Below are 42,919 nucleotides of genomic sequence, written 5' to 3' on the forward strand. Positions count from 1 at the left end.
GAACCAGGGACACGAGGATTTTCAATCCTCTGCTCTACCAACTGAGCTATCGAGGCACTTAAACAGTGCTAATTAAAAACCTTAACCGATTTTTAATGTAACTCCCAACAACATCTACTAAGTCAGCTGTCTGGGCGTGCGGCGTATTAAACGAGTTTTGCCCTTACAAGTCAACTTTTTTTTTATCCTTTACGACTGTTTGAACGGTTTTCAAGCAACTCAGTACATTTTTTATTGATAACGTACATTTTTACCACAAACCAGTCTATATATATGAAATATTATAACTAAATCAGACTAAAACCGTAGTGAATTATTTTTGGTAAATGGTACGATTAGTTCAGATACCTATGCTAATAGCTAAAGTAGCAAAAACACATCAATGGGAACATTCAATGCAGAGTAAATTCTCTTCGCCGGTAAAAGGGTTATTACCACTTTTTTTTATATTTAATATTGCAATTACCGCACTTGCTGTATTCGGTTATTCGTTCTACATCAAAAACGATACACAAACAGTTAAACCTGAGCCATCGGTAAATATTAATACACTCGCATCTACATTAAATCAGCCTATGATCGACGCGCTAACAATGTATGGCCAAGACAAGGTTAAGCAATTACTCGACTTAACATCCTCTTTAGATAATGAATTTGAATATACTCTTTATCGTTTCAGCGCGACTTCTGATACACAACTCGTTTATAGCAATAGCGAGACCGCACCTGAGTCCATCAAAATTACACAATATAATGAGAACACAGGTGTGTTGCATCATATTCTCTTACTTAACGATCAGCCGATTGGTGAGCTAATTATAAAACAAGAGTTAGCTCCACCACCATTAAGCATGCAAGACTCTCAGGTAATTGCATATGGCGTTGCAATCGCAACTGTTATTTCTTTATTTATCTTCGCGTTACTTTTTAACGTATACATTAATGGCCGTTTACGTAAAAGCACTGACTCACTCTCGCAAGAACTTCAGGCTATTACAGAGCAAGGTAACTACAATAGTAATGTTAATGAACAGCTAGATATTGGTTTAGGCTCTGTAGCACAAAGTATAAATGTACTACTTAAGCAAGTGCAAACAGCCCTTAGCGATAACGAGTCGGTACAAAAAGAACTGAAAAAACTACAAAATGGTTTAGAGTCAGAGGTGCAAAACCGCACTATTGCACTCGAGCGAGAAACCTTAAAAGCTCAAAGAGCTAGCGAAACTAAAACTACCTTTTTGGCTACTATGAGCCACGAAATCAGAACGCCTATGAATGGTGTTATTGGCACTATCGACTTGCTTCGTCAAACAGACCTTGATGGTGCTCAGCATCGCTTAAGTACTATTATTCGCGAATCAGCATTCTCACTACTGAGTATTTTGGATGATATTTTAGATTTTTCTAAAATTGAAGCCGGTAAGCTTAACATAGACCCAATCCCCTTTTCAGTGAGCGACACCCTAGAAGAAGTAACTCGCGTTTTGTCGTCGGTAGCTAAAAAACGAGAACTCGATTTAGAATTATCAATTGCGCCTGATATTCCAGTTAATCTAGTCGGTGACAGCGTACGTGTGCGCCAAGTACTTTATAATTTATGCAGCAATGCAATTAAATTCACAAGCACTGATGAAAAAACCCAAGGCCATGTGAGAATTTCGGTTGAGGTTGCGCATAACACCGCCGACCACTTTACCTTGCGCTTTTGCGTAACCGATAACGGCAAAGGGATGACACAAGCTCAGCTAAGAGACATATTTAGCCCATTTGTTCAGGCTGAGAGTTCAATAACCAGAGAGTTTGGTGGCACAGGGTTAGGGCTTTCTATTTGTAAGAGCCTAACAGAGTTAATGTTAGGTACTATCCATGTAAATAGCCATGCAGGTATTGGCAGTGAATTTACCGTTGAGCTGCCTTTTAGCACCTCTGGTAAAATAAAATATGCTCATAAAAATGCCTTAGACGGCAAACCAATTATTGTTGTAAGTAACAACCTTCAACGCGAAAAAATAATGTACCGTTATTTATCGTTTATGGGTGCAAAAGTTATTTACGCGCACACAGAAAAAGAAATTGAACAACACCAAAACACAGAGGGTGCTATTTGGGTTGCAGATGGTATTGATAATATAGACAACATCAACGCATTACTAAGGCGCTTATTGTACTCACTTGAGGATTACAATCAGCAAGTAGTCGTATTAAGCAAACTAGATGAAGCTGCCATTAATCATAAAAACATATTTTACATAAATGCGTCTCCGCTTTGTAAGTCCAACTTTATGCTTTCTATTTTGGTTGCCGCAGGCTTGCACCAACCAAAACAAATTAAAAAAGCAAAGTCGCTAAATAACTATTTAAATGTTGAGCAAGCTCGAGAATCAAATAAATTAATTTTGCTTGTTGAAGACAACCTTCTAAACCAGCAAGTTTTAACCGACCAATTGCATATATTGGGGTATGGCGTAGAGGTTGCCAACAATGGCGAAGAAGGCCTAGATATGTGGAGAAAGAACAATTTCTCACTTATTTTAACCGATCTACACATGCCAAAAATGTCGGGATACGACATGGTTGAAAAAATTCGTAACGAAGCTGAATTACTAGAAGCTATAGACGCACAACCTTACATAGTTGCAGTTACCGCTAACGCTCTCAAAGGTGAAAAAGAACGCTGTTTAGCAGTAGGTATTAATGACTTTATTACAAAGCCTATAGAACTCAATGCGCTTGAAGATACTTTAAAACGCTGGAGCAACAAGCAAGCTCCTAAGCAAGCGCTAGCTCCTCAACAAAACACTGCATTGCCAATAGATATGGATGCAGTCGCCAAATACGTAAATGGCGATAAAGCAAAACAACTTCGCTTTTTCAAAATGTATTTAGAGCAAAGTCAAAGTTTAATTAAATCAATAAATTCAGGCGTAATGGTTAACGACCTAGCAGAAATAATTGAGGGTTGTCATCAACTCAGATCTATTTCTAAAACCATTGGGGCAGAAACAGTTGGTAAGCTTGCCGGCGCATTTGAAGATAAATGCAAAGCGGGCGAACTAACAACTGATGAATTAATTGATTTACGCGACCAGTTAGAAATTGAATATTCTAAAGCGGCTCAGTTTTTAAAAGAGCAAGTTAGAAAGGCTGAGGAAGAAAACGAAGAGTTTTAGCACTTAATAGCTAAATAATTAGCAATAAAAAAGGGGCTTTTAGCCCCTTTTTTAATAAATTATTTATTTTTCTGGCGGTCTATAGCCTTCAATTTCTACGTCTTTACCTTCAAACAGAAAGCCAACCATTTGCTCTTCTAAAAATGTACGATGCTCTGGATCCATCATATTTAAATGCTTTTCGTTAATTAGCATAGTTTGTTTATGTTGCCATTGAGCAAAAGCTTCTTTAGAGATGTTATTAAAGATCTTTTCACCAAGCTCACCCGGGTAAAGTTGAAAACCAAGGCCTTCGGCTTCTTTTTGTAACTTTTGACAAAATACAGTACGTGCCATAATTAATTTCTCTTAAGCGTTAAATGCAAACAGTTTAACCTATTGGTGCAATTTGTTTAACCAACTTTTTAGTTGGTGCAGCCAAACCCACTTCTACTGATTGATCTAGCGGGTACCAAACTAGCTGCCGTTCGTTAATCACATCCGGGATTTGTTTAAGATTTAATATATGTGGGTTAATAGTCAGCTCAAAGTGAGAAAATACATGGGTAAATGGTACCAATGGTTCAAGTTCTGATTTAAAGCCATGTTGAACTAAAAAGTCATCTAGCTGTTTACGCTCAGCAAACTCAAAAAAACCAAACAATCCCCCCCAAATACCAGAGCTAGGGCGTTTTTCCATAAGGACCTTATCGTCACATTTTATAATTAGCTGATGACAGCTTTTTTTAGGCACTGCTTTTTTTGGCTTCGAATGAGGAAATTCTTTAACCTTACTAGCATTAAACGCACCGCAGCGGCTGTTTAACGGGCACGGCTCACAATCAAAGCGGCTACGTGAACATAAGCTTGCACCTAAATCCATCATAGCTTGGTTGAATTCAGTCACATTATTTTTAGGTGTTAATTGCGACGATAAATGCCAAAGCTGGTTTTCTACTTTTTTTACCCCATACCAGCCCTCCACCATAAAATAGCGTGCCAATACTCGCTTTACATTACCATCTAAAATGGGGTGATGCTGACCAAGCGACAATGACAATACAGCCCCTGCTGTAGAGCGCCCTATACCGGGCAAATCCATAACTTCCTCAAGCGTTTGAGGAAACAGCCCGTTGTATTTATCGCGAACTATCTTTGCTGTTTTATGAAGGTTTCGCGCGCGGGCGTAATAACCTAAACCAGTCCAGTGGTGAAGAACCTGATCTTCTTCGGCATTAGCCAAAGCGATAATATCAGGAAAGCTTTTCATAAATTTTTCAAAGTATGGGATCACAGTAACAACTTGAGTTTGCTGGAGCATAACCTCAGAAACCCACACTTTATAAGGTGTTTTACCCAATTGCCACGGCAGTGTTTTTCTGCCATGAAGGTGATACCAATCAACTACTTGCTTTGAAAACCAGTGAGACTGCTCTTTATTTAAGTCCAACATATTATACTTTTACTCATGCTCAATGGCGGGTCAGTCTATTGCAGTGAGTAAAAAGATCAAGCTATAGAGGCTGTAAAACCAGCTAATACTTGTGATTGAGGCCATCGTCAGGGATAATATGCAACCATTTTTAAACACATTGTTTTGTCAGGCCAATTAGATATGAGTGAATCAAGCAATACCAACCTAGAGCAAGCTAAGCAAGAAGGTAAATACATCCGTACCATTCGCAGTTTTGTAAAACGCGAAGGTCGATTAACCAAAGGCCAAGCCGCTGCAATCGAAAAATGCTGGCCAACAATGGGCTTAGAGCATAAAAACGGCATGCTTGATTTAAGCCAAGTATTCGGCAACAACAATGATGTAGTCCTAGAAATAGGCTTTGGTATGGGCAAGTCGCTTGTTGAAATGGCTAAAAATGCTCCACACCTAAACTTTATTGGTATTGAAGTACACCGCCCTGGCGTTGGTGCATGTTTAATGGATGCCGACGAAGCGGGCGTAACTAATTTACGCGTGTTTGAACACGATGCTGTAGAAGTGCTTGCTGATTGCTTAAGCGATGAAAGCCTAACTACATTGCAATTATTCTTCCCAGATCCATGGCACAAAAAGCGCCACCATAAACGCCGTATTGTGCAAACTGAATTTGCTGAAAAGCTTCGCTCAAAATTAAAAATAGGCGGTGTTTTTCATATGGCTACTGATTGGGAGAACTACGCAGAACATATGCTAGAAGTAATGCAAGCGGCTCCGGGTTATAAAAACCAATCAGAAACAAACGACTACGTACCTCGCCCTGATTTACGTCCTCTTACCAAGTTTGAGCAACGCGGCCACCGATTAGGTCACGGCGTTTGGGACTTAATGTTTGAGCGCACCAAGTAATTACACATTTATATTAATTTAACACATAGTAAGGCAAAGCCATTTATGAGCGTATTAACCAACCCAAGTTTACTGTTACTTCGAAATAGCGAGGCATTAACGGGTAAATCTATATTGGTGGTCAACTTTGTTCAAGATGGCTTTTTAGCTGAGCTTAAAACGCTGAATCCAAATAGCAAAATTACAGCGTTTAGCTATAACCATGCTAATGGTGAATTTGCTAAAAACACTCATGGCGTTGATGTGAGCGTTAACCACACCATTACCGGTAGCGACTATGACTTAGTTATTCTTTATTACCCTAAGTCAAAACCAGAATTGCTAATGGCGCTTGATAATATACGCGCGGTAATAACAAGCGATGCCGAGTTATTAGTGGTTGGCGAAAATAAGAGTGGTGTTAAATCGATTGAAAAACAATTAGCAGGCAAAGCTCAATATAGTAATAAGATTGATTCGGCTAAACACTGCGTACTTTACTCATTTTCTCAAATTGAGCTTAATGCGCAATTTGATATTAGCCATTACCATAAAACATTTACCGTTAGTATTGCCGATACATCATTTTCAGCTATCAGCGTACCTGGCGTGTTTAACCATGGCTGTTTAGACGCTGGTACCAAAATGCTACTCGAAAATGCCCCTTCAACCAAACAAGGTAAAGTACTCGACTTTGGTTGCGGTGCTGGCTTAATTGCGACCTTTCTGGGTTTAAAAAATACAGCTCTTGAATTTGTATGTAGTGACGTAAGCGCACTTGCAACCTACGCAACAACTCAAACTTTAAAGTTAAACGGGGTAACTGGTGAGGCAATTCTCAGTGATGGCCTTAAAAATATTAGTGGTAAGTTTGATTTAATAGTGAGCAACCCGCCGTTTCACACAGGAATTGCAACAGACTACAGCGTTGCTGAAACGTTTTTAGCTAACGCAAAACAACATTTAACTAAAAACGGAAAACTAACCATTGTGGCAAACAGCTTTTTAAAATATCCGCCAATTTTAGAAACACAATTTGAAACTTATCAAACTGTTTTCAAAAACAATAAATTTGCCGTTTATAGTAGTTAAATTTTTTATATTTTAAGTTGAGCATTCTGCGTGCTCAACTTAGCAATAAAATATTACCTATTATTTTTATTTTTTTGCACCACAGTGTTTCTTCTTTGCTAGACTAATAAAATAATAAAACTCAATGACTCAGGCGACACTCAAATAATGCCTAGAAAAGTTCATCAAAGCAGTATTCGTAAAGCACTCATAAATCTAATAATGCTTATAACTGCTATTTGCTTGTCATTATCGATTTCTATATCAACTTATTTAAGTGTTAAAGAACAAAAACAATTAATAGTGAGTAAGCTCGTTATTTTGGCGGAAATAGTTGCTTTTGACGCTGGAAAATCAGTTTTTGAAGATGACAGAGAAACAGAAGAGAAACGCCTTAAATACTTTGAAAAAACTCCTTTAGTTAAAAACATACATGTATATTCTATTGAGCAAGCATCTCAAAAACCTGTTTTTTTTATAAGTTTTAATGCAAAAAAAACGCCACCAGTCCCCCTCAGAATCGATAGCATTGAAGAACTAAAAACACCACGTATAACCCACGAAGATATCGAACTAATAAAGCCAATTTTTCATAATGAAAAGCTTGTTGGTCATGTATACATGCGCGGGAGTCTTGAGAGCTTAGACGATTATATAAAACAAAAAATAGTTGTAGATATCTTACTGACTTTACTGATACTTGTTGTTGTGTATTTTATCGCAATAAATGTTCAAAAAAGAATAGCTCGACCGATAGAGCGGCTTAGCATGCTATTACAAGACGTATCAAAGAATCATAACTACGATGTACGCGCACCAGTAACCGACGTAAAAGAAATATCAGCGCTTTCTAACAGTTTAAACATCATGCTTACACGCACCCAAAAACAATTGACTCGCCATGAAAAAGACAAAGAAGAAATTAAACAGCTTAACCAAGGGCTAGAAGAAAAAGTAAACCAACGAACCATAGCCCTTCGAGAGGCAAATCAAGAGTTATTATCAACCCTTGAGCGTATGCATCAGTATCAAACGCAGATTGTTGAAAATGAAAAAATGGCATCGCTTGGTCAAATGGTTGCCGGTGTTGCACATGAAGTTAACACCCCAATAGGCCTTGGTATTACAAGCTCTACTTTGCTGCGTGATAAGTTAGCCGATTTACAAATTAGCTTTGATGATAAAAAACTGACTTCAAATCAATTAAAACGCTTTATTGACGACGGTATTGAAAACCTAGATTTGATTTACCGTAACTTAAACCGTGCAGCCGACTTAATTTCAACCTTTAAAAAGGTAGCGGTTATTCAAGATGATGACGTAACTACCTACATTAATATTCATAAGTTAATAACAGATGTTTTGACATCAATAAGCTCAGAGCTTGAAGAGAAAAAACCGGTTATAAACATAAATTGTGCAACCGATTTAACCGTAGAAAGCAAGTCAGAACCATTACAACAAGTACTTATACAACTAATAACAAACTCACTACTACACGGGTTCGTTGGTAATGAAAATAATGAAATACAATTTGATGTAGAGTTAACAGGAAAAAAACTCACTATTATTTACAGCGATAACGGCCAAGGCGTAGATAAAAAAATTAAACACAGAATATTCGACCCATTTGTAACCTCAAAAAGAGGACAAGGGGCAAGTGGCTTAGGCATGCACTTAGTTTACAATTTAGTAACCCAAGCTTTAGGCGGCCATATATTAATTGATTTAGAAAAAAAACGCGGTGCGCGATTCATCATAACCATCCCTTAAAAGTGAAGTAACCAAACACATATATTTATTTGTATTCCTTGAATTACTACTTATTGACCCTATTTATGCTTCATGTGGTAAACAAGTGTAATAGTTATCGTTTATATAGCGCAATTTTTTGAACTTTATTACTTTTGCGATATCACATACATTGATGAAAGATTAGATAGTGATATAATTTAACTTTGAATTAGTCTGATTATTTAACAGCTTTGCGTAGTCAGCCGGTCCATAAATTATCAAAGTAAATGAACTTCATACGTGTATTGATCGATTTAACAGTAGTTTTTGCACGGGCTTTTTGAGCAAACTTTGAACTCTTACTGTTTTATTTTTATCCAACTTGTTTTTTCTTGTTAACAATTGGATATAATCCTATAATCTCTAGTAGTCGGATTTATACTAAATACCGATTTTTTGTAAATAAAATATTCCAAAAAGGTTAATTAATAATGCAAACGCCAGTCATTCTAATCGTAGAGGATGAAGACGTAACTCGACTAAACCTCGTTAGTTTATTTGAAGCTGAAGGTTACAAAGTTATTGAAGCCATTGATGGCGATGACATGCATGACAAGCTTACAAATAACGACGACGTTAATCTCGTAGTTATGGATATCAATCTTCCAGGCAAAAACGGCCTTATATTAGCCCGTGAATTACGCCAAAAACGCAAAGTAGGCCTTATCTTCTTAACAGGTCGTGATAACGATGTTGATCGTATTTTAGGGCTTGAAATTGGCGCTGATGATTACATTACTAAACCATTTAACCCTCGTGAATTGACTATTAGAGCGCGTAACCTTATTACGCGTACAGGCCTAAGCGATGATGAATCAGCACTTGAAACTAATGGTGTTATTACATTTAACGGTTGGGAATTAGATGAAAATAGCCGCTGTTTAACATCTCCTAATGGCGATGCTAAGCGCTTGCCTAAAGGTGAGTACAGAGCACTGAGATTAATGCTTGATTCTCCAGGTCGTATTTTTAGCCGTGAACAACTAATTAAACATATGACAGGCCGTGAGCTACGTGCAAACGACCGTACTGTTGATGTAACTATTCGCCGTATTCGTAAGCATTTTGAAAGCGATAATTCTACATCAGAGCTTATCAGCACCATTCATGGTGAAGGCTACCGCTTTATTGGTAAAATCGACAGCTAATTAGCGTTTATTCTAATTGCTGTAGAAATAAATGAAGGGCACGTTGTCCTTCATTTATTTTATCTGCCAACACCAGCAGCCACTCCTTAAGCACTTCATCACTCTCATCTATCGCACCATATTCCATTACTTTCGCATGCAGTTGAACATCGTTCAAACCAACAGAACCTGCGGCACCTTTGAGCTTGTGCGCAACCGATTTATACTCTTCCCTGTCGCCTGTATTTAATGATGTAAGCAATTCTTGTTGATATTGCGGATTTAGCTTTTCAAACAACTGACTGCTGCGCCTAAACACAACTAACCCCATAGAATTAACAAAGTCTTCTATTGTTTCAATATCTAGCAAATGCGCATCAATATTTTTAAGTGCTTCGTCGGTTACTGTTAGCTGTGGCTCGCTGCATTGAGCTTGCTTAATATCAAATAAGTCAGCAAGCATTTTATCAAGCTTTACTGTATTAATAGGTTTAGCTAAAGCGCCTTGAATAGAAATACCTTCAAGTTCTTCTTCTGCACTTCTCACATTAGCGGTTAGTGCAACAATAGGCAGGTTATCAAAGTGGCTATCAGCACGGATTTGCCTTGCAACTTCATCGCCATTTATATCGGGTAGCTGCATATCAAGTAATACTAAATCTAGGTCGTCTTCGGTATCAACAAACGAAAGTGCATCTTCGCCCGTTTCAGCCCATAGCACTTCATGTCCGCGTTGCTCCAATAAATTAGTGGCTATTTCGGCGTTAAGTGGTACGTCTTCAACGAGTAAAATGTAAAGCTCTCGGCCAACATAGCTTTGCTCTGTAGGCGCAATACATAAGCTCAGCGGTATTTGCACTGTAAAGCAACTGCCCTCACCCTCTGTACTGTTTACTGTAATACTGCCTTTCATAGCCGTGACTAGCGCTTTAGTTACCGCAAGACCAATACCTGAACCTATTGCATTAGTGCCTTGTAAATCAGGTGCTTTATAGTACATGTCAAAAATACGAGAAAGCTGCTCTTGTGGAATACCTTGCCCTGTATCTGAGATTTTAATAACTAACCATGGGCCTTCAGGGCGATTTTCACGGCTACATTCGAGTGTGACTTTGCCATGCTGGGTAAATTTCACTGCATTGTTTATAAGGTTCCAAACCACTTGGCGTAAACGAGTAGGATCAAGCAGTGCATATATATCAAGCATGCCATTTCGCTCAATATCAAACTCAAGCCCTTTTTGCTCAGTTATTAACCCTGCAAAATTCACAACATCGTTTATAAAATCAGATACATTAATAGAGTTGGCGGCAATATCGAGCTGCTCTCTGTCTATTTTATCTAAATCTATAATGTCGTTAAAAATATTACCGAGCGTTTCAGCACTTGAAAAAACCGTGTTACACCAACTGCGTTGCTGCTTATTTAGATCGGTATCGAGCAACATACGTGTTAAGCCCACAATACCGTTAAGCGGGGTACGCAACTCATGGCTTAACGTGGCTATAAATTTCCCTTTATCTTTATATGCGGTTTCAAGCGCCTCAGCCGCTTCTTTACGGCTCGTAATATCACGCCCAAAACCAAGTAAACCTATGTAGTCGCCTTCATCGTTTATAAAGGGAAGTTTTCGTAGCTCAAACCAGCGCGTTGCACCATCAACTTCATAACCTACATCGATGGTGAGTGCTTTGTGAGTTTGTTCTACCTCTTTGTCTGTGCGTAATACTTCAGATAAAAAGTCGTTTGGGAATATTTGTTCAACCGTTTTACCTATAAGCTCACGGCTTGATTTACCCATTACTTCTTCAAACATTTTATTGCAGCCAGCAAACACCCCATTGTTATCGCGGTAATAAAACAGATCGGGGGATGAATCAACAATTGAGCGTTGCAACATGCTTTGCTGAGCAAGCTCTTGCTGTGTTTTTTTACGCTCGGCAATTTCTCTACGCAGTTCTTCAATGGCGCGATGCTTAGCATGAAAAGCCATTTTACGTTCATCTATTTCAATATTAAGCCGACTAATATTATCTTTAAGTGTTTGGTTTAATAGTTTTTCTTGTTTAGTTGCGCTATCTAAGTAGGCGTAGGAAGCATCTAACTGACGAATTGAATTAATAAGTACGCTTATAATTAAAGGTGACACAACAGCTGAAAAAAATACCACGGCCAAAATATCTACAAGAAACAATTCGCCTATAGCTACGTAGTAAAACATGCTCGATAAAATAAGAGACGCTGCTAAAAATAAAGCGTAACAAATGGCAGCTGTTTTTAACTCACCAAATCGCGCTATTGAACTTGAAAGCACCCGAACCCAAGGGCTCAAAGAATAATCGGTCATACGTAGTTTTATCTCTTTGCTGTTTGCTTAAATATAAGAAAGGCAATGCTATTTGCAGATTTTAGCATTTTTCTATTCGCTATTTTCATGTTGTGCGACAAAAACAGAAAATATTCATACGCAATTTTAGCGGGCAGTAAAGTCCTCGTTTCAGCCATTGATTATTTCGTGTAAAATAATGCGCCTTATCATTGCCAATAACGAGTAACATAGCATGCAAACCAATATGCCCGATATAGCTGACACCGCTCCTGCATTACAAACAGGTAAATTAGACTGGGTTGGCATGGGTGAAATTGAACTGCCATTTATTTTTGAATCGCGTGATTTAAGCCCTGTTACTGTTAATGCCAAAGCCCGCGCATTTGTTAACTTGCACAAAGAAGACGCCAAAGGCATTCATATGTCGCGCTTATTTTTAGCGCTTGATTTACTCTCAACAGAGCAACAAGTAAATCCTCAAACAATTAGCCAAGCACTAAATACGTTTATATCTAGCCATGAAGGGTTAAGTAATAAGGCACAGATTGAGTTTAAATTTGAGCTACCACTTCGCCGTAAGTCTCTATTGAGTGGCAAAGCTGGCTGGAAAAGCTATCCAATCACACTTACAAGTACAATTGAAGATAATATCATTAGTTACGAGCTAACCGTTGATGTTACCTATTCATCAACTTGCCCTTGCTCGGCGGCTCTTGCACGCCAGCTAATACAAAACGCATTTAGCGAGAAATTTAAGCAAGACACGCTCAACCAAAAAGAGGTACTTGAGTGGCTTGGCACAACACAAGGCATTGTGGCAACTCCTCACTCGCAGCGCTCAATTGCTAACGTAAAAGTTAAACTCAATAGCAACATTAATGAGTTTGATGTAGTTAACTTAATAAATACCCTTGAAGGCGAGCTTAAAACGCCAGTGCAAGCGGCAGTAAAGCGTGAAGATGAACAAGAATTTGCCCGTTTAAATGGGCAAAATTTAATGTTCTGCGAAGATGCCGCGCGTAAAATTAAAGCAATATTAGAAACAGACGGTTACGCAGATTACTGGCTACAAATAAACCATTACGAATCGCTTCACGCTCACGACGCTGTGGCTGTTGCTGTTAAAGGTATTAATGGCGGGTATAAGGCATAAAACACCTGCGTTAACTTAAATCACCATTCGGTAAATCACATACAATATTTAGGCACGGTACTTGCTTTAACAAATCAGTGTCAATTTGTTGTTATGGAGTTACCGTATGGAATTCGCTTTATTGTCGATTTTAGTATTAGTGGTAGGTGCATCAATTGCCGCGTCAAAATTTAGTGACGACGGCGGTAATCCTTATCCTTTTAAACGTAAACAAAGTGTATTTACGCAAGTAGAAAGCGCATTTTTAAACCTGTTAGAACGCGCTATTGGCGATCAATATAAAATAGTGAGTCGAGTTAAGCTAATTGATGTGATCGACTGTAAAGAAGGTTTATCACCTAAATCAAAACGTGCCGCTATTGCTAAAGCCAAAAATAAGCAGCTTGATTTTGTGTTAATCGACAAAGAAAAAATGACCATCGTAGCAGCTGTTGATTTAGTAAATAACGCAAATAAAGATGGCCACAAAGCCCAGCGCGACTGGTTTGTAAATGGCGCCTTAGAAGCTGCAGGTATTCCACACATTCGCATGAAGGTAAAAGCAGGCTATCGTCCATCAGAAGTACGCGATGCCATTATGTTCAAACTGGGTAAACCAGCACCAACAGCACAGCGCCCATTACGTAACCGAGTTCACAAACCTGCTGTTTTATCTCCCTCACAAGCTAAAGCCCATTCAACAGCATTAGCCGAAATATAATTATCAGGTTATTTAAGTTGCATTAAAGCGAGCATTTTAAATGTCTCGCTTTTTTGTTTTTTATTGCTAACTTCACGTATAATCAAGCTATTCAAACTCAGGAATCAAACACTATGAATGTTGGTATTATTGGCGCAATGGAGCCAGAAGTTAAAATTTTGCGTGAAGCAATGCAAAACCCAGCTATTTTAACTAAAGCAGGTTTTACATTTTACACTGGTGAATTAGCGGGCTGCACAGTAACTCTTGTTCAATCAGGTATTGGTAAAGTAGCATCAAGCATTGCAACTACATTACTTATTGATAATTTTAAGCCTGATTGCGTAATTAACACCGGCTCTGCTGGCGGTTTTGATCCATCATTAAGTGTTGGCGATGTCGTCATATCGTCAGAAGTTCGTCACCACGATGTTGACGTAACTGCATTTGGTTACGAAATTGGCCAAGTACCACAAATGCCTGCAGGTTTTGCTGCACACCCTAAATTAGTTGAAGCAGCCGAGCAAACTATTGCACAAATTAGCGAAGTTAAAACGTTAGTTGGCCTTATTTGTACTGGCGATACCTTTATGTGTGATCATGTTCGTATTGATAAAGCCCGCAGCGACTTTCCTTCAATGCTTGCTGTAGAAATGGAAGGTGCGTCTATCGCGCAAACCTGTCATACGCTTGAAACTCCTTTCGTTGTTATTCGTTCAATGTCTGATATTGCTGGCAAAGAATCGCCACAGTCGTTTGAAGAATACTTAGAAACAGCATCAATCAACTCATCTAAAATGGTTGTTGCTCTGCTTGAAAAGCTAACAGCTGTAACACTGTAAATGCTTAGCAATATTGTTCAAAACCATTTGGACTTTATTGTATTTATAATAGCGCTCCTTGCTGAGCGCTTTTTACCACTCGTTAGTTGGTACCACCCAAATACCGTTTTAGTGGCCGTATTTAGCGCCATGGGCAAACGTATTTATAATAAACAAAATACAAACAGCTACCACTATTTAGCAGCCATACTTGCAAGCGTGCTGGTGCTCAGTGTTATTTTATTAATTGTTACCTTGCTACTTGAATTTGCATTTTACCCAGAGCTACTTGCGGGCCTTATTTTATACCTTTGCCTTGAAAGCCAAAGCCTCAATAAAAAAGCCCTTCGTATTGCAAAGCTCACTAAACAAAACCAAAAGTCAGCCGCACGCGAGCTATTAAAACCACTGCTTGCTCGTGAAGTCAGCAAGCTTTCAACCACAGGAATTATTAAAGCCCTCATTGAAAGCTTAATACTTCGTACTGCTCGTTATTACTTTGTGGTTATATTTGTTTTTTTACTTTTAGGGCCAGTTGCAGCACTTGGTTACCGACTACTTACCTTAATGCAGCAAGCATGGCGTGGTGATATTTCACCAAACAGCGAATTTTTAAGACCATTAAAGCTTGTTTTATTTGTTATTGAGTATATCCCGGTGCGTTTACTTACACTCACAATTGCTGCGAGTAAGGCCACAAAACAAAGTGTTCACTACATAAAACACTATGGCCAACACTTCTATCAAACAAATACAGGCTGGTTACTCAGTGCATGCTCTGCATCACTTGGCGTGCAACTAGGTGGACCCGCTATGTACTTTAATAAACGGCATAACAAAATGCGAGTTGGTACAGATAGGCTACCTAATGCTGACGATGTACCAGCCGTATTAAATCGGCTTAATCAGGCGCGCGCCTTTTGGGTACTCGTTATTGTGTGTATTGAAATTCTAAAGAGCATTTGAGCTCTACTTAGTAAAAATTATGCATGAAAAAAGCCAGTCAGCTATTAACTGACTGGCATTAAGCCTAAGCTATTTTTTATTACCCGTGCTTTTAAGCTACGGTAATGTTTGCAAACTTGCGTTTACCTACTTGATAAATAGCGGTTGTGCCTTTTGCTATTTCTAGTTTGGTATCAGTGATTTTTTCTTCACCGTTCAGTTTAACTGCACCTTGTTTTATCATGCGCATCGCTTCTGATGTGCTTGCAACTAAATTAGCTTCTTTTAATAAGTTAGCGATTAAAATAGTGTCTTCTGCAATGGTTACTGTCAGCTCAGGAATTTCATCTGGCAGCGCTTTTTTCTGAAAGCGTTGAATAAAATCGTTGTGCGCAGCTTGTGCATCTTCTTCACTATGAAAACGTGCAATTAGCTCTTTAGCAAGTTCAATTTTGATATCGCGCGGGTTAGTCCCCTGCTCTACACGTTCTTTTTGTGCTGCTATTTGCTCAATCGAAAGGCCACTTAGTAAATCGTAGTAGCGCCACATTAATACATCACTAATCGACATAACTTTACCAAACATGTCATTTGGTGCATCAGTAATACCAATATAGTTACCTAAAGATTTAGACATTTTTTGAACGCCGTCAGTACCTTCAAGTAATGGCATCATTAAAACAGTTTGTGGCTTTTGGCCCTCAACTTTTTGAAGCTCGCGCCCCATTAGTAAGTTAAAGCGCTGATCGGTACCACCCAGTTCTACGTCAGATTCTAATGCAACCGAATCCCAACCTTGCACTAACGGGTATAAAAATTCATGTATTGCAATTGGCTGCCCGCCATTGTAACGCTTCTTAAAGTCATCACGTTCAAGCATACGCGCAACTGTTTGGTTTGCAGCTAATTTAATCATGCCTGCAGCACCCAGCTTTTCCATCCACGTTGAATTAAAAGCAACGGTTGTTTTTGCCGGATCTAGAATTTTGAAAACTTGTTCTTTATACGTTTCGGCATTGGCAAGAACATCTTCGCGGGTAAGCGGTTTACGCGTCACATTTTTACCGGTTGGATCACCAATCATTCCTGTAAAATCACCAATTAAGAAAATAACTTCATGACCTAAGTCTTGAAAAGTTTTCATTTTATTAATTAGTACTGTGTGCCCTAAGTGTAAATCTGGCGCTGTTGGATCGAAACCCGCTTTGATTTTTAACTTTTTGCCCGACTTTAGTTTTTCAACTAACTCGTCTTCAATTAATATTTCTTCTGCACCGCGTTTTATCTCTGCAAGAGCGGTTTGTAAATCCACAGTCTATTACTCCAAAATTCTGCCAACAAAGAGGGCTACTAGTTGTTTTGTATAACCTTAGTTTAACAAGGGCTAAATCAAACTTATATGTGCAACTAACATAACAAATTTCTACCTAATTAAAACAACTTTTTAAGTGATTAATGCAACTAAATAAAATGCGCACAGTCTGAGATAAATTAAGCGCTAAAAAGGCATATAAAGCCCGATTTTAGCGTAATTCAGCGCGATTTAAAATCTACAAAGCACTGGTATTCGCACAATATTAGGTATATCCTGCAATATTATGTATTTATTATCTTGACAGCAGAAAAAGGCACGTTATGGTTCACGTGGTTAATACCCTCCCCAAAAAACACAAATTGCTTATCTTATGTTTGGTTTCTGCTATTGCCGCTTTAACGTTTCTTCCATCTGAGAAAGCAACAGCGTCCAAAGACAACAATGCAAATGCATTAGAGATTGGCAAACGCTACGAGCTTCAAGTTAAAGTCGATGACAACGAAAAACTTACCGAGTTAAACTCAGAGCAAGCAGCAGAAAAGCTTCCAGAGTATGATTTAGTCGACCACAAAGTAAAAACGGGTGACAACTTAGCAATTATATTTAAACGCGCGGGCTTTTCAGCGCAAACGCTTCATAAACTAATCAACACAAACGCAGAAACCCGCAAGCTAACTAAAATTCACCCAGGCGAAGTACTGAGCTTTGCAACAGGTAAAGACGGCGCACTTGAACAATTGCGTTACGTTATTTCTAAAACAGATACGCTGTATGTAACCTTAGACGACGAAGGTAACTACAATACAGCGATAGATAGTAAAGAAATAGAAACCCTGACCAAAACAGCTGGCGGCGAAATTTCTAGCAACTTTTGGACTTCTGCAATTGCAGCGGGTTTAAGCGAACGCCAAATTATGAACTTTGCTGACATTTTTGGCTGGGATGTGGATTTTGCTAACGACATTCGTAAAAACGATCAATTTGGCTTAATTTACGAGTCTCACTATGTTGAAGGCGAATTTATAGGTACTGGTAAAATTATAGCGGCTGAGTTCATTAATCAAGGACAGCGCTTTACAGCAATTAGACATACTGATGGAAACTTCTACACCCCAGAAGGCCGCAGTATGAAAAAAGCATTTTTACGTGCCCCCGTTAATTTTAAGTATATTAGCTCGAGTTTTAATCCACGTCGCTTACACCCCGTTACTGGGCAAGTAAAAGCACACCGTGGTATTGATTACGCTGCACGAACTGGTACCCCCGTTGTTGCATCTGGTAATGGTAAGGTTGTTAAGGCAGGTTACAGCAAGTACAACGGCAACTATGTATTTATTAGCCATGGCACACAGTATGTCACTAAGTATTTACACCTTAATAAAAAGCTTGTTAGAACAGGTCAAAAGGTTAAACAGGGTGATAAAATTGGTACTGTAGGTGCTACAGGTCGAGTAACTGGCGCGCATCTACATTATGAGTTTTTGGTTAACGGTGTTCACCGTAATCCTAAAACAGTTAAATTACCAAAGTCAGAGCCTTTACCACGCTCTGAGCTTGCTAAGTTTAAACCTATTGCTGATAACTTTATTGCTCAGTTAGAGCGTAACCGCGAGTTACAACTGGCACTTAAGTAATCAGGCTATCACTGTATTAAAAAGCCCTTGCAGGTTTAACCTGCAAGGGCTTTTTTGTGCTTTTTGTTTATTAACAATAGTTAGCTCACACAGGGTGCTCTATATTAAAGGCTTCTAATCTTAATTTTCCTGCAATAGCGATACATGCCTAATTCATTAACACATAAATAAGCTGAATAACTAAAGACCCCATCACTAATGGCCAAATATACTTGCTGTATTTTGTCGCCCCTTCCAGCCCCATTTTGCTTTGATACTTTTCAAGTAATGGGATCAGTATTGCCAATGCTACAAATAAACAAACTAAAATAATAATTACATTCATTGGAAAGCCTTTTTATGGTACTTCGCAGCCTTTAGCGCTTTCGTATAAGGCATACCAATGCTCTCGGCTTAAATGGACATTTATAGCCTCACACGATGCCTTAATACGCTTAGCGTTAGTAGTGCCAATAATGGGTTGAATCGACGCTGGGTGGCGCAGTAGCCATGCAAGTACAATAGCCTCTGCAGAGGTACCATAAATTGCAGCAAGTTTATTTACTAAAATACTAGTATTGATATCGGCTTGCGACGCATTTGATAAATCACCGCCGGTATACAAACCTTGGCACAAGCTCCCCCAACTTTGTATTTGAATGTCAAAGCTGCGGCAATATTCAATGTTACCAGGCGTAAAGTTAATGTCATTCCCGTCGCTATTGCCAGCATACAAGCCTTCATCTATAAATTGATGTTTTTGTAAGCTGGCCTCTATTTGGTTAGCTACAATAGGCATATCAAGAGCATGCTGCAAAAAGTTCATTTGGTGTTGCTGCATGTTTGATACGGCAAAATGTTTTACTTTACCACTTTCTTTTAAACAGCTAAATACACGTGCAACTTCATCAACTTCCATTAAAGGATCTGGGCGATGTAACATGAGTACATCAAGGTATTGCGTATTTAATCGCTTAAGTGAGTTTTCTACAGACTGTTCAATCCAATCGGCTGAAAAGTCATATCGCTTAGGCCCTTTGTCATCAGCAAACTTTATACCGCATTTAGACTGAATGTATATGTGCTCTCTAAGCTCTGGGCGCTCACTGAGTGCTTGACCAAATACCTGCTCTGCTTTGCCAAAAGTGTATATATCTGCGTGATCAAAAAAATTAATACCGCCTTCAATCGCGTTATCAATGCACTCGTGGGTTTGTTTAAGGTGTATGCTGGTAATCGGGTCTTTATTCCAACCGCCTCCCAACCCCATACATCCAAATACAAGTTTACTAACATTAGGTAAGTAGTGAGCTAATGGAGTGTGAAGCATAATGACTATCCTTAAAATTGCGAAGAGCCACCACTTTAAACAAAAACTTCAAAACAAGAAACCATTAACGAACAGAAGTTTCAGACAAAAAAAAGCGCAGTAAACTGCGCTCAATGGTTGGTTGAAATCTAAAATCAATTTAGCCAACAAGTGCCAACAAAATACCTGCGGCAACAGCACTGCCTAAAACGCCCGCCACATTAGGGCCCATTGCGTGCATAAGTAAAAAGTTATGTGGGTTATTTTCAAGCCCTACTTTATTAACTACACGCGCAGCCATAGGAACGGCTGACACACCAGCGGCACCAATTAACGGGTTGATAGGTGTTTTAGATATTTTATTTAAGCCTTTAGCCATAAACACACCTGATGCTGTACCAATACCAAAAGCAAGCGCACCCAGCACTAAAATACCAATAGTCTCTACTGTCAAAAAGTCATCTGCAGCGAGCTTAGAGCCAACCGCCAATCCTAAAAATATAGTTGTTATATTGATAATTTCGTTTTGCGCACTGTTACTTAAGCGGTCAACAACACCCGACTCACGCATTAAGTTACCCAAACAGAACATACCTACTAGCGGTATTGCCGCTGGTAAAAACATGGCAGTTGCAGTAAGTACCATAAGTGGAAAAATAATTTTTTCCTTTTTAGATACTTTACGTAGCTCAGGCATTTTAATTTGGCGCTCTTCTGGTGTTGTGAGTGCACGCATAATAGGAGGCTGAATAATTGGAACTAGCGCCATGTATGAATAAGCAGCTACCGCAATGGCACCTAATAAATCAGGCGCTAATTTTGAGGCTAAAAATATTGCCGTTGGACCATCAGCGCCACCAATAATAGCAATAGCCGATGCATCTTGAAGGGTAAACTCAAAACCCGGAATAAAGTTGAGTAGAATAGCGCCAAATAAGGTCGCAAAAATACCAAACTGAGCCGCAGCTCCCAGCAATAACATACGAGGGTTTGCTATTAATGCACTAAAGTCAGTTAGTGCACCAACCCCCATAAATATTAATAGTGGAAAAATACCGGTATCTATACCCACATAGTAAACTGAGTACAAAAGCCCACCAGGGTCTGATAGTCCAGCAACCGGAATATTAGTTAATATCGCGCCAAAGCCAATTGGTAATAAAAGCAGTGGCTCAAAGTTTTTAGATATCGCTAAAAACAATAACAAACAGCCTACTGCAATCATTATCAAGCCAGGAAACGTAAAGTTAGCAAGGCCAGTAGCCTGCCAAAGGTTTAAAAGACCTTCCATTTACATTTACTCCTTAAGCCAGCGCAATAATTGCGTCGCCCGTGGTCACTGAGTCACCCTCAGACACAAGCACTTCAGCAATGGTACCAGTATGCATTGCGCGAACCTCAGTCTCCATTTTCATGGCTTCCATAATCACAACAACATCACCTTCGTTTACAACTTGGCCGGCTTTTACTTTTATTTTAAAAATATTACCTGCTAAAGGTGCATTTAACGTTTCACCCGAAGCCACCGAAGCAGACTGAGGTAAGTGCTCAGAATCTTTTAACGTTACCTCTTTAAGCTCACCGCCTTGCGCTACTACAACGTCGTAAACCTTACCGTCTACCTTAACGCTATATTGCTCAGCCTTAACACTGTTACCTTTGGCTGACACCTTAGCTGGTGACTTACTTGAATTATCTTCTACGCTAGGGACTGGTTCGAACGCATCTGGGTTGTTACGGTTTTTGATAAACTTCAAACCAACCTGCGGGAACAGTGCATAAGTAAGTACGTCGTCAATTTTATCATCAGCGAGTGTTAAACCTTGTTCTTGCGCTTCTTTTAATAGCTCAGCTTCAAGCGTTTCAAGTTCAGGCGCAATATTGTCAGCTGGGCGACACGTAATAACGTCGCTACCATCAAGTACTCGCTCTTGTAGCTCTTTATTCATTGGAGCTGGAGTTAAACCGTACTCACCTTTTAATACACCTGCGGTTTCTTTTGTGATTGTTTTGTAACGCTCACCGGTTAATACGTTAAGTACTGCCTGCGTACCTACAATTTGCGACGTTGGCGTAACAAGTGGAATAAAGCCTAAATCTTCGCGTACACGCGGTATTTCAAGTAGTACTTCGTTAAGCTTATCAGCGGCACCTTGCTCTTTAAGTTGGTTTTCCATGTTAGTTAACATGCCACCAGGTACTTGAGCCAATAAGATTCGTCCATCAACCCCTTTAAGGCTACCTTCGAATGCAGCGTATTTTTTACGTACATCTCTAAAGTAAGTAGCAATTTCTTCAAGTTGGTTTAAATCGAGTTCGGTATCGCGTGCGGTACCTTCAACAATCGCTACAATTGTTTCTGTTGCTGAGTGACCGTAAGTCATACTCATAGAAGAAATAGCGGTATCAAGCATATCAATACCGGCATCAATAGCTTTTTGATATGTAGCGGTGCTTAAACCTGTTGTAGCATGGCACTGCATGGCAATTGGAATAGACACCGTTTCTTTAAGCGCTTTTATAAGCTCTTCTGCATCGTACGGTTTTAATAAACCCGCCATATCTTTAATACAAATTGAATGACAGCCAAGCTCTTCTAGTTGCTTAGCTAAAGTTAACCACATATCAAGTGTATGAACAGGGCTTACCGTGTACGAAATAGTACCTTGAGCATGAGCACCTACTTTTACAGCCGCTTTAATCGCAGTTTCTAAGTTACGCACATCATTCATTGCATCAAAAATACGAAAAACATCAACACCGTTTTTGTGTGCGCGCTCAACAAACTTTTCAACAACATCGTCAGCATAATGGCGGTAACCTAATAAGTTTTGACCGCGTAATAGCATTTGCTGCTTAGTATTTGGCATCGCTTTTTTAAGCGCACGAATACGCTCCCACGGATCTTCACCTAAATAACGAATACAAGAATCAAAGGTCGCACCGCCCCACGATTCAATTGACCAGTAACCTGCATCATCTAATTTACTTGCAATCGGTAGCATGTCATCTAAGCGCATACGCGTGGCAAGTAATGACTGATGCGCATCACGAAGAACCAATTCTGTTAATTTTAATTTAGCCATGTGTGTGCCCCTTATTTGTTATTTGATTTGTACTGAGCAATGGCAGCACTAATAGCAGCGATGTGCTCATTTGGCACACCTTGAGATTTAAACGATGGTGACTTAACTGGAGTCGCAACTTCAGCAGGGCTAAAACGCGCCACTAAGTTAGACATTATTGTAACTGCGCCAATTAATATCGAAAGAAAGACAAACACTCCAACCATACCTGTTAGCATTAAGCTACCAGCGGTTGTAAGTACAGCACCTATATCCATTTTTCTCCCCTTGAAACCCATATCGAAAATAAAAAGTCGATTTAGTTAAATATTTATTCACTAGATAATAACAAAACAAATATCTTTGTCTAGCCATTGTAAATTGGTAAAACCAATTAAAATAAAAATAACATATAACCAAATTTATTAACCACAGTAAAAACCCTTACTCATCAACACCCCATAATACACACAAAAAATACTCACTATATTTTTAAGCTATGGCTGAATTTCTAACAAAGCCGAATTCCCCGTACTTTACTGAACCTAAAATCACTCATAATATGTAGAAAAAAACAAACTTGTTAATTGGTCTTACCAAGAAGGGCTTTTTTAAGCACCCTTTAATTGCAACCTACACTTGTGTGTGAATAAGTTACACAACCCAACGTAAAAGTTACCAATCAAGCAAACTCAAAAACACAGAGAAAAAACATAAACAACTGATATTAAACAAAAATATATCATGGCACGCAACTAGCATTAACTATTGTGTACAAATTTGATAACCAAGGAGAAAACAATGTTACGCTGGACAATCACATTTTTAGTTATTGCTTTAATCGCTGCAGTGTTAGGTTTTGGTGGCATCGCGGGTGCCGCAGCTGGTATAGCAAAAATTATATTCTTTATTTTTATAGTACTTTTAGTTATTTCGTTAGTTTCAGGTGCGCTGCGTGGTAAATCGCCCAGGTAGGCATATACTCAACTAACACTACAATTTTATTTATTTACAAGGAATTACATTATGAACTCTACAACTTTAAAAACAGCACTAATTGGTCTTTTCGCAAGTTTTTTCATCATGGGTTGCCAAGATAACAACGCAGAAGAAGCCGGTGAACGTATTGATGAAGTAGTAACAGATGTACAAAACTCTGTTGAAGATACGTGTGAAGAAGTAAAAGAAGGCGTAAACGCTGAAGAAACTAACTGTTAATAGTTAGTATATTAAAAAAACGGCCACTTGGCCGTTTTTTTGTGCCCGAAATAAATGCACGCATTATAAAGCTGCTCATTTATAAGCGAACTTGCTAAAATATATAAAACGATTTTTAAAGCAAGGCACTATGTCATTTTCAACAACCTACACACTTGATAAACCCTACTTTTATGAATGCTTTGACGAGTCACTTCCTTACAGTAAACGCGCGCAGCCTAAGTATTTTTTACTGGTACTATTAGTTTCGCTTGGTTTATTTAGCATTTACGGTTTAGCTGATCATTATTTAGGAACATTTTTGATCATGGTTGCTGTACTCGAATGCGTTGCTTTTTATTATCGCAGGCCATGGTGGGTAACCAGACAAATGTTTAGCAGAGCATCAGGCTCAGAGGTTACACTCACTTTTGATGATGAAGGCATTAAATCGGCAAACCATTACAAAAGCTACCAGCTCGCTTGGCAAGACATCACTGACGTAATCGAAACACCACAGGGCTTATTGATAAAAAATAAAAACAACATGCAATATATCTCTAAGCAAATACTCACAGATGAAATGCTCGACTTTATAAACAAAAAAGCCACTCAATGAGTGGCTTTTTGGCTTAGCTAAATAAATTATTTAGTTAAGTATACGTGTTGATTAAGCATTGCCCGGATTAGGGTTAGACTTTTCAGCTTGTATACGCATGTAAATCTCTTCACGATGCACTGAAACGTCTTTTGGTGCATTTACACCAATTCGAACTTGATTTCCTTTAACTCCTAAAACGGTCACTGTTACTTCGTCACCGATCATAAGGGTTTCACCTACTCTACGAGTTAGTATTAGCATTCTCTTGCTCCCATGTTCCAATAAAAATTATAAGATTCCGCTTATCCATATTAATGAAAAATAGACTAAAAAGTAAGTAAAAACTCACTATCTATCTACTTTCCGTTAAAAATACTTTGTGTAATGCACGAACAGCCAGTTCGAGGTACTTTTCATCTATTAAAACTGAAACTTTAATCTCTGATGTAGACACTAAAACAACATTAATATTTTCATTTGCTAAGGCGTCAAAAAATAAACTAGCAACACCCCAGTGCGATTTCATTCCCATACCAACAGCAGATACTTTTGCAATGGTTGTTAGCCCGATTATATTTTCAGCACCTAAAGACACCTTTTGCTCGGTTAGTAACTCAAGTGCTTGCGGGTAGTCGTTCGAGTGCACAGTAAAAGCATAGTCTATTTTTTCAAAGATATGATTAACTTGATTAATCATATCTATTTCGATGCCGTTATCAGCAAAAAGTTTCAATATTTTTACAAGATTTTGAGTGCCGCTTTGCACACCCTGTACCTTAATTAAGCACTCATCAGCATTAAATGCAATACCCGAAACAACTTTACTTGGCATATCGTCTTCCTCAAACGTAATCAATGTTCCTTCATCGGGGTTAAAGCTCGAAAGCACCCTTAATGGAACATTGTGTTTACCTGCCGCCTCAACAGAACGAATATGCAATACTTTAGCACCTAAGCTTGCTAACTCTAGCATTTCAGCAAAGGTCACTTGGCTCATTCTTCGTGCGTTAGGTTCAACCCGAGGATCTGTAGTATATACGCCGTCAACATCAGTATAGATCTGACATTCATCAGCTTTTATAGCCGCAGCTATTTCTACAGCCGACGTATCAGTACCGCCTCTGCCAAGGGTTGTTATATTGCCTTCAACATCACGCCCCTGAAATCCGGCAATAATAGCAATACGGTTATGCTCAAGTTCATGCTTTAAACGTGTAGCTGCAATGTCTTTAATGCGGGCTTTACCGAACATATTATCGGTTTGAATATTAACTTGATCAGCTAATAGGCTAACGGCTGAATGGCCGCGTTTGATAATAGCCATAGCCAATAACGAAACCGATACTTGCTCGCCGGTACTAATTAGTACGTCGAGCTCGCGGTTACTAGGACGGGAATCTATTTGTTTGGCAAGATTAATTAAGCGGTTGGTTTCTCCCGACATAGCCGAGAGCACCACAACCACTTGATGACCTTGTTGCCTAGTTTTAACAACAAGGTCGGCGACCGCTTCTATTCGCTCTATTGAGCCAACCGACGTGCCGCCATACTTCTGTACAATTAACGCCACTTAGGCTTAAGTACGCTCAGTTAACCAAGCAGTAACGCTATCAAGTGCAGCAGCAAGGTTTTGTGGCTCAGAACCACCCGCTTGCGCCATATCAGGGCGACCGCCACCTTTACCGCCTACTTGAGAAGCCATGTGGTTTACAAGCTCACCGGCTTTTACTTTGCCAGTTAAGTCTTTAGTCACACCGGCAATTAGGCTTACTTTGTCGCCACTGGCAACACCTAGGGCAATAACACCTGAGCCAATCTTGTTTTTAAGGTCGTCAACCATACCGCGAAGCGCTTTAGACTCAGTGCCTTCAACATTTGCAACCAATAGCTTAACGCCATTAATTTCTACAATCGAATCAAGTAACGACGCACCTGCTGCGCTCGCTAGCTTATCGTTAAGCTGAGTAATTTGCTTTTCAAGGCCTTTAGACTTCTCAAGTAAAGCTGATACTTTTTCAAGTACCGATGCGCTATCGCCTTTCACAAGCGCTGCTACATCGCTAAGCTGTTGCTCTTGCTCACTTACATAAGCAACTGCATCTGCGCCAGTTACTGCTTCTATACGGCGAACACCTGCAGCAATACCACTTTCAGATACTATTTTGAATAAGCCAATATCGCCCGCGCGTTCAACGTGTGTACCACCACAAAGCTCAATTGAGTAATCGCCAATGGTGACTACGCGTACTTCGTCGTCGTACTTTTCGCCAAACAGCGCCATAGCACCTTTCGCTTTAGCATCATCAATAGCCATAAGCTCAGTATTAAGTGCAAAGTTACGGCGAATTTCGTCGTTAACTACACGTTCAATGTCACGAAGCTCGTCTTTAGTTACGGCTTCAAAGTGCGAGAAATCAAATCGTAAACGATCCGCTTGAACTAACGAGCCTTTTTGGCTTACATGCTCACCTAATAACTGACGTAATGCTTCGTGTAAAATATGTGTAGCTGTGTGGTTTTTCTTGATGTTCTCACGACGAGCATCATCAATAGTGGCATCCACTTTATCGTTAACACCAATACGGCCTTGTACTGTACCGTGGTGCGCAAATGCATTACCTAGTTTAGTAGTGTTAGTCACATTAAACTCGCCACCAGCCACTGTAATTGTCCCGGTATCACCCGTTTGGCCACCAGATTCTGCGTAAAACGGTGTGCGATCTAGTATTACAATGCCTTCTTGGCCATCTTCTAATAACTGTACGGCCTCACCACCGGCAAACACTTCAACCACTGTCGCGCTGTAATGCGTGCTGTCGTAGCCTTTAAAGTCAGTGTGTTTATCTGATTTTAACTGCTCGTTATAATCGGCACCAAATTTACCAGCTTGCTGCGCAGTTTTACGCTGTACAGCCATGCATTCTTCAAAGCCTTTATGATCAATGGTCATTTGGCGCTCACGCGCAACATCGGCGGTTAAATCGGCAGGGAAACCATACGTATCGTAAAGTTTAAATACTAAATCGCCTGGGATCACATCGCCCTTAAGGTCGCTTAAGCTTTCTTCTAAAATAGCTAAGCCACGCTCAAGTGTTTTACCAAATTGCTCTTCTTCAATACGCAGTACTTTTTCGATAATTTCTTGTTGCTTAGCAAGCTCTGGGTACGCTTGACCCATTTGCTCAATAAGTGCAGCAACTAATTTAAAGAAAAACGCGCCTTGTGCGCCAAGCTTATTACCATGGCGTACCGCACGGCGAATAATACGACGAAGTACGTAACCACGGCCTTCGTTAGATGGCATCACACCGTCGGAGATTAAAAACGCACATGAGCGAATATGATCCGCTACTACGCGAAGCGACTTATCGTCCATATCTTGCGCGTTAGTGACACTCGCCGCCGCTGCAATTAAGCCTTGGAATAAATCGATTTCGTAGTTTGAATGCACGCCCTGCAAAATAGCAGAAATACGCTCAAGGCCCATGCCCGTATCAACAGATTGCTTAGGTAATGGCAGCATAGTACCGTCGCTTTGACGATTGTACTGCATAAATACGAGGTTCCAAATTTCGATAAAACGGTCGCCGTCTTCCTCTGGAGAGCCCGGAGGACCACCCCAAATATGCTCACCGTGATCGTAAAATATTTCAGAACACGGACCACATGGGCCTGTATCACCCATAGACCAAAAGTTATCTGAGGTAGCAATACGAATAATGCGATCTTCACTTAAGCCAATATCTTTTGACCAGTACTCAAACGCTTCTTCATCATCGTGGTAAATAGTAACAAGCAGTTTTTCTTGAGGTAATTTAACAACCTCAGTTAAAAACTCCCACGCAAACTTAATTGCTTCTTGCTTAAAGTAGTCACCAAAACTGAAGTTACCTAACATTTCAAAAAATGTGTGGTGGCGTGCCGTGTAACCCACGTTTTCTAAATCGTTATGTTTACCACCGGCACGCACACAACGCTGCGAGCTTGTTGCACGTGTATATGGGCGAGATTCTGCGCCTAAAAATACATCTTTGAATTGCACCATACCGGCATTGTTAAACAATAACGTGGCATCGTTACCCGGAATAAGCGAGCTTGAAGGAACAACTTGGTGTTGCTTGCTGGCAAAAAAGTCTAAAAACTGTTGCCTAATTTGTGCGGTAGTCATGTGCTGCATGTGAAAATCTCACCTGTATTTACTGTGATTGCATTGCAAAATCGATTTGTTCGTAGCTAAAACCTCGATACATTAAGTAGCGCACGCGCTTAGCCTTGTCTTTGTAATCGAGGTTTGCCGGTGTATTTGAATATTTTTTGTTATACGCATCCTGCGCAAGCTCAAACCAGTCTATTTCAAGCTCTTCAACTACTCTTTCGAGTAGCGAACGGTCAATCCCTTTACCCATGGCCTCGCTTTGAATTCGCTTAAGCCCATGGCATTTAAAAATGTGTTTTCTTACAAAGCCTTCACAGTAACGTTGCTCGTTTATAAAATTGTGCTTTTCGCACCAATCAAGCAAGTTTTCGATAAACTCATCTGTGGCTTCTTTTTGCTGTAATTTAAAGGTTAACTCACGACGCGAGTATTCTTGGCGCCCGAGTAACCAAAGTACATAATTTTTTAATTTTTGTTTTAACTTATCATCCATTAAGCGTCGAAGCGTCCGCTTGTTTCACTGCTTAGTGGCTTAACATTTTTGTCGTCACTTGGCGGGACAATCGGCATAAAAATCGCCTGATAAGAAACAAAAAAACTAATGTAGCAAATCGGCATTAAAATCAACAGTGGTAAGAACGATAAGAACATAGAAACCGCCATAAATAGTACGCAAATAACGCCAAAAACACTCAACGGAAACAAATTATGATAAAAAACCATAAGCGATTGCTTAAGCGCCGTTAAAATACGTTGCTCTTTATTAAAATAAACAAGCGGTACCGCATAGGCAAAGGCCGTTAAATAAATAAGCATGGCCATAAAAAATAAAATAACACTCGCACCCGAAATACTCGCAATAGTTTGCTCAAGTGCAGCTTGAGGTTCAAGCCCTGGCTGGCTCATAATTGCCACGGCATCGGCAAATAAACCGTTTGCTAATAACGCCATTAAAATACCCGCACCCATTTGGTATAACGCCAAACGTACCAAGCCTAAACGGTTTCCTTTAGCTGAAAATGGCTTAAGAATGTCAGCCAACATTATTTTACCGCCTTGCTGTTTGGTCAGCACTGCTTGGTAAAAGCCAGCAGTTAAAAAAGGCGTAGCCAGTGCAGCAACCACCTGCAGTAAAGGTAAAAACAACGACAGTAAGCCCACAATGCCAATAAATAAATGCATAAAAATAAACGTCATTGGCTGGGTTTTAAAAATAAGCCATCCCGCTTTTAACCACTTTAGCCCGGCATCTGCTTTAAATACTCGTAATTGTGTAGACATACTTGCTCTTAATTTATAACGAAACACGCCAAGTATAACTTGGCGTTGGGTGGGATCACAGAGGCAGACCAGTAATATTAAGGTTTTTTAATTTTTTTAATATCTAGCATATGTGCGCCATGCTTTATTTTGGTTTCTAAGTAGGCTTTGTTACCTGCTACACCCGCTTTTATGTGTGCGTGTGTACCAATAACCGTATCAACTTCAATACCCGCGTCTTTTAAGGCATTGAGCTTTTTAGGGTTGTTGGTCATTAATTTAACATGCTTTAAATTAAGCGCATTAAGCATTAATACCGCATCCGAAAAGTCGCGTAAGTCGTCTGCAAAACCTAAATGGTTATTGGCCTCGTAGGTATTCATACCTTGCGATTGCAATACGTAAGCATCAATTTTATTGTATAAACCAATACCACGGCCTTCTTGGCGTAAGTAAAGCAAAATACCGCCTTGCTCGTGCATCATTTCAATACATTCGTTTAACTGTTCGCCGCAATCACAGCGTGACGAATGAAAAACATCCCCAGTTAAACACTCCGAATGCATACGAATAAGCGGTACATCTTGCTCGGTATCGGCGTTGTTAAACACCATAGCAATATGTTCTTGGCCATCTTTTAGGTCAGTAAATGACACTATTTCTGCAGGGATATCACTATTTTTGCCAACATTAAGTTGGACTCTTGCTCTTACTTGCGCCACGACAAATCCAAATATTTAAATAACTACGACACGACAATAAAGTGATAATATCACAAAAGAGTAAAATTAGATCGTAGTACAACATTGTTTATCGCAATTATATGGCGACGACAGCGCCTGTTTTCAATGACTAACCTTAATTAACCCGAACTCGAGATAATAAACCTATCTCTAGCAGCTATTTTCAGCGCTAACTGCGTTGAATGTACTTGCAATAGGCCAGCTATTGACGCGTAAACTCGCCTTGTTTTCATTGAAAACATCTGGCTAGAGAAAAAAACCTAAAACACCACTACTAGTCAATATTTTAGCAAGTCTCTTAACCAGCGTTCCTGTTAAGTAAAAAACACATTAAATCAGCATATAACATTGGCTTTTCGTACCTATTTAATGACAATAACTATCATCTGTAGTAAGTTATTTTTAGTTAAATTTATCTGAATTTTGAATAAAACGTTTAATAACACGAGAGTAATGACATTTAAGTCTACTGCTTTTTAACCAACGCTTTTAGTGAATAAAATTTAAATCTACTTGTAAAATTACATATCTTTTGCAAATAAATTCAATGTAGTTAGCGCTGTAATTACCACTTAGCATAGAGTTATTATTCAAAGTTCAGGTTCACAATTAATAAGGATCATTATGAAGCCACAACACCTTGCCCTGTTTGTTGGATTAAGCTTATCTGCCTTTACAAATAATGCACTTGCTAGCCAAACTGACAACGCTAAAGCGGCTTTTTCAACTGCCTATCAAAGTTACCTAAACGCAGTAGAAACAAAACACGATATTGAGCAAGCAGCAAAACGAGCTTACGCTACAGGCCTTACTTTTTACGGCAATAAAAGCGACAACACAGCAAACCTTGCTATTAATTATGCTAAAGCCATTACACCGCTAAGCACAACAAGCAGCAAAAAGAACGTAAGGCAACAGCGTTACAGCCTTTACTCGCAAGCGTATACAATTTTAGCTGATAACCACGGTAAAAATGCAATACAAACGCTCGACGCACTTTTAGGTAAAGCCGAAAATGCTAAATCAGCGTCTTTGGCAGAAGATCATCTCGAACGTATAATCGATATTGCTAAAGCACAAAATAAACCAAAATTTGTTGCCGATATGCAATTTGAAGCCGCGTCGTTGTTAGCAAGTAAGTTTGCACATAAAAAGTTTCGTGTAGCGCAAAAGTTATTGAACGAAGCCGATGAATACTACCGTGAAAATTTAGACGAAAACACGGTTGAGCGAATCAAAACAGACTTTTTAGTCGCCTCGTTTGCGCAAAGTAAGAGAAAATATAAAAAAGCGATTGAGCGTTTAAATCATGTTGTTTCGGTATTTGATAGCAACCTAAGCTTTGATCATAACGCCGAACTTACCGCGCACTCAAAACTTGTAAACCTATACGAAAAAACAGGTCAAAGCGAACAAGCAACTAAACATTGTTTAGCTATTGCCGAAATGGTGCCATGGAAAGACTCACAAGAACAAACACCGGTATACCGCCAACCACCTAAGTACCCAGTAAATAAAGCACGCCAAAATACAGATGGTATTGTTGTTCTTCAGTTTGATGTAGACACTGCCGGATTTGTAAAAAACTCATCAGTAATAAGCTCAGAAGGTGGCCACGCATTTGAAAAGTCAGCATTAGAGGCACTTAAAAAATGGCGTTATGCCCCCAAATTTGAAAACGGAAGCCCCGTAGTAGCAAGCACCCAGGTGCAAATAGATTTTAAAATAAACCGCTAGCGGTTTTACAAATAAAAAAGGCGCTATTTAGCGCCTTTTTTATTTTTACTCACGACGCCCTAAAATTCGTAACTAATACGAATAGCACCATCGGCTCTTTTTTCGTTACTGTCACTTGTTTTACCATAGCCCGCATCAAGTATCAGTCTAAAACCACTATTATTTAAGCCGTTAAAGTTATAACTGTATGTAAGCCCAATACCATTTGTGGTTTCATCATCAAATATTTGCCCTAGCGCACATCCAAAAATATTACCTAGCTCGCTAGCAATGTCGTCAGTGTTTGTGCTTTCACATGGTTGGTCGGTATCACGTGCGCCAATAGCCCCAACTAACACACCCAATGCGTGTTTATTGTTATCACTAACTGCGTGTTCAAAACCCACTGAAAAGCCATCATCTAGGCCAATTTTATAGTTTGCGTACCAGCGCTGAGAATTGTTATCTGCCGATAAAGACACTTCAGGTACAACCAAGTAAGGGTAGCCACCCCCAATCGAAAAGCTCACATCATTAGCAAAAGCAGAACCCGAACCAAGTGATAAAACCAGTAGTAATATTTTTGTATTCATAATATTCCTTTTGAGTAAGGATAAATCGTACTCAATTAAGGAACAAAGGGCAATAAAACAAATGTTCGTTAATGTAACAAACTGATAAGAGGCGCTTACATTTTAACAAGTATGTTATCGCTGGCCGCTTCTATTAAATCAAGTACGTTTTCAAAACCGTCGTCACCACCGTAATAGGGATCAGGTATGGCACTTGTGCTTTGCTCCCCGTACTCTAAAAACAACGCTAACTTATAGTGTAAATGCGTTAGGCACTGCTCTTTTAAATCAGTTAAATTTTGTTTGTCGGCTGCTAAAATTAAATCAAACTCGTTAAAGTCGCTAGTGCGAACTTTACGCGAGTGTATTCCTTTAAAGCTATAGCCGCGCTTTTCACCCGCCGCCATTGAACGGCTATCGGGGGATTTTCCTTCGTGATAGCCAATTGTACCTGCAGAATCGACCACCACCTTTACACCCAAGGCTTTTGCACGCGCTTTTAAAACCGCCTCAGCAGTAGGTGAACGGCAAATATTACCTAAACATACAATCAGTACTTTTTTCATTGCGGCTCCTTAAATTAGGCTTTAAAACTGTTTTAATATGCTCTCTTCGTAATCGTCAGCATTTAGCGTTAAATTAAACTGCGCGGCAACCGAATCTAACTCAGCTTGCTTAATGGCTAGGTCTTCCATTGTTATAAGGTTGTCGTCTAGCTGCCACAATAAACGCGAGCCCGCATAACTGTAATGAATGGCTAATAGTGCAGCGGGGTTACCTTCGCGACCAGCCGCTTTTAACTTTGGCATTTTACGGGTTATTTTATTAAGTGCCTGTTTTAGCTCCCATACATAAACCACTTCGGTCATATAAGGATGAGTGCGGTATTTATTTAACAACCACCCTATGGCTAAACTTGTAATAACCACACCAGTTAAGTTCCAATGAAAATGGCTTCCGCTTTCATCCGGAAACAACGCAATCAGCGTTTGCGATATAGCTAAGCTCCCCGCCGCAAGCGAGGCTGCACAGCCCACAATGACACGATTTAAATGCTTACGATAACGCGCTTTATTTATTTCAATGAGTTGCATAACAGCCTAAAAAGTTAATAAGTAAAAGAATGCGAAACGCTATTGTAACTAAACCCCGCATTTTTTATAAAAATATTTCACCCCTTTTTGATTTGCCACCCGTTATAGCTCTGAAAACCACATAATGAGTTAACTAGGAGCGGCTTATGCACACACTTGAAACCCCAAATAACCCAACATTTATAAAAACATCAACCGCCGTTATTGGTGGTGCAGCAATGACCTTTGCCGCCTTTGCATTTATGCAATACCTAATCAGTGGCGACCAACGCGCACCACTAGACCCTGGCAAAGAAATAACGGTTGAAATATTTAAAGTGCCTGAAGATTCAAAAGTAAGACACATAGATAAAATGCCAGAACCACCTACACCCAAAACGCCGCCTAAAGCGCCACCGCGGGTAACACCGAGTGCCGACCCAATTATGGCAATCAACACGGCGCCGCCATTAATAATGGATGACTTTGGTGACGGCATTAACAATACCCTTAACCGCCCAACGGGAGATGCCTCACCCATTGTGCGCATAAATCCAAAGTACCCAACCACCGCTGCGCGTGATGGAATAGAAGGCTGGGTACAACTTAGCTTTAATATTTCGCCCACTGGCGAAGTAATTGACGCGGTAGTTTTAAACGCCGAACCAAAACGTATTTTTAACCGCGAAGCACTACGCGCTATTAAACGTTGGAAATACCGCCCAAAAGTAATTGAAGGTGTGGCACAATTACAAACAGATCAAACGGTTCAACTTGATTTTAAATTAGATAACTCTATTTAACGGACTAAACGCCTATGCTAATGAGTATTAAAACCTGGTTATTTGAAACGCCCAGCAAAGACTGCATGGCGCGTTATGCAAAAAGTGGAGAAAACCGTCACTTAGAGCAGCTTATTGCCCTCTACAGTAACGATTTATACCACTACCTAGTTACGCAATCTAATACTCACTTAGCATACGACGTAAGCCAGCAAACGTGGCTAAAAGTAATTGAAAAGCGCCACCTTTACCAAGCGCAAACCACGCCTAAAGCGTGGTTATTTAAACTCGCACGTAACACGTTAATAGACGAATACCGTAAACAGCAACATTTTGTGGAGCTAGACGAAAACAGCCTACAACCTTTGCAAAGTGGCAATCAAAGCGAATTAACAAATAGTGACTCGCACATAGGTGACACACACATAAGCTACGAAGCATTCAACACGGCGCTCAAGGAACTGAGCTTTGTGCAGCGCGAAGCCATCACCTTACAACAAGAAGGTTTTAGCCTTGCCGACATAGAGCTTATAACGCAAAGCAACGCCCAAACCATAAAAACAAGACTGCGCTACGCCAAACAAAACCTAAAACAATTATTAGGAGACAATAATGAACAAGCCTGATGAGCAGTTTGATGAAAAGCTGTCAAACCACTTTAAAGCGCGTAAAGCACGTACCACCCTTTCGCATGCTCAACAACAGGCGTTAAAACACAGCGTAGCTCAAAAACAACCTAAAAAGTTAGGTTTTGCCCTGCAACTCACAAGCCTTACCTGCGCTCTGGGCTTACTGGCCTTTATAGTGCTCAACAGCAACAACGTAATAAATACCGCCCCTAAAACCGTACTAAACACCATAGACATTCACGACTACTCGTTTATAACAACGCATGAAATAGATCAAACAGGCAGCTACGCAAGCGCCATAACGCAACAAAAACGCGCGCTCGACACCCAATTAGCAAACGATTTACGCCGCCACCAGCAACGCCACATAGAATACGGCACGCTCGTAAAGGTCGACAACGACTGGTACATAGCCAGCTGTAATGACGAGGTACTGGTACAAATTAAGCAGTCGCTATTGAGTGATTTAAAGGAAAGGCACGCAGTGGAAAATAATATAAATACCGGTGATATGCTGGCCATGGCACATAACGGCAAAGGGGAAATTATTGCCCTGAAGCATGCAGGAGTTGGGGTGAGGCAGTGCAAGGCTTAGGTTATTTTTAGCATGGTGGTAATTTAAATAAGTAATTACCACCGAGAACACAGAGGCGCTTCGCGCTGCACAGAGATAGTTAACTATCACCCATGTAATCTAATGGTGAAGAAAGCTCTATAAAATCACGGTAGTGTTCTTTTATGATTTTGTTGTATTCATCTTCGATATAAATATAGTCAAGCCATAATAAAGTAACTTCTGGAGAAATTTCTATTTTATGCTGTGCTAACGCCTTTTCTGCGTTTTGCAACTGAGTTAAACTGTAATCGCTATCAGGAATCCAAACATCATAAGGGTTTAATTCTGAGACAAAAGCACGAAAAAAAATATTCTTAATAAATTTTGATAGTGAAATAGGATAATTCCCCGTGGAATAGCTATTTTCTTTTGAACCAAAATTGTCATTATAAAATGTACTTATATATCTCTGTGGCTCAATAAAATAAATTATCTCGGCTGATAAATACTCTTTTGATATATCCTTTTGTAAGAAGTCAGCTAGGCTAATATCTATGATCTTATTTTCATCACCTCGTTCTGTTCTTTTGAACCTACCATTTATTATCTCCTCATAAAGTGGGTGGTCTTTTTCATGGATACAAAACAAAATAGCGAGCACAAGAACATCTACTTTTTTGCCACTTGGTAAATTAATAATAATGGCTGTAATACGTTCAGTAATTTGAATAGCTGCTCTTGCTGATACCTGAAAGGCATCTAATACAACTGAGATATTAGCTAAAGTGGTTTCGGACGTTTTGGTACGAGGGAGCAGCTCAATATTTTTACTTTCTAAATACGCAGTTTCAAATTTAGTTGTATCGCTATGTACTGATAAAAAGTCTTTTAAAACAGGACGCTTTAAACTGTAACGACTATTAAAAAAACGGCCTAAATAAACCTTAGCGTCAAACCCTTCACCGTATATTGATTTTATTGTATGTTGTAGCTGCTCGGTATCCGTAGCCACAACAAATACGATACCTTTTACATCAAAAATATGTTTAATTGTCTCAAGCATTTCTACTGCATAACTTGGGCGACAACGGTCTAATTCATCAATAAAAATAAATATGGGTAACGATTTACCTTCCTGCTCTTCAAACTTACAGACCCAATCAGCTAACTTAGATTTTATTACTTCAATGCTTTTGTTTTTAGCTTCATGATCTTTAATTAAGTTTTGTGCAAGCGCCTTTACTGCGGGCGAAAAGTCGCTGCCAGTTAACTTGTTAGAATTTTGCTTTTGATCATCTTCAATTTCTTCATCAGAGAATAGTAATGTGTGTAACTCATCTAAATCTATGCCTGATATTTTTTTAGTTAGGCCTTGTGCAATAGCAGGTGCAACAGCCTTAAACATAGAAACTGCACTCTTAGGAATAGTTATATTAAACTTAGCCTGACGTTGAAGCTGCTTGATGATACCTGCAATTACAGTTAAAAATGGGTCGTCTGAATAGTCTTGCTGCCATGCATCAATATAAACTACAGGATAATTTACTATTAATTCTTGTGACCAACGCTTAAGAAAGTAGGTTTTACCTGCTCCCCATTCAGCGTTTAAATTTAATACGTAGTTTTTCTTTTTATCTTCATCAGGCCTACTTTCGTCATAACCTTCTTGAGCCAATAGCCTTGATAAGAATGTGGCGTAGCGAGCTCTATCTAATTTATCTGCAGGAAAATATTCCTCTAATGGTGGCTTAGTTGCTTCACTCCAATTAAATTCTTTAATGTCGTGCATTTAATTTCCCTTTAAATCATTCTTTTTCACATAATGCCATACAACATTCAATGAACGTAACCTATTAATAAAAAGCTATTATTATTTATCTCTGTGTAGCGCCTAGATGTGCTCGATGGTGATCAATCTTAAACAAAAAAGCCTGCGATTAAGCAGGCTTTTAAATATTTCAATTCCGAGTTTTTACAGCACAATAATGCTTATAACCAAATAAGCAATAAAGGTCAGTGCGCCACCAAATAACGCATACGGTAGCTGCGTTTTAACGTGAGTGAGTAAGTCACACCCCGATGCAAGTGCCGACACTGCGCTGGTGTCGGATATAGGCGAACAGTGATCGCCAAATATACCACCGCCCAAAATAGCGCCGACCACAAGTGAAGGTGGTAGACCCAGTGCTTGTATGAGCGGTACGCCAATGGGGATAAGTATGGCAAACGTGCCCCACGATGTACCCGTAGTAAACGACATAACCGCCCCTGTTAAAAACAGCACGGGCACTATTAAGTAAATAGGTAAGTAGTCGCCTACCAATGACGCAACAAACACACCCGTACCTAGCTCTTTTAAGCTTGCACCTAACGTAAGCGAAAGCAAAACAATACTCACCAATGGCAGCAGTTCACCCATGCCTTTAAAGCCAGTATCAACCAATTGGTGGTGGGTAAATTGGCGCGAACTAATCATTAGTAAGTAAGCAACCACAATCGCGAGCACAGTTGCATATAATACCGATTTAGAGCCGCTACCTTCTGCCAACACACCGTTACCAGTGTAAAACATAAAGCCTACCATGCTGGCAATTAGCGTAAATAATGGCACTAACATAAAGCGCGCTTTAGAGCCTTTTACTTCTTCTTTTAGCTCGTTAGTTTGTAGCTCTAATTTTTGTTCGGCCTCTTTCATTGGGCCATGTACTTTATCAAACGCAATGGTGTAAAAAACAATAACCAAGGTAATTATGGCGTAAAAGTTATATCCAACGCTGCCCCACAATACCGATACCGCGGATTCGCCCAATTCGTAATTACCTAATAAGCCCAGTACAAATGCCCCCCAGCCGTTAAGCAGTATTAAAATACACACCGGGGCACTGGTACTATCAATAATGTAGGCAAGGCGTGCACGGCTCATTTTAAATTTGTCGAACAGGCCACGCGACAAAATACCCGACGTAAGCACGCTTAGGTTTGACTCTATAAACACCGCAACGCCAGTAAACATAGTTAAAAAGCCAACTTGGCGCTTACCTTTTGCAACCCCTTTGTTCATTAATAAATTAACCGTTGCCGCCACACCGCCAGATTCACGAATGTAGGCAAGTAAGGCTCCTATTAAAATACTAAATATGAGTATGCGGCTGTTACCCGGCGAACTTGCCACCGAAATAATACGCTCTATGGTATTTAAAAATGTTGTAAATACGCTATTTCCTTCCCCTTGTAGGGCAAGTAAAAACTCAGAAGACGCCACAGCAACTAGCAGCGCCATAATGACTTCTTTGCGCCAAAACACGATAGCAATCGCAATTAGCGGCGGTAAAATAGAATACCAATGCATAAAAAGTTAACCTTAATTATTAACAACCCGCGCTTAAACGCTTATATGTTAAGCCCAAAACTTAAAAAGTGGCTTAATGGAGTAAACCGCCTAGCTTAATGGATTGATGTTGCCAAGTCACCTGCAAATAAGCCATTGGGCGTAACTGTATTAGCCCATTTTAACCTATACGATAATTTATTGATTTAACAGCGCTTCGTAAACAAGCGATACCACAGATCCGTATTGTGCGGTTTCGAATTGTTTGCCTGTAAATTCATAACGTTTTTGTGTGCCTTTAATTGCAGTGTGGCGCGCGTTAGTAAGCAAAACAATGGCCAAGTCGTAAGCAGGATCGATTACTGTTACGGTGCCTGTCCAACCGGTATGGCCATACGCTTGTGAGCTGGCATAAGGGCCAAAGTGCCAACGCCGTGCTTGGTTATTGCCCGCAAGCCTAAAACCTAGGCCGTACGTTTCGTTAGTGCTTTGCGGCGTTAAAAACTGCGCTAAGGCACTTGCACTAAATAATTGTTGGTCGCCGTAGCCACCATTATTTAATAATAGCTGGCAAAGCACCGCTAAATCGTGGGCGTTACTAAATAACCCGGCATGCCCAGCAACGCCGCCAAACGAGTAAAATGCGCGTTCGTCATGAACTTGGCCTTGCAACACATGTGTTCGAATATTATCAAAAGTTATACGCCCATCGCGGGTGTTGCCGCTAAGTTCGGTGGCTGCAAATTGACTGCGCTCAAAGCCTTTTTTAAGTGGGTTAAATAGCGTGTTACTCAGTGCAAGGGGTGTATAAACGTGCTGCTCTAAGTACTCGTCTAGTGGCTGCCCTGTTATGCGCTCAACCAATACACCTAAAATCATGTAATCAATATCAGAATATACATGTTGCATTGGTTTTTTGTTATTAAGCGGCACTTTGGTGAGCAAAAGCTGTTTAGTGGTTTGGCTATTTTGAGAATAAAATGCATCGCCTTGCTGTGTATCTTTTCGGTGAAAATCAAACACGGGTGGGTAGCCTGCGCTGTGAGTAAGTAACTCTTTTACTGTACGTTGCTCTCGCCCACCGCCGATATATTCTGTTAAATAACTTTGCACGGGGTTGTTTATATTGAGTTGCCCTTCGTTTATTAGTTTCATGAGTGCAAAGTTAGTGGCAAATATTTTAGTGTTTGAGGCTAAGTCGAATAGAGTATTGGTTTGCATAGGCTCTGGGCGCAGTAGCATTAGTTCGTTTTGCTGGTACTGCTTTGCATCACCATAAGCTGTGAGTTTTATTAGCTCGCCATTTTTAACAACCGCCAGCACCGCACCAGGAAACCCCGCTTTAATATCACGCTCAATCAGTTCATCAACGTCAGTAAAATCAACTGGCTTGTTAGGCGTTAAATTTAATGTAGGAAATGCAAAACGCAGCGTTAAGCTTGCGCCTTTAGGTAAAATATTTTCTACCTTAAATGTGTTTATTCCATTATGAGTATGCGCCGCTAAGCTGTAATTATAAAGCGTATTAGTGGTTAACGTATTGGTAGCAAGTTTTTGATTGTTTATGTAAATATCGGCACTTTCGGCGCTGTGGTTTTGTATTAATAATTGGCCGCGCCCTTTATACGCTTTAAATGTGCCACGGTTATTTACATAAAACCGGCTACTTGGATTTGGCTCAGGAAAGCTGGCTACAACTTGTGCGTTTGGCAGCTCTATTAGCTGACTTTTAGTCAGCACTGGCTGCGATTTTAATGGGTTATGTGTACTACCACAGCCTACAATAATTAAACTCAAAGCGGCTAACCATGCGTTTTTTATTAAGCGAGTATTTTTTAAAATAAATAACATGGTTAAGCCTTACTCATATAACAAATAAGGCGCTCGTTGCGCTTTAAATTGTGTAAGGCCACGTTGCCAACTTTGCTTTATTTGCGCAGCCGACTGCCCTGCCTCTATAGCTAAACGCAGTTTATTAGTACCTGCCAATTTATCCATAAAACCAGCGCGTTCAAAAAAGTCGACGTTATGTTTATTAAGGGTGGCGTAGGCGTTTATTAAGTACGTTAAATTTAGCCCTGCGGCGTTTACTTGCCTTAAATCAAGGCCATGTATCGTTGTATTTTTAAATTTAGGGTTTAAAGCAGCGCCTTTAATAGCCCGCGGTGTAAAATTAAAACCCCCTAATTTTACCGGCGAATAACCAATAACCTGAAACGCAAAATCGGTGCCGCGGCCAATACTCACAGGAGTTGCTTCAAAAAAGCACAACGATGGGTAAAGCGCGATTGATTGATCGTTTGGTAAATTAGGACTGGGTTTTACAGGTAAGCTATAACGGGTTGTGCGTGTGTAACGATCAACGGGGATCACGGTGAGCTTTAGATCGGTGGCTTTATTGATCCAGCCCTCGCCTTTGATCATGTAAGCCAGCTCGCCTACCGTCATACCATGCAATACAGGGATTGGGTGCATGCCTACAAACGATTTAAATTCGTGCTCAAGAATTGGCCCGTCAATATAGGCAATATTGGGGTTTGGCCTATCAAGCACTATAAATTCAACACCTTGCTCAGCCGCAGCCTCCATCATGTAATGCATAGAGCTTATATAGGTATAAAAACGTACACCCACATCTTGAATATCAAAAACAATAACATCTACATTGCTAAGAGCTTCAGCGCTTGGCTTTTTGTTTTTGCCGTAAATAGAAATTAGTGGAATGCCGGTTTTGCTATCTATGGCGTTTTTAACATGAGCACCGGCGTCATGATCGCCTCTAAAACCATGCTCGGGTGCAAAAATTTTGGTTATGTTTATATTTTTACTAAGCAGGCTGTCAACCAAGTGTGCTTGCCCTACTAAAGAGGTTTGATTTACCACTAACCCAACACGTTTATTTTGTAATTGCGGTAAGTACACTGCCGGCTGTTCAGCCCCTACGGTTACTGAATGCTTTGCTTCATTCGCGTGTGTGGTAATAGTAAAAAGCGCACTTAAACTCAACAAAAATATAAAAAATACAGTTTTAAACATACAGCAAGATCCTTTTAAACAAGGTGTTTAAAATACCACAGCTTAAGTTAAAGAGCAGCGAATGCTTTTGAGTCGATACATAAGTAATTAGAAACTACGCTTCTCACGTGAGCAAGCTCTACGTCTACGACGATTTAAGCTTCAGCGTTTAATCACTCATAGTGGTTTTGAACTACTCATTTACTCCTCTTTTATTTCTCTTTGTGCAGTTATGTTTAAAAGCGTTATTCACAAAGAGGTTTAGAGACGCTGCGCTTTTAAAGAAGTGACTAAATGGAAGATTTGGCAGTATGTATCATTAGGTTTAACTGATATCTGAAAGCTTTCTCAAATTTCAGGCATAAAAAAACCGACTTAGTGTCGGCTTATGTATGAAAGTGGTGGGCGCAGGACGTATCTTGTAAGAGTGAACCTCTGACCGTCTGGTTCGTAGCTAGCTACTTTGCCATATTCACTTTATTTCAGGCACAAAAAAACCGACTTAGCGTCGGCTTATGTATGAAAGTGGTGGGCGCAGGAGGATTCGAACCTCCGACCGCCTGGTTCGTAGCCAGGTACTCTATCCAGCTGAGCTATGCGC

The 42,919-nt window shown here is 39.8% G+C and carries 39 protein-coding genes; 17 read left to right on the top strand and 22 right to left on the bottom strand.

Annotated features, from left to right (window positions below; translation table 11 throughout):
- Positions 1-395: 395 nt before the first annotated feature.
- A complete protein-coding gene (locus tag R0J88_RS16570) occupies positions 396-3,170 on the top strand; it encodes an ATP-binding protein (RefSeq protein ID WP_410900477.1) in 2,775 nt (924 codons plus the stop codon).
- 63 nt (positions 3,171-3,233) lie between these two features.
- Here R0J88_RS16570 and R0J88_RS16575 read toward each other — a convergent pair whose 3' ends face one another.
- A complete protein-coding gene (locus tag R0J88_RS16575; RefSeq protein ID WP_006794326.1) occupies positions 3,234-3,506 on the bottom strand; it encodes an oxidative damage protection protein in 273 nt (90 codons plus the stop codon).
- Positions 3,507-3,540: 34 nt separating this feature from the next.
- Positions 3,541-4,602: an A/G-specific adenine glycosylase gene (gene mutY / locus R0J88_RS16580; RefSeq protein ID WP_271480728.1), complete on the bottom strand. Its 1,062-nt coding sequence runs from the start codon at positions 4,600-4,602 to the stop codon at positions 3,541-3,543.
- 162 nt (positions 4,603-4,764) lie between these two features.
- Here mutY and trmB point away from each other — a divergent pair, with 162 nt between their 5' ends.
- The 4 genes from trmB to arcA all read left to right on the top strand — a co-directional run bounded on the left by trmB (position 4,765) and on the right by arcA (position 9,482).
- A complete protein-coding gene (gene trmB / locus R0J88_RS16585) occupies positions 4,765-5,490 on the top strand; it encodes a tRNA (guanosine(46)-N7)-methyltransferase TrmB (RefSeq protein WP_006794328.1) in 726 nt (241 codons plus the stop codon).
- Between the two features lie 45 nt (positions 5,491-5,535).
- A complete protein-coding gene (locus tag R0J88_RS16590) occupies positions 5,536-6,561 on the top strand; it encodes a methyltransferase (protein WP_010556530.1) in 1,026 nt (341 codons plus the stop codon).
- A 147-nt stretch (positions 6,562-6,708) separates the two neighbouring features.
- Positions 6,709-8,313, top strand: coding sequence for a sensor histidine kinase (locus R0J88_RS16595; RefSeq protein WP_243531587.1), 1,605 nt, complete (start codon positions 6,709-6,711; stop codon positions 8,311-8,313).
- Positions 8,314-8,765: 452 nt separating this feature from the next.
- Positions 8,766-9,482, top strand: coding sequence for a two-component system response regulator ArcA (arcA, locus tag R0J88_RS16600; RefSeq protein WP_006794331.1), 717 nt, complete (start codon positions 8,766-8,768; stop codon positions 9,480-9,482).
- 7 nt (positions 9,483-9,489) lie between these two features.
- On the opposite strand, the gene arcB is transcribed toward arcA, so the two are convergent.
- On the bottom strand, positions 9,490-11,808 hold the full coding sequence (arcB, locus tag R0J88_RS16605; protein WP_410900478.1) for an aerobic respiration two-component sensor histidine kinase ArcB: 2,319 nt from the start codon (positions 11,806-11,808) through the stop codon (positions 9,490-9,492).
- A gap of 214 nt (positions 11,809-12,022) precedes the next feature.
- Between arcB and folE2 the strand changes: the two genes are divergently transcribed.
- From folE2 to R0J88_RS16625, 4 genes are all read left to right on the top strand, one after another.
- Entirely contained in the window at positions 12,023-12,943 is a 921-nt protein-coding gene (gene folE2 / locus R0J88_RS16610) for a GTP cyclohydrolase FolE2 (protein WP_138740273.1), read from the top strand.
- Positions 12,944-13,049: 106 nt separating this feature from the next.
- Positions 13,050-13,643, top strand: coding sequence for a DUF2726 domain-containing protein (locus tag R0J88_RS16615; RefSeq protein WP_006794335.1), 594 nt, complete (start codon positions 13,050-13,052; stop codon positions 13,641-13,643).
- A 113-nt stretch (positions 13,644-13,756) separates the two neighbouring features.
- A complete protein-coding gene (gene mtnN, locus R0J88_RS16620) occupies positions 13,757-14,464 on the top strand; it encodes a 5'-methylthioadenosine/S-adenosylhomocysteine nucleosidase (RefSeq protein WP_410900479.1) in 708 nt (235 codons plus the stop codon).
- Positions 14,465-15,409 (top strand): cobalamin biosynthesis protein, encoded by a 945-nt coding sequence (locus R0J88_RS16625; protein ID WP_010556535.1) that lies wholly within the window; start codon positions 14,465-14,467, stop codon positions 15,407-15,409. It begins immediately after the preceding gene.
- 91 nt (positions 15,410-15,500) lie between these two features.
- Here R0J88_RS16625 and tyrS read toward each other — a convergent pair whose 3' ends face one another.
- Complete coding sequence (gene tyrS, locus R0J88_RS16630; RefSeq protein WP_006794338.1) at positions 15,501-16,700, bottom strand: tyrosine--tRNA ligase; 1,200 nt, start codon at positions 16,698-16,700, stop codon at positions 15,501-15,503.
- Positions 16,701-17,023: 323 nt separating this feature from the next.
- On the opposite strand from tyrS, the gene R0J88_RS16635 reads away from it, so the two are divergent.
- Positions 17,024-18,337 carry a peptidoglycan DD-metalloendopeptidase family protein gene (locus R0J88_RS16635; RefSeq protein ID WP_010556536.1) on the top strand — a complete coding sequence of 438 codons (1,314 nt, stop codon included), beginning with the start codon at positions 17,024-17,026 and terminating at the stop codon, positions 18,335-18,337.
- Between the two features lie 148 nt (positions 18,338-18,485).
- Here R0J88_RS16635 and R0J88_RS16640 read toward each other — a convergent pair whose 3' ends face one another.
- From R0J88_RS16640 to R0J88_RS16660, 5 genes are all read right to left on the bottom strand, one after another.
- A complete protein-coding gene (locus R0J88_RS16640) occupies positions 18,486-18,662 on the bottom strand; it encodes a hypothetical protein (RefSeq protein ID WP_170865578.1) in 177 nt (58 codons plus the stop codon).
- Positions 18,663-18,674: 12 nt separating this feature from the next.
- Positions 18,675-19,646 carry an aldo/keto reductase family oxidoreductase gene (locus tag R0J88_RS16645; protein ID WP_410900480.1) on the bottom strand — a complete coding sequence of 324 codons (972 nt, stop codon included), beginning with the start codon at positions 19,644-19,646 and terminating at the stop codon, positions 18,675-18,677.
- Between the two features lie 139 nt (positions 19,647-19,785).
- Positions 19,786-20,916 (bottom strand): sodium ion-translocating decarboxylase subunit beta, encoded by a 1,131-nt coding sequence (locus R0J88_RS16650; protein WP_010556538.1) that lies wholly within the window; start codon positions 20,914-20,916, stop codon positions 19,786-19,788.
- 13 nt (positions 20,917-20,929) lie between these two features.
- Entirely contained in the window at positions 20,930-22,711 is a 1,782-nt protein-coding gene (gene oadA, locus R0J88_RS16655; protein WP_410900481.1) for a sodium-extruding oxaloacetate decarboxylase subunit alpha, read from the bottom strand.
- 11 nt (positions 22,712-22,722) lie between these two features.
- Entirely contained in the window at positions 22,723-22,968 is a 246-nt protein-coding gene (locus R0J88_RS16660; protein WP_058404828.1) for an OadG family protein, read from the bottom strand.
- A gap of 523 nt (positions 22,969-23,491) precedes the next feature.
- On the opposite strand from R0J88_RS16660, the gene R0J88_RS16665 reads away from it, so the two are divergent.
- From R0J88_RS16665 to R0J88_RS16675, 3 genes are all read left to right on the top strand, one after another.
- Positions 23,492-23,665 carry a DUF1328 family protein gene (locus R0J88_RS16665; RefSeq protein WP_006794345.1) on the top strand — a complete coding sequence of 58 codons (174 nt, stop codon included), beginning with the start codon at positions 23,492-23,494 and terminating at the stop codon, positions 23,663-23,665.
- A gap of 51 nt (positions 23,666-23,716) precedes the next feature.
- Positions 23,717-23,908 (top strand): hypothetical protein, encoded by a 192-nt coding sequence (locus R0J88_RS16670; RefSeq protein WP_410900482.1) that lies wholly within the window; start codon positions 23,717-23,719, stop codon positions 23,906-23,908.
- A 130-nt stretch (positions 23,909-24,038) separates the two neighbouring features.
- On the top strand, positions 24,039-24,506 hold the full coding sequence (locus R0J88_RS16675) for a YcxB family protein (RefSeq protein WP_006794347.1): 468 nt from the start codon (positions 24,039-24,041) through the stop codon (positions 24,504-24,506).
- A 51-nt stretch (positions 24,507-24,557) separates the two neighbouring features.
- On the opposite strand, the gene csrA is transcribed toward R0J88_RS16675, so the two are convergent.
- The 6 genes from csrA to R0J88_RS16705 all read right to left on the bottom strand — a co-directional run bounded on the left by csrA (position 24,558) and on the right by R0J88_RS16705 (position 30,626).
- Positions 24,558-24,749 (bottom strand): carbon storage regulator CsrA, encoded by a 192-nt coding sequence (gene csrA / locus R0J88_RS16680; RefSeq protein ID WP_004587515.1) that lies wholly within the window; start codon positions 24,747-24,749, stop codon positions 24,558-24,560.
- A gap of 91 nt (positions 24,750-24,840) precedes the next feature.
- Positions 24,841-26,058, bottom strand: a complete 1,218-nt coding sequence (locus tag R0J88_RS16685) for an aspartate kinase (protein WP_410900483.1) — start codon at positions 26,056-26,058, stop codon at positions 24,841-24,843.
- Positions 26,059-26,064: 6 nt separating this feature from the next.
- The gene (alaS, locus tag R0J88_RS16690; RefSeq protein WP_410900484.1) at positions 26,065-28,665 is read right to left on the bottom strand and encodes an alanine--tRNA ligase; all 2,601 of its coding nucleotides are present in this window, start codon (positions 28,663-28,665) and stop codon (positions 26,065-26,067) included.
- A gap of 19 nt (positions 28,666-28,684) precedes the next feature.
- On the bottom strand, positions 28,685-29,137 hold the full coding sequence (locus R0J88_RS16695) for a regulatory protein RecX (protein WP_006794350.1): 453 nt from the start codon (positions 29,135-29,137) through the stop codon (positions 28,685-28,687).
- A complete protein-coding gene (locus R0J88_RS16700; protein ID WP_008129389.1) occupies positions 29,137-29,925 on the bottom strand; it encodes a BPSS1780 family membrane protein in 789 nt (262 codons plus the stop codon). The genes R0J88_RS16695 and R0J88_RS16700 overlap by 1 nt, the downstream gene beginning before the upstream one ends.
- 77 nt (positions 29,926-30,002) lie before the next feature.
- Positions 30,003-30,626 (bottom strand): GTP cyclohydrolase II, encoded by a 624-nt coding sequence (locus R0J88_RS16705; protein WP_006794352.1) that lies wholly within the window; start codon positions 30,624-30,626, stop codon positions 30,003-30,005.
- A 645-nt stretch (positions 30,627-31,271) separates the two neighbouring features.
- Between R0J88_RS16705 and R0J88_RS16710 the strand changes: the two genes are divergently transcribed.
- Complete coding sequence (locus R0J88_RS16710; RefSeq protein WP_410900485.1) at positions 31,272-32,384, top strand: energy transducer TonB; 1,113 nt, start codon at positions 31,272-31,274, stop codon at positions 32,382-32,384.
- A 59-nt stretch (positions 32,385-32,443) separates the two neighbouring features.
- Here R0J88_RS16710 and R0J88_RS16715 read toward each other — a convergent pair whose 3' ends face one another.
- The 3 genes from R0J88_RS16715 to R0J88_RS16725 all read right to left on the bottom strand — a co-directional run bounded on the left by R0J88_RS16715 (position 32,444) and on the right by R0J88_RS16725 (position 34,029).
- Positions 32,444-32,956, bottom strand: a complete 513-nt coding sequence (locus R0J88_RS16715; RefSeq protein ID WP_008129036.1) for a hypothetical protein — start codon at positions 32,954-32,956, stop codon at positions 32,444-32,446.
- A 95-nt stretch (positions 32,957-33,051) separates the two neighbouring features.
- Positions 33,052-33,501 (bottom strand): low molecular weight protein-tyrosine-phosphatase, encoded by a 450-nt coding sequence (locus tag R0J88_RS16720; protein WP_410900486.1) that lies wholly within the window; start codon positions 33,499-33,501, stop codon positions 33,052-33,054.
- A 21-nt stretch (positions 33,502-33,522) separates the two neighbouring features.
- The gene (locus R0J88_RS16725; RefSeq protein ID WP_008129031.1) at positions 33,523-34,029 is read right to left on the bottom strand and encodes a DUF3087 domain-containing protein; all 507 of its coding nucleotides are present in this window, start codon (positions 34,027-34,029) and stop codon (positions 33,523-33,525) included.
- A gap of 146 nt (positions 34,030-34,175) precedes the next feature.
- Here R0J88_RS16725 and R0J88_RS16730 point away from each other — a divergent pair, with 146 nt between their 5' ends.
- The 3 genes from R0J88_RS16730 to R0J88_RS16740 are packed head-to-tail and all read left to right on the top strand — an operon-like array spanning position 34,176 to position 36,014.
- Positions 34,176-34,811: an energy transducer TonB gene (locus R0J88_RS16730; RefSeq protein ID WP_410900487.1), complete on the top strand. Its 636-nt coding sequence runs from the start codon at positions 34,176-34,178 to the stop codon at positions 34,809-34,811.
- A 14-nt stretch (positions 34,812-34,825) separates the two neighbouring features.
- Positions 34,826-35,416 (top strand): RNA polymerase sigma factor, encoded by a 591-nt coding sequence (locus tag R0J88_RS16735; protein WP_410900488.1) that lies wholly within the window; start codon positions 34,826-34,828, stop codon positions 35,414-35,416.
- Complete coding sequence (locus tag R0J88_RS16740) at positions 35,403-36,014, top strand: hypothetical protein (protein WP_410900489.1); 612 nt, start codon at positions 35,403-35,405, stop codon at positions 36,012-36,014. The genes R0J88_RS16735 and R0J88_RS16740 overlap by 14 nt, the downstream gene beginning before the upstream one ends.
- A 79-nt stretch (positions 36,015-36,093) precedes the next feature.
- Here R0J88_RS16740 and R0J88_RS16745 read toward each other — a convergent pair whose 3' ends face one another.
- The 4 genes from R0J88_RS16745 to R0J88_RS16760 form a co-directional block, all read right to left on the bottom strand.
- Positions 36,094-37,764 carry a P-loop NTPase fold protein gene (locus R0J88_RS16745; protein ID WP_410900490.1) on the bottom strand — a complete coding sequence of 557 codons (1,671 nt, stop codon included), beginning with the start codon at positions 37,762-37,764 and terminating at the stop codon, positions 36,094-36,096.
- Positions 37,765-37,947: 183 nt separating this feature from the next.
- Positions 37,948-39,324, bottom strand: a complete 1,377-nt coding sequence (locus R0J88_RS16750; protein WP_006794362.1) for a Na+/H+ antiporter NhaC family protein — start codon at positions 39,322-39,324, stop codon at positions 37,948-37,950.
- 177 nt (positions 39,325-39,501) lie between these two features.
- Positions 39,502-41,154, bottom strand: coding sequence for a penicillin binding protein PBP4B (gene pbp4b / locus R0J88_RS16755; protein ID WP_410900491.1), 1,653 nt, complete (start codon positions 41,152-41,154; stop codon positions 39,502-39,504).
- A gap of 9 nt (positions 41,155-41,163) precedes the next feature.
- Complete coding sequence (locus R0J88_RS16760) at positions 41,164-42,339, bottom strand: exo-beta-N-acetylmuramidase NamZ domain-containing protein (RefSeq protein WP_410900492.1); 1,176 nt, start codon at positions 42,337-42,339, stop codon at positions 41,164-41,166.
- Positions 42,340-42,919: the final 580 nt, after the last annotated feature.

It is taken from the genome of Pseudoalteromonas sp. SIMBA_162 (genome assembly GCF_046535955.1).
GTDB lineage: Bacteria > Pseudomonadota > Gammaproteobacteria > Enterobacterales > Alteromonadaceae > Pseudoalteromonas > Pseudoalteromonas marina.

What these genes read in the sequence shown, in the direction of transcription:
- R0J88_RS16570 (WP_410900477.1), top strand. Translation starts at nt 396, where the DNA reads ATGCAGAGTAAATTCTCTTCGCCGGTAAAAGGGTTATTACCACTTTTT.
- R0J88_RS16575 (WP_006794326.1), bottom strand. Translation starts at nt 3,506, where the DNA reads ATGGCACGTACTGTATTTTGTCAAAAGTTACAAAAAGAAGCCGAAGGC.
- mutY (WP_271480728.1), bottom strand. Translation starts at nt 4,602, where the DNA reads ATGTTGGACTTAAATAAAGAGCAGTCTCACTGGTTTTCAAAGCAAGTA.
- trmB (WP_006794328.1), top strand. Translation starts at nt 4,765, where the DNA reads ATGAGTGAATCAAGCAATACCAACCTAGAGCAAGCTAAGCAAGAAGGT.
- R0J88_RS16590 (WP_010556530.1), top strand. Translation starts at nt 5,536, where the DNA reads ATGAGCGTATTAACCAACCCAAGTTTACTGTTACTTCGAAATAGCGAG.
- R0J88_RS16595 (WP_243531587.1), top strand. Translation starts at nt 6,709, where the DNA reads ATGCCTAGAAAAGTTCATCAAAGCAGTATTCGTAAAGCACTCATAAAT.
- arcA (WP_006794331.1), top strand. Translation starts at nt 8,766, where the DNA reads ATGCAAACGCCAGTCATTCTAATCGTAGAGGATGAAGACGTAACTCGA.
- arcB (WP_410900478.1), bottom strand. Translation starts at nt 11,808, where the DNA reads ATGACCGATTATTCTTTGAGCCCTTGGGTTCGGGTGCTTTCAAGTTCA.
- folE2 (WP_138740273.1), top strand. Translation starts at nt 12,023, where the DNA reads ATGCAAACCAATATGCCCGATATAGCTGACACCGCTCCTGCATTACAA.
- R0J88_RS16615 (WP_006794335.1), top strand. Translation starts at nt 13,050, where the DNA reads ATGGAATTCGCTTTATTGTCGATTTTAGTATTAGTGGTAGGTGCATCA.
- mtnN (WP_410900479.1), top strand. Translation starts at nt 13,757, where the DNA reads ATGAATGTTGGTATTATTGGCGCAATGGAGCCAGAAGTTAAAATTTTG.
- R0J88_RS16625 (WP_010556535.1), top strand. Translation starts at nt 14,465, where the DNA reads ATGCTTAGCAATATTGTTCAAAACCATTTGGACTTTATTGTATTTATA.
- R0J88_RS16635 (WP_010556536.1), top strand. Translation starts at nt 17,024, where the DNA reads ATGGTTCACGTGGTTAATACCCTCCCCAAAAAACACAAATTGCTTATC.
- R0J88_RS16640 (WP_170865578.1), bottom strand. Translation starts at nt 18,662, where the DNA reads ATGAATGTAATTATTATTTTAGTTTGTTTATTTGTAGCATTGGCAATA.
- R0J88_RS16645 (WP_410900480.1), bottom strand. Translation starts at nt 19,646, where the DNA reads ATGCTTCACACTCCATTAGCTCACTACTTACCTAATGTTAGTAAACTT.
- R0J88_RS16650 (WP_010556538.1), bottom strand. Translation starts at nt 20,916, where the DNA reads ATGGAAGGTCTTTTAAACCTTTGGCAGGCTACTGGCCTTGCTAACTTT.
- oadA (WP_410900481.1), bottom strand. Translation starts at nt 22,711, where the DNA reads ATGGCTAAATTAAAATTAACAGAATTGGTTCTTCGTGATGCGCATCAG.
- R0J88_RS16660 (WP_058404828.1), bottom strand. Translation starts at nt 22,968, where the DNA reads ATGGATATAGGTGCTGTACTTACAACCGCTGGTAGCTTAATGCTAACA.
- R0J88_RS16665 (WP_006794345.1), top strand. Translation starts at nt 23,492, where the DNA reads ATGTTACGCTGGACAATCACATTTTTAGTTATTGCTTTAATCGCTGCA.
- R0J88_RS16670 (WP_410900482.1), top strand. Translation starts at nt 23,717, where the DNA reads ATGAACTCTACAACTTTAAAAACAGCACTAATTGGTCTTTTCGCAAGT.
- R0J88_RS16675 (WP_006794347.1), top strand. Translation starts at nt 24,039, where the DNA reads ATGTCATTTTCAACAACCTACACACTTGATAAACCCTACTTTTATGAA.
- csrA (WP_004587515.1), bottom strand. Translation starts at nt 24,749, where the DNA reads ATGCTAATACTAACTCGTAGAGTAGGTGAAACCCTTATGATCGGTGAC.
- alaS (WP_410900484.1), bottom strand. Translation starts at nt 28,665, where the DNA reads ATGCAGCACATGACTACCGCACAAATTAGGCAACAGTTTTTAGACTTT.
- R0J88_RS16695 (WP_006794350.1), bottom strand. Translation starts at nt 29,137, where the DNA reads ATGGATGATAAGTTAAAACAAAAATTAAAAAATTATGTACTTTGGTTA.
- R0J88_RS16700 (WP_008129389.1), bottom strand. Translation starts at nt 29,925, where the DNA reads ATGTCTACACAATTACGAGTATTTAAAGCAGATGCCGGGCTAAAGTGG.
- R0J88_RS16710 (WP_410900485.1), top strand. Translation starts at nt 31,272, where the DNA reads ATGAAGCCACAACACCTTGCCCTGTTTGTTGGATTAAGCTTATCTGCC.
- R0J88_RS16715 (WP_008129036.1), bottom strand. Translation starts at nt 32,956, where the DNA reads ATGAATACAAAAATATTACTACTGGTTTTATCACTTGGTTCGGGTTCT.
- R0J88_RS16720 (WP_410900486.1), bottom strand. Translation starts at nt 33,501, where the DNA reads ATGAAAAAAGTACTGATTGTATGTTTAGGTAATATTTGCCGTTCACCT.
- R0J88_RS16725 (WP_008129031.1), bottom strand. Translation starts at nt 34,029, where the DNA reads ATGCAACTCATTGAAATAAATAAAGCGCGTTATCGTAAGCATTTAAAT.
- R0J88_RS16730 (WP_410900487.1), top strand. Translation starts at nt 34,176, where the DNA reads ATGCACACACTTGAAACCCCAAATAACCCAACATTTATAAAAACATCA.
- R0J88_RS16735 (WP_410900488.1), top strand. Translation starts at nt 34,826, where the DNA reads ATGCTAATGAGTATTAAAACCTGGTTATTTGAAACGCCCAGCAAAGAC.
- R0J88_RS16740 (WP_410900489.1), top strand. Translation starts at nt 35,403, where the DNA reads ATGAACAAGCCTGATGAGCAGTTTGATGAAAAGCTGTCAAACCACTTT.
- R0J88_RS16745 (WP_410900490.1), bottom strand. Translation starts at nt 37,764, where the DNA reads ATGCACGACATTAAAGAATTTAATTGGAGTGAAGCAACTAAGCCACCA.
- R0J88_RS16750 (WP_006794362.1), bottom strand. Translation starts at nt 39,324, where the DNA reads ATGCATTGGTATTCTATTTTACCGCCGCTAATTGCGATTGCTATCGTG.
- pbp4b (WP_410900491.1), bottom strand. Translation starts at nt 41,154, where the DNA reads ATGTTATTTATTTTAAAAAATACTCGCTTAATAAAAAACGCATGGTTA.
- R0J88_RS16760 (WP_410900492.1), bottom strand. Translation starts at nt 42,339, where the DNA reads ATGTTTAAAACTGTATTTTTTATATTTTTGTTGAGTTTAAGTGCGCTT.